This window comes from Collimonas fungivorans Ter331 (assembly GCF_000221045.1).
Classification (GTDB): domain Bacteria; phylum Pseudomonadota; class Gammaproteobacteria; order Burkholderiales; family Burkholderiaceae_D; genus Collimonas; species Collimonas fungivorans_A.
On sequence record NC_015856.1, the window covers coordinates 2,924,720 to 2,982,390 of the forward strand.

A 57,671-nucleotide genomic window follows, 5' to 3' on the forward strand; every position below is an offset into this window, starting at 1 on the left:
CTATCGAAATCGACGAATCGGCCAGGATCCGCGTGACATCCGCCAGCACGCCCGGCTGGTCGGCCACATGCATGCGCAGATAATAGCTGGTGGTGATTTCGGCCATCGGCAGGATCGGCGTATCGGCCATGGCGTTCGGCTGGAACGCCAGGTGCGGCACGCGATGCTCAGGATCGGCAGTGGCCAGGCGCGTGATGTCGACCAGGTCGGCGATCACTGCCGAAGCGGTCGGCTCGGCGCCGGCGCCCTTGCCGTAATACAGCGTATCGCCGACCGCATCGCCGCGCACCAGCACCGCGTTCATGGCGCCTTCGACATTGGCGATCAGGCGTTTGCTCGGGATCAGGGTCGGATGCACGCGCAGCTCGATGCCGCCGGCGGTGCGCTTGGTGATGCCGAGCAGCTTGATGCGGTAGCCGAGCTGTTCGGCGTAGCGGATATCGGTCGCCTGCAGCTTGGTGATGCCTTCCACGTGCGCCTTGCTGAACTGCACCGGGATGCCGAACGCGATCGAGGCCATGATGGTCAGCTTGTGGGCAGCGTCCACGCCTTCGATATCGAAGGTCGGATCGGCTTCGGCGTAGCCCAGGCGCTGCGCTTCTTTCAGCACGACGTCAAAGTCCAGGCCCTTGTCGCGCATTTCGGACAGGATGAAGTTGGTGGTGCCGTTGATGATGCCGGCGATCCACTGGATGCTGTTCGCGGTCAGGCCTTCGCGCAGCGCCTTGATGATAGGGATGCCGCCGGCCACCGCCGCTTCGAACGCAACGATCACGCCCTTCTCTTGCGCCGCCTTGAAAATCTCGTTGCCATGGGTCGCGATCAGCGCCTTGTTGGCCGTCACCACGTGCTTGCCGTTGGCGATCGCCTGCAGCACCAGGTCCTTGGCGATGCCGTAGCCGCCGATCAGCTCGATGACGATATCGATATCAGGATTGTTGACCACCAGCTTGGCGTCGTTGACCACGGCCACGTCGCCGCTGGTCAGCTGCCTGGCGCGCTCGACATCGAGATCGGCCACCATGGTAATTTCAATGGCTCTCCCCGCGCGCGCTGCAATCTCTTGCTGATTGCGCTTCAATACGTTGAACGTGCCGGAACCGACCGTACCTATGCCAAGCAAACCTACCTTGATGGATTTCATGATCTCTGCTGTCTGTAAAAAAATCTGCTGATGCCGGGCTGGCTGCCGAGCCAGTCCGGCGGGTTTAATAAAAAACTTCTGCTGCGGGCCGGGTCAAGCTTTACCGTGGCGCCGGCGGTAACCTTCGAGGAAGCTGGCGATGCGTCCCATCGAATCCGCCAGGTCGTCGGTGTTCGGCAGGAACACCACGCGGAAATGGTCCGGCGTCGGGCAGTTGAAGCCGGTGCCCTGGACGATCAGCACGCGCTGCTCGGCCAGCAATTCGTAGGCGAAATCCTGGTCGTCGGTGATCGGGTACATCTTCGGGTCCAGCCGCGGGAACATGTACAGCGCCGCCTTCGGCTTGACGCAGGTAACGCCCGGGATGTCGGTCAGCAGCTTGTACGCCATGTCGCGCTGGCGCGCCAGGCGGCCGCCCGGCGCGACCAGGTCGTTGATGCTCTGGTAGCCGCCCAGCGCAGTCTGGATCGCATACTGGCCCGGCGCATTGGCGCACAGGCGCATCGACGCCAGCATGTTCAAGCCCTCGATATAACCCTTTGCGTGTTTTTTCTCGCCCGAGACCACCATCCAGCCGGCGCGGTAGCCGCAGGAACGATAGTTTTTCGACAAGCCGTTGAACGTGATGAACAGCACGTCGTCAGCCAGCGCCGCCAGCGAGGTATGGGTCTCGCCGTCGTACAGCACCTTGTCGTAGATCTCGTCGGCGAAAACGATCAGCTGGTGCTGGCGCGCCAGGTCGACGATCTGCTGCAGCAGTTCCACCGGGTACAGCGCGCCGGTCGGATTGTTGGGATTGATGACGACGATCGCCCGGGTATTGCTGTTGATTTTCTTCTTGATGTCTTCGATATCGGGAAACCAGCCGGCCTGCTCGTCGCAGATGTAATGGCGCGGCGTGCCGCCCGACAAACTGACCGCGGCGGTCCACAGCGGATAGTCGGGCGCCGGCACCAGTACTTCATCGCCGGTGTTGAGCAAGGCGTTCATGCTCATCACGATCAGCTCGGAAGCGCCGTTGCCCAGGTAGATATCGTCGATCGTGACGCCCTGGATCTTTTTTTGCTGGCAATAATGCATCACCGACTTGCGCGGCGCGAACATGCCCTTGGAATCGGTATAACCGGAGGCGTTGCCCATGTTGAGGATCATGTCCTGCACGATCTCATCGGGCGGCTCGAAACCGAACACGGCCAGGTTGCCGATGTTCAGCTTGATGATCTTGTGGCCTTCTTCTTCCATTTGCCGTGCTTTTTCCAGCACGGGGCCGCGGATGTCGTAACAGACATCGTCCAGTTTTTTCGATTTTTGAATCGGTCGCACAGCACAATCCCTTGTATTTTACGCAACATTATCCAGCATTAAAAAGCTGTCTGGAAAATTGGGTTATCGTCACACGGGGGTCAGTGCGCCGCAACAAATGCCTGCAACAACCCCTTGTAAGGGCGCTCCACGCTATTCCACGACTTTTCAGACAGCTTTTTGGCGGTGCACAATTCACCGCCCGAACCACCCATTCTGCCGAAAGCGTGAGGTTTTATCAATCAATACTGCAAGTTCCGGGACGGAAAACGCTACAATGCAGCACTTTATTTTCCATTTTCCGGGAATTTGCACATCGTCTGCGGTCTATCCTTTGGTTCAGCTAAGTATTCGTGGATAGGATCAACCCCTCAACGTGTAAAGATAATGCAATGAAGCTACATACCACCCCGACCCAGCAATATCAGACAGTCACGGCCTACGACGACAAGGGCGTGGAAATCAACGCCGTCCGCTACGAGCACAGCCTGCTGGTGCTGCCGGAAGCAGCGCCGGTGCCATGGCCGGTGCGCGACTTCGACGCCCTCCATGCCGAACATTTCGCCCATATAGACAGCACCCGGCCAGACGTCGTCATCCTCGGCACCGGCGCGCGCCAGCGTTTTGTCCATCCCAAGCTGACCTCCGTGCTGACCGCGCGCCGCATCGGCGTCGAATGCATGGACAACCAGGCTGCCTGCCGCACCTACAACATCCTGATGGCCGAGGGACGCAAAGTCGCCCTGGCCCTGATTTTCAATACCGACAAGGAAACCGCCCAAGATGCGTGAATTGCATAAATCAAAAACTTTCGTCTGGCTGTTGTTCCTGCTGTTCTGCATCGTCTGGTTTTACATGCTCGGGGCCCGTACGCTGGTGCCTACCGATGAAGGCCGCTACGCCGAAATGGCGCGCGAAATGGTCGCCACCGGCGACTGGATCACCTTGCGCCTGAACGGCCTCAAATACTTTGAAAAGCCGCCGCTGCAAACCTGGATGAACGCCCTCACCTTCGAGCTGTTCGGCCTCGGCGAATGGCAGGCGCGTTTGTGGACCGGCTTGTGCGGCTTGCTGGGCGTGGTATTGGTTGCATTCACCGGCGCCCGCCTGTTCTCGCTGCGCATCGGCTTCTACGCAGCGCTGGTGCTCGGCTCCAGCTTCCTGTGGGCCGGCCTCGGCCACATCAATACGCTCGACATGGGCTTGTCCGGCATGATGACGATTTCCCTGTGCGCCCTGCTGCTGGCGCAGCGCAGCGACATCAGCCACGCCGAACAGCGCAACTGGATGCTGCTGTGCTGGGTCGGCATGGCGCTGTCGGTGCTGTCGAAAGGCTTGATCGGCTTGCTGATTCCCGGCGCGGTGCTGGTCCTGTACACCCTGTTTTCGCGCGACTGGTCGATCTGGAAACGTTTGCATCTGGTATTGGGCTTGATCCTGTTCTTCCTCATCACCACGCCCTGGTTCGTGCTGATCTCGATGAAAAATCCGGAATTCCCGCAATTCTTTTTCATCCACGAGCAATTCCAGCGCTTCACCAGCAAGATCCACAACCGCTACGGCCCGCCGTATTACTTCATCCCGATCCTGATACTGGGCATCGTGCCTTGGCTCGGCGTCCTGTTCCAGAGCTTGTGGAACGGCGCGCGCGAACGCAGCGCGGCGTCAGGCTTCCAGCCGAAAAAGATGCTGCTGATCTGGAGCATTTTCATTTTCGTGTTCTTCAGCATTTCCGATTCCAAGCTGCCGTCGTACATCCTGCCGATCTTCCCGGCGCTGGCGCTGCTGATTGCCTGCCACCTGGATAACGCCAGCAATAAGTCGGTGCAGGCTTCGGCGCTGTTGCTGCTGTTGCCGGCCGTGATCGGCCTGGTCCTGTCGCACAAGATCCCGAGCCTGGCCAAGGACGCTTACAGCCTGCCGTTGATGCAAGCCCATGTGCCTTGGGTGTTTGCCGCTTCGGCGGTGGCCTTCATCGGCGCTGTCGCCGCCTTGCTGCTGGTGCGGCGGCAGCGGGAATGGGCCATTGTCGCCCTCGCCGCCAGCGGCTTCATCGGCGGCCAGCTGCTGATGTACGGCCACGATCCGCAAGGACGCTATTCGGCCGGGATCGACCTGGTGCCGGCCATCAATGCCGAAATCACGCCGGAAACCACGCTGTACGTGGTCGGCAAGTATGAACAGGCGCTGCCGTTCTACCTGCGCCGCACGATGACCATGGTGCAGCATATGGATGAACTGGAATTCGGCATCGGCCAGCAGCCGCAGCTATGGATCCCGACCATCGATGCGTTTGTCGTCAAATGGACCGCCGACCACGCTGCCGGCAAGAAGGATATCGCCATCATCCGTCCGGAAAACTACCGCGAGCTGGAACAGCGCGGCGTGCCGATGCGGGTCATCGGCCAGGATCCGCGCCGCGTGGTGGTGACCAACCAGGGCATCCCTGCCGCCGCCGTTCCTGCACCGGCAGCAAGCCCGGCTCCCGCGGCAGAACCTGCCGCGGCGGCATCCGCAACCTCGTCCGCACCATAACCAGCGATGCCAATGAATCTCACTACATTTGCCTTCATCATCAGCGGCGTCTGCCTCAACGCCGTGGCGCAGCTGCTGCTGAAAGCCGGCACCAATGCGGTCGGCGTGATCAGCCTGACGCCGCAGAACTGGTTTGCCACCGGCATCAAGCTGGCTACCCAATTGCCTATCCTTGGCGGCTTGACCTGCTACGTCATCTCGCTGATAGTCTGGATCATCGGCCTGTCACGGGTTGACGTCACCATCGCTTACCCGATGCTGTCGCTGGGTTATGTCATCAGCGCCGTAGGCGCCTGGTATTTCCTCGGTGAAGCGGTGTCGGCGCAGCGACTGGTGGCGATCGGCGTCATCATTGTCGGCGTGGTGCTGCTGACCCGCAGCTGATGTGTCCAAACCAGCCGTCGTTTTTCCGCCGTGCTTTTAATTTACATCGTTAATTTACATCGGATTCCACAACCAACATGAGCCAACAACCTTTCCTGCCGTTTGCCAAACCCACCATCGACGAAGCCACGATCGCAGCGGTTGGCGATGTCTTGCGCTCCGGCTGGATCACCAGCGGCCCCAAGGTGCAGGCATTCGAAGCGCAGTTGTCGGAGTATTTCGGCGGCCGGCCGGTGCGCACTTTCAATTCCGGCACCTGCACCATGGAAATCGCGCTGCGCATCGCCGGCATCGGCGCCGGCGATGAAGTCATCACCACGCCGATTTCCTGGGTCGCCACCGCCAACGTGATTATCGAAACCGGCGCCACGCCGGTGTTCGCCGACATCGATCCGGTCACCCGCAACATCGACCTGGCCCAGGTCGAAGCCGCCATCACGCCGCGCACCAAGGCCATCATCCCGGTTTACCTGTCGGGCCTGCCGGTCGACATGGACCGCCTGTATGCGCTGGCCAAGAAACATAATCTGCGCGTAGTGGAAGATGCGGCGCAGGCCCTGGGATCGAGCTGGAACGGCCAGCGCATTGGCGCCTTCGGCGACTTTGCCTCGTTCAGCTTCCAGGCCAACAAGAACATCACTTCATCCGAAGGCGGCTGCCTGGTGCTGAACAATGCCGAAGAAGCGCGCCTGGCGGAAAAATACCGCCTGCAAGGCGTCACCCGCAGCGGCTTCGACGGCCTCGATGTCGACGTCCTGGGCGGCAAGTTCAACATGACCGACGTCGCCGCCGCCATCGGCCTCGGCCAGTTTGCCCATATTGAAGCGATTACCGCCCATCGGCGCGAGCTGGCGCAGTATTATTTCACCTGTTTCGGCAGCGATTTCGAAGCAAAACACGGCGCCCAGCTGCCGGTTCCCGACTTCGCCAACAGCAACTGGCACATGTTCCAGCTGGTGCTGCCGGAGCGCCAGGACGGCAAACCGGCGCGCCCCGCCTTCATGGAGCAGATGCAGGAACGCGGCATCGGCATCGGTTATCACTACCCGGCGATCCACCTGCTCAGCATGTATCGCGCGCGCGGCTTCAAGGAAGGCATGTTCCCGGTCGCCGAAAAGGTCGGCCGCCTGATCGTCTCGCTGCCAATGTTCAACGTCATGACGAAGAACGATGTCGAACGTGCAGTGTCCGCGGTAAAATCCGTGCTTCAATAAATTGAACGATCGCTTGATGAAACCAGAACTTTCCGTCGTCATCCCGGTATACAACGAGGAATCGGGCCTTGCCAAACTGTTCGAACGCCTCTACCCGGCGCTCGACGCACTTGGCATCAGCTATGAAATCCTGTACGTCAACGACGGCAGCCGCGACAAGTCGGCCGCGATCCTGGCGGAACAGTTCCGCCTGCGTCCGGACGTCACCCGCGTGGTCCTGTTCAACGGCAATTTCGGCCAGCACATGGCGATACTGGCCGGTTTTGAAGCTACCCGCGGCGACATCGTCGTGACGCTTGACGCCGACCTGCAGAACCCGCCGGAAGAAATCGGCAACCTGGTGGCCAAGATGCGCGAGGGTTACGACTACGTCGGCTCGATCCGCCGCAAACGCCAGGATTCGGCCTGGCGCACGGTCGCCTCCAAGGCCATGAACCTGCTGCGCGAGAAAATCACCGGCATCCGGATGACCGACCAGGGCAACATGCTGCGCGCCTATGGCCGCAACGTGGTCGACCTGATCAACCAGTGCCAGGAGGTCAACACTTTCGTGCCAGCGCTGGCGTACACTTTTGCCCGCAAAGAGACTGAAATCGTGGTCGAGCATGAAGAACGCTCGGCCGGCGAATCGAAGTACTCGCTGTATAGCCTGATCCGCCTGAATTTCGACCTGGTCACCGGTTTTTCCATCATGCCCTTGCAGCTGTTCTCGCTGATAGGCATCGTGCTGTCCTTCGCTTCCGCCGCGCTGTTTTTCATCCTGGTGGCGCGCCGCTTCCTGTTCGGCGCTGAAGTCCAAGGTGTGTTCACCCTGTTCGCGTTCGCCTTCTTCCTGATGGGCATGATCCTGTTCGGCATCGGCCTGGTCGGCGAATATGTCGGCCGCATCTACCAGCAGGTGCGGGCGCGGCCGCGGTATGTGGTGCAAGCCATGCTGGAGCAGTCGTCGGCAGAGGATAAACAAGCATCATGAAAGCCGTCGTTTTTGCCTATCACAATGTCGGCGTGCGCTGCCTGAAGGTCTTGCTGGCGCGCGGCGTCGATATCGCGCTGGTGGTTACCCACGAAGACAATCCGCAAGAAACCATCTGGTTCGAATCGGTGTCGGCGCTGTGCCGGCAGCACGGCATTCCCAGCATCGCTCCGACCGATCCCGCTGCGCCTGAGTTGCTGGCCCAGGTCGCCGCCCTGCAGCCGGATTTCATCTTCAGTTTCTATTACCGCCATATGCTGCCGGTCGCCTTGCTGGCGCTGGCGCAACACGGCGCCTACAACATGCACGGCTCGCTGCTGCCCAAGTATCGCGGCCGGGTGCCGATCAACTGGGCGGTGCTGCACGGCGAAACCGAGACCGGCGCCACCTTGCATGAAATGGCGGCCAAGCCGGACGCCGGCGCCATCGTGGCGCAGACCTCGGTGCCGATCCTGCCCGACGATACCGCCTACGAAGTATTCGGCAAGGTGGTGGTCGCCGCCGAACAGACGCTGTGGAATGCATTGCCAGAGATGCTTAAAGGCAACATTCCCCGCTTGCCGAACGACCTATCGCAAGGCAGTTATTTCGGCGGACGCAAGCCCGAGGATGGCAAAATCGACTGGAACCGGCCGGCGCATGAGGTCTACAACCTGTACCGCGCGGTGGCGCCGCCCTATCCCGGTGCCTGGACTATTGTCAAAGAGCGCACGTTTATAGTCGGAAAAGCGTATTTATCGGCCAAACTGCTGGAAAACCTGCCGGCAAATTTGCCTCGGGGCTTGGCGGTAGTGGATAATCGCATTGTTGGCGTCTGTGGCGATGGCCGCGCGCTGTTGATCAACGAATTGCTGGCGGACGGCCAAACCGTCACGCCAGAAGCATTAAAAAACATCCTTTTATAAAACCGGCTGCTTTCGCGGGCGAAGGGTTAGCACCCTGCCCGGCAAGAACTGCAGCGTTTGAAATCCCGCTTTGCGGAATGCCAATCCAACAACAATAGATCATTATGAAAAAAGTCCTCATCCTCGGCGTCAACGGTTTCATCGGCCACCACCTGTCCAAGCGGATCCTGGAAACCACCGACTGGCACGTCTACGGCATGGACATGATGACCGACCGTATCCGCGACCTGCTGGACAACGAGGCTTACAAGTCGCGCATGCACTTCTTCGAAGGCGACATCACCATCAACAAGGAATGGGTCGAGTACCACGTCAAGAAATGCGACGTGATCCTGCCGCTGGTGGCGATCGCCACGCCGTCGACCTACGTCAAGCAGCCGCTGCGCGTATTCGAACTGGATTTCGAAGCCAACCTGCCTATCGTGCGTTCGGCCGCCAAATACGGCAAGCACCTGGTGTTCCCGTCGACGTCGGAAGTGTATGGCATGTGCCACGATGAGGAATTCGATCCGGAGCAATCCGAGCTGATCTGCGGCCCGATCAACAAGCCGCGCTGGATCTACTCTTGCGCCAAGCAGCTGATGGACCGCGTGATCTGGGGCTACGGCATGGAAGAAGGCTTGAACTTCACCCTGTTCCGTCCGTTCAACTGGATCGGCGCCGGCCTCGACTCCATCCATACGCCGAAGGAAGGCAGCTCGCGCGTGGTGACCCAGTTCTTCGGCCATATCGTGCGCGGCGAGAATATCTCGCTGGTCGACGGCGGCCAGCAGAAACGTGCGTTCACCTACATCGACGACGGCATCGATGCGCTGATCAAGATCATCGCCAACAAGGACGGCATCGCCAGCGGCAAGATCTACAACATCGGCAATCCGGTCAACAATTACTCGATCCGCGACCTGGCCGACATGATGCTGAAACTGGCTACGGAATATCCTGAGTACGCCGACTCGGCGAAGAAGGTCAAGCTGGTCGAGACCACTTCCGCCGCCTACTACGGCAAGGGTTACCAGGACGTGCAGAACCGCGTGCCGAAAATCACCAACACCTGCGACGAACTGAACTGGAAGCCGACCACTACCATGGCCGACACCCTGCGCAATATTTTTGATGCGTACCGCGGCCAGGTGGCCGAAGCACGCGCCCTCATGGACTAAATCTACGCTGCTGCCCGCGCCAGCCACGACACTGTTTCGTGTGCGGCGCGGACTCTGTTTTCCTATTACTGCCAGACCAGACAACTTGCCCCTCCTCACCTTAAAAATCGACGCCGACACTTATCGCGGCACCCGTGAAGGAGTGCCGAACCTGGTGCGCCTGCTGAGCAAATACCAGGCGCGCGCCACTTTCCTGTTTTCGCTCGGTCACGACCATACCGGCTGGGCGCTGAAGCAAGTGTTCCGCCCCGGCTTCTTCCAGAAAGTATCGCGCACTTCGGTAGTCGAACATTACGGCCTCAAGACCCTGATGTACGGCGTGCTGCTGCCGGCGCCGGATATCGGCAAGACTTGCGCAAACTACATGCAGGCAGTGCGCGACGCCGGTTTCGAATGCGGCGTCCACACCTGGGATCATCGCGTCTGGCAAGACCATGTGCGACAACGCGGCGCCGACTGGACCAGCCAGCAGATGCAGCGTTCGTTCGACCGCTTCACCCAGATTTTCGGCCAGGCGCCGAACACCCACGGCGCCGCCGGCTGGCAGATGAATCCTTACGCTTTCGAGCAGCTGGAGAAATTCGGCATTGCTTATGCCTCCGACGGCCGCGCCATGCTGGCGGACGACGGCGCGCTGGCCGACCAGGCTGCCGGCCCGCATCGCCTGCAGGTCAACGGCAAGACGCTGGCATGCATACAGCTGCCGACCACCCTGCCGACGCTGGATGAACTGCTGGGCCGCAGTTTCGGCGGCGTTGAACTGACGCCGGCGAATATCGCCGCCCATATCCTGGCCCTGACGGCAACGCCGCGCGATCATGTATTTACTCTGCACGCAGAGCTTGAAGGTCAAAAACTCGCCCCCATATTCGAGCAGTTGCTGCAGGCCTGGAAGGCGCAGGGCTATGATCTGGTCGCGATGGAAGACTATTACCGACAGGTCAAAGACCAGCAATTACCCACCGTCCCTCTCGCATGGGCGGAGTTGCCGGGACGATCGGGCGAGATGATCATGCAGGCGAGCAGCAGCTGATCAGCGTATATATCAACGTATATAGCAGGACCCTGATTGGCGACCGATTCATCATTACTCAATGAACAGGACAATACAGTGGCAGACCATCCTTCCATCATCAACATGACGGTGCCCGACTTCTCTGCAGCCATGACCGGCGGGCAGACATTCAAGTTGTCGGACTACCATGGAAAAAACATAGTGTTGTATTTTTACCCCAAGGACAACACGCCCGGCTGCACCACGGAAGCCATGCAGTTCCGCGACCTGCACCAGGAATTCCAGCAGAAAAACACCTTGATATTCGGCATCAGCCGCGACAGCATCCGCTCCCACGAAGGTTTCAAGGCTAAACTGGGGCTACCCTTCGAGCTGATCGCCGATCCCGACGAAACGCTGTGCGCCATGTTCAATGTCATGAAAATGAAAAATATGTACGGCAAGCAAGTACGCGGCATCGAGCGCAGCACGTTTGTGATTGACGGCGCCGGCACATTGGTGAAAGAATGGCGTGGAGTGAAGGTGCCAGTGCACGTTGAAGAAGTATTGGAGTTTGTAAGTCATTGAATTCAAAAAAAAATCATTCTGGAAGCCGTTTGCGGAAAAGGCCTGAGGGCCTTCCCAAACGGCTTTTTTACTTTTTAATTTGTGTTTTGTTCGCCAGGCCGCTTCATTCGTGATGTTTTTTAAATATATTTAAGTCACACCCGCCGTAGCTTCACCCGTTTGGTCCGGTTCGTGTTATCACCAAAGCGAACACTTTTTTCATCTTTAAAGCGAGGTTCTGATGCCCTTACCAAAATTACCGACCAAACCCGCTGCTTTACTCTCCGTGCAAGATTATCCGAAAGCGGAAGCCGGCAAAGCCGTCAAACCACGTATTGCCATCGTTGAACCCATTACCCGCAACAAGGAAGTTGCTCCACAAGCTCGCAACAAACCGGTGGAAAGCCGTAAAACCGACAAGGCCCCCGCGGAAAATTCGCGTGCCGTTGCCGACAAGCCTGCAAAACCGGCGGACACCCGGCCGAAATCAAGCACCAGCCGCGCCGCCGACAAATCCGGCACGACCAAGCTGTTCGTGCTGGACACCAATGTGCTGATGCACGATCCGACCTCCTTGTTCCGTTTCGAGGAACACGACATCTATCTGCCGATGGTGACGCTGGAGGAACTCGACAACCACAAGAAAGGCATGTCGGAAGTCGCGCGCAACGCACGCCAGGTATCGCGTTCGCTGGATGCGCTGGTGGGCGACATCGTCGACGACCAGATCGACCATGGTATTCCGTTGTCGAAGCTCGGCAACAAGGACGCCAAGGGCCGCCTGTTCTTCCAGACCAAGCTGCAAAACGCCGACCTGCCTGAAGGCCTGCCGGTAGGCAAAGCCGACAACCAGATCCTCGGCGTAGTGCGCGGCCTGGAAGCCGAAACCCCGGGCCGTCCGGTGGTGCTGGTGTCGAAAGACATCAACATGCGCATCAAGGCGCGCGCCATGGGCCTGCCGGCCGAAGACTATTTCAATGACCATGTGCTGGAAGACACCGACCTGCTGTATTCGGGCATCCAGCAATTGCCGGACGATTTCTGGATCAAGCACGGCAAAGGCATCGAATCCTGGCAGGAAAACAAACACGGCACCGGCTACACCTACTACCGCCTGAGCGGGCCGCTGGTGCCGACGCTGCTGGTCAACCAGTTCGTTTTCATCGAACCGAAAAACGGCGAACCGGCGTTCTACGGACAAGTCACGCAGATCAACGGCAAGACCGCAGTACTGCAAACCCTGCGCGACTACGGCCATGCCAAGAACAGCGTGTGGGGCATCACTGCGCGCAACCGCGAGCAGAATTTCGCCCTGAACCTGCTGATGAATCCGGACTGCGACTTCGTCACCTTGCTGGGCCAGGCCGGCACCGGCAAAACCCTGCTTGCGCTGGCAGCCGGCCTGGCGCAAGTGCTGGAAACCAAGACCTACAACGAAATCATCGTGACCCGCGTCACGGTGCCGGTCGGTGAAGATATCGGTTTCCTGCCGGGCACCGAGGAAGAGAAGATGGGGCCGTGGATGGGCGCCTTCGACGACAACCTGGAAGTGCTCAACAAGTCCGATTCGGATGCCGGCGAATGGGGTCGCGCCGCCACCCAGGACCTGATCCGTTCGCGCATCAAGATCAAATCGCTCAACTTCATGCGTGGCCGTACCTTCGTCAACAAGTTCCTGATCATCGACGAAGCGCAAAACCTGACGCCGAAGCAGATGAAAACCCTGGTCACCCGCGCCGGTCCGGGCACCAAGATCATCTGCCTCGGCAACATCGCCCAGATCGATACGCCTTACCTGACCGAGGGCTCGAGCGGCCTGACGTATGTGGTCGATCGTTTCAAGGGCTGGTCGCACAGCGGCCATGTGACGCTGGCGCGCGGCGAACGCTCGCGCCTGGCCGACCATGCCAGCGATGTGCTGTAACAAGAGCTGAGGGACGGCGCAGCGATGCGCTGGCTGGATAGCTGAACGGGTGCAATTCAATTTCGGTTGGATTGCACCCGTTTTATTTGATAATGCGATTTAATGATCTGATGTCCCGCCATCTTCCGTAAAGAAAGCCGCCAATGAAACTTGCCATCGTCTCCGACATCCATGCCAACATCTGGGCGCTGGAAGCTGTCCTGGCGGACATCAGCAAACAAGGAGCCGACCTGGTGGTCAACGCCGGCGATATCCTGTCCGGCCCGCTGGAACCTTCAGCTACCGCGGACCTGCTGATGTCGCTGCAACTGCCTACCATCCGCGGCAACCACGAACGCCACCTGCTGGATTGCGAACGGCGCCCGGGGCATCCCAGCGACCAGTTTGCATTCGAGCACACGACACAGGCGCAGCGCGACTGGATCAGGGGATTGCCAGCCACCCTGGCTGTATCTGACGAGATTTTCATGTGCCACGGCACGCCGGCCGACGACCTGGTGTATTTCCTGGAACAGGTCGACCAGCAAGGCTGCCGCATGGCCGCGGCGGTCGACATCGAGGCCCGTGCGGCAGGAATCGGCCATAGCCTGATCATTTGCGGCCACACGCACAAGCCGCGCGCCTATGCCATCTCCGGCGAGCGCCTGGTGGTCAATCCCGGCAGCGTCGGCCTGCAGGCCTATGACGACGACCAGCCCTACTTCCATACTATCGAAAACGGCAGCCCGCACGCCCGTTACGCCATCTGCGAAAAAACCGTCCATGGCTGGGATGTCAGCCACATCAATATCAGCTACGACCATCACAAGGCTGCCACTACGGCGTTGAAGAACGGCCGGGCCGACTGGGCGACATGGCTGTCGACGGGAAGAATTTAGGGCATAAAAAAACGGCGCATTGGAAAAATGCGCCGCAACCTTAAGTCACTAAACCTTCAGTTAGAAACTAGAATGCCACAGGACGCCATTTAAGCAAACGTTTTTCCAGCGTCGTCAGCAAATAATCCGCCGCCAAGGCCACCACTGCCAGCACGATCATCGCCGCAAACACGCCGCTGGCGTTGAAAGCGCCCTGGGCGGTGGAAATCAGCAAGCCGATGCCTTGCTTGGAACCGAGGAATTCGCCCACCACTGCGCCCACCAGGGCAAAACCGAAACTGACGTGCAGGCTGGCCAGGATCCAGCTCAGCGCCGAAGGAATCACCACCGACATCGTGACCTGGCGCGGCGAGGCGCCGAGGATCTGGGCGTTGGCAATCATGTAACGGTCAGCTTCGCGCACTCCCTGGAAAGCATTGCCGAACACGACAAAGAACACCATCACCACCGCCAGCGCAACCTTGGAAGCCATGCCCAAGCCCAGCGCGATCACGAAAATCGAGCCCAGCACCACCCGTGGAATCGAATTGGCGACCTGGATGTAAATGCTGAAGACATCCGATAGCAATTTGTTACGGCCGAGCAGGATGCCGCAGATGACGCCAGCCACCGAACCGATCAGGAAGCCGAGCACCGTTTCTTCCAAGGTCACCAGCACCTGTGTCCACAACGGTCCTTGCGAGGTGCCTTCCACTATCCAGTCATAGATCTGCACCACGATCAGCGATGGCTGCGAAAAGAAGAACGGGTCTATCCATTGCAGCCTGGCCGCCAGTTCCCAGCCGCCCAGGGTCAGCACCAGGATGGCGACGCGCAGGGAAATCACCAGCCAGTAGCGTTGCTTGATTTTTCGTTGCGCCTCTTGTTCGACAGTGGCCAGGCTGGCCGCGCTGAGTTTGTCGATTGTTTGTACTTGATTCATAGATTGCCTTTTTCCTCTCGCTTGCGGGACACCTGCATCGCCACGAGCGGCGGTATGTAAATGGAGAATTGCCGGTATTTAGCTGATGTGCACTTCTTCGCGCAGATCGGCCCAGATCTTGCGCGAGATGTCGATGAAGCGCTGTTCATAACGCACCTCGGACATTACGCGCGGCCGCGGCAAGTCGATTTCGTACACGCTCTTCAAAGTGGCCGGGCGCGCGGTCAGCACATAGACCTTGTCGGCCAGCGCAATCGCTTCTTCCAGGTCATGGGTGACGAACACCACCGAACCGGCTTGCGATGACCACAGCTGCAGCAGCTCGTCCTGCATCAGGGTGCGGGTCTGCATGTCGAGCGCGCTGAACGGCTCGTCCATCAGCAGGATTTCAGGGCTGTTGATGAATGTCTGCGCCAGCGCGACGCGCTTGCGCATGCCGCCGGACAGTTGATGTGGATAGTGGCTGGCGAATTTATCGAGGCCGACGCGGCGTATCCATTCTTCCGCCAGCGCATAGGCTGCGTCTTTCGGCTTGCCGCGGAACAGCGGTCCCGCCGCCACGTTGTCGATCACGCTGCGCCAAGGGAATACCGCATCGTTCTGGAAGACGAAACCGATGCGCGGATCGATGCCGCTGACCGGCTCGCCCATGATGCGCACTTCGCCCACGGTCGGTTTGAGCAGGCCTGTGATCATGCTCAGCGTGGTCGATTTGCCGCAGCCGGTCGGGCCCACGACGGCCACGAATTCGCCGCGCGCCACGCTCATGCTGAAATCGCGCAAGGCCACGGTGGCCTTGCCGTCAGGGGAGATGAAGCGGCACGAGACATTGCGCAGTTCGATGGCGGGCGTATCCCGCAACACCTGCGGCGGCGGCGTGGTTGCCGCAGACGTAGCCGGCGGCGAGACATATGCTGCTTGAGTCATTTAAATTCCTTTGCAGTGCAGGTCGGAGCAGTTCGCTGGACGCGAGTCTCCCCACTCGGAAGCCGTGCTTCCGACCTGCGGGATGGTTAAGCTTCGGCCTTACTTGGCTTGGCTGACAAACTCGTTGGTATAGGTCTTGGCAAGATCGATATGCTTGCCCTTGACGTTAGGATTGAAACCCGACAGCACCTGCAGCACGGTTTCCGGGCCGCCCGGCGGCATTTTTCCGTCCGCCGAAAACATCGGCAGGGAATTCTGCAAGGCCTGTACATACATCGGCTTGTTATTGCCGTAGTAATCCTTCGGCATCTTGTCCGCGATTTCGGCGGCGCTATGGGTATTGATGAATTTCAGCGTCTTGACGAAAGCGTGCGCCAGCTTGGTGGCTTCAGCCTTGTGCGCTTTCAGCCACGGGCCTTGGACATACAGGCTGGAGGCCGGATACAGGCCGCCCAGCGCCTTGACCGTGCCTTCGACGGTGCGCATGTCGACCAGCACCGACGCTTCGCCGGTTTTCAGCAGCTGCGACACGGTCGGTTCGGTGGTCATGCCGGCGTCGATGCGGCCTTGCTTGATGGCGACGATGAATGTATTGTCGGCGCCCACCGGCAGCACCGAGTACTGGCTGGAAGTGATGCCGGCCTTGGCCGCCAGGTATTGCGTCAGGAAATTGGTCGACGAACCGAGGCCGGTCACGCCCAGCGTCTTGCCTTTGACGTCAGCCATGCTCTTGATGGTGGCGGCAGCTTTGGTCGAAACCATTTCCACTTCGCCCGGCACCTGGCCGAAGATCGTGATCGCCGTGACTTCCTTGCCCTTGCTTTGCAGATCGATGGAGTGGTCGTAGAAGCCGACTACCGCCTGCACCGCGCCGGCCAGCAGTTCATTTTCCGCATCCACGCCAGCCGGCTGCGACTGCAGTTCGACATCCAGGCCCTCTTCCTTGAAATAACCGAGCTGCTCGGTCAGCTTGGCCGGCAGGTAGATCATCTTGGTGATGCCGCCGACCATGATGGTGATTTTTCCTGAATCGGCCGCCATGGCCTGGCTCGCGCCAAGCACGCCGCTGCCAAGCAGCACGGCGGAAAGCAGGGAACCGCGGATGAGGGTATGCATTGAGTTGTCTCCGTTTGTTTTTTTGGGATAATGACCGGATCCGCAGGACAACATGCCATTGTTCCAGTCTTGGGCGTATTCTAGGATGCGCTAACTTTCATCCAGCTTTCCAAATCCGCCTTATTTAACTTGCAGTGCAACATGAAGTGTCATATAAGCAGCCACATCCATGAAACTACTCCTGATCGAAGACAATCCGCCGCTGGCGCTATGGCTCAGCAAGATTCTGAAAGAAGACAAATTCACCATCGACCTCGCCAGCGACGGCGAAGCCGCCGATCGCCTGCTGCAAAGCGAAAGCTATGATGTGGTCCTGCTGGATCTGCAGCTGCCGAAGATGAACGGCAAGGCGGTCTTGCGCCGTTTGCGCGAGCGGCACAACAATGTGCCGGTGATGATCCTCACCGCCAGCGGCTCGGTGGATGAAAAGGTCGATTGCCTCGGCGCCGGCGCCGACGACTACCTGGTCAAGCCGTTCGAAGTGCGCGAACTGGTGGCGCGGATCAAGGCCCTGATCCGCCGCCAGACGCCGGGCAAGGCGGCGGAAATGCATTGCGCCGACCTGCGCTACGACAGCAATACCAGACAGTTCTCGATCGCCGGCAAGCTGCTAGCGCTGCCCGGACGCGAACACGATGTGCTCGAAATCCTGATGCTGAAACAAGGCAAGACCGTCTCCAAGACAGCCTTGATGGACGGCGTATTCGGACTCGACGACGAACCCAGCGCCGACGCCATTGAAATCTACATCCACCGGCTGCGCAAGAAACTGGAGCACTGCCAGGCCGCCATCATGACCTTGCGCGGACTCGGTTACCTGCTCAAGCAGAAAGACGCCAATTGATCATCAGCCTACGCCTGCGCTTGCTGCTGTGGCTGCTGATTCCGCTGGCGGTGTTTGTCGCCATTAGCGCCACGCTCTCATACCGCAGCGCACGCCAGACAGCGGACCTGATCCAGGACCATGCGCTGCTGGCGTCGGCGCAAGTGATCGCCGGCGAAATCCATTGGCTGGACGGCGTGCCGCATGCCAGCGTCCCGCCGGCAGCGCTGGAGTTGCTGGTCTCGTCCATGCAGGACCAGGTGTACTACCAGGTGATTACCGACAACGACAGCCTGCTCGCCGGCCGCCCTGATTTCCCGCAAGCGTTGCGTTTTCCCTTGAGCACGCCGGCGTTCAGCACCATCGATTACCACGGCCAGGTGCTGCGCGTGGTGAGCCAGGTGCGCACCTTGTACAACGCCGGCCAGCTGCGCAAGATCGCCGTGCTGGTCGGCCAGACCACCGGCGCCCGCGACCAGATGCTGGCCGACCTGTGGCGCCCTTCCCTGCATCGCCAGATCGCCATGCTGCTGCTGGCCGCGGCGTTGGTAGTGATCGGCCTGAGCATGGAACTGCGGCCGCTGATGCATTTGAAAAACCAGCTGGCGGCGCGCGATGCAACCTCGCTGTCGCCGATCAAGGCCGGCCAGCTGCAGCTGGAGCTGCGGCCCATCGTCGAAGCCATCAACCAGACCATCCAGCGCTTGAATACGCAGGTGTCGGCGCAAAAGCGCTTTATCGCCGACGCCGCCCACCAGCTGCGCACGCCGCTCACCCTGCTCGATTCGCAAATCCAGTTTGCGCGCCGCCTGGGCGATGAAAACAGGCGCACCGAAGTGCTGCAGGTGCTGCAGGCGATGCACGAAAGCAGCAGCAACATGACCGAGCTGACCAACAAGCTATTGCTGCTGTCGCAGGCGGAGGCCTCCGACACCACCGCCTTCCTGCGCCAGCCGGTGGACCTGCTGGCGGTGTCGGCCGCGGTGCTGGAAGAAATCGTCGACCTGGCGCAGCGCAAGAATATTGACCTCGGGCTCGAGACCACGATGCAGCATGCATGGGTAATGGGAAACGAAGCCTTGTTCAGCGCCATGATGATGAACCTGGTCGACAACGCCATCCGCTATACCCCCATCGACGGCACGGTGACCGTGGCCATCGGCGCCAGCCATGGACAGGTCGAAATCAGCGTCAGCGACAACGGTCCTGGCATTCCGGCCGAAGTGCGCGACCGCGTGTTCGAGCGTTTTTTCCGCAACGCCGCTCCGGGACAGGATGGCACCGGCCTCGGCCTGGCGATCGTCAAGGAAATCGTGATGGCAGCGCAAGGCAGCGTGACGCTCGGCGCCGGCGAACAGCAGCGCGGCCTGGCGGTGTTGCTGCAGTTGCCATCCTGTGCCGCGCCGGGACCTGAGCAACAATTCTAAAGTGGCGCCAGCAAGAAATTTTATTTTGCAGTATATTATTGCCTAGGCAATGAATATTCAAACAGCAAATCCAGCAGACAAATTGAGAAAAACGTGAGCAACCGCCCCCCATTATTCACTCTGGACACTTACCAGATTGAAGAAAGCATAGGCTATCTGTTGGCGCGCTCGCGCGCCATGATGGTCAAAAGCTCAGACGAAGCTTTGATGCCGCATGGAATTACCCATGCGCAAGGCGCCATTCTCTTGATGTTGTCAACAGGGAAATATTCGACGGCCGCCGACCTGGCGCGCGAGACGTATACCGACGCGGCATCCACCAAGCGCATGATCGACCGCCTGGTGGCGCGTGACCTGATCAAGCGCGAGCCATGTGCAAATGACAGGCGTCTGATGAAACTGCATCTGACCGCAAGCGGCGTGGAGTTGTCGAAACTGGTGCCCGTGGCTTTTTGCAGCGTGCTGAACAAGCATTTTTCGGAGTTCAGCGCGGAAGAAATCGGCTTTTTGAAATCGATGCTCAGGCGATTGGTGGCAAGCAACACATCGCCAGAGAAAACACATTGACTATGCAAGATTAATTTATTCAATATTACTTTTAAACAAGCAGCTGCTCCCGGTAGTCTTCTTATCTGTGGCCGCTAAACCAATCCGTCAAATCAACGCCGACATGAACTCTCATCCATCTCCAGCCCGACGCAGCCTGCCGAAACTTGGCACCCAGCGTCTTGTGATCAGCGCCGCCGTACTATTGCTGGCGGCATGCGCCAATTTCAGCGGCATCCACAGCACCGCCAGCACCAACAATCCGGACGATTACGCCTCTGCCTCTGCCCTGCCGGGACAAGGCGGTTTATGGCCGGCCGGTTCCTGGGTCAGCACCATCGGCGGCAGCCAGCTGCAGCAGCTGGTGGATGAAGCGCTGGCGGGCAATCCTAACCTGCAAGCCGCCGCCGCCCGCATCGGCGCCGCGCGCGCCATGGTGGAGGCGGCCGGCGCCACCAGCAAGCCGCAAGTCGGCGCCAGCCTGTCGGCCACCCGCGAACGGTTTTCCGAAAACAGCATTTATCCGCCGCCGTTCGGCGGCATGTACGTGACCGACTATGAAACCGCGCTGAATTTTTCCTACGACCTGGATTTCTGGGGCAAGCACAGTGCGCAGTTGCGCTCGGCCATTTCGCAAAGCAAGGCGGCGGAAGCAGAGCATTATGCAGCGCGCCTGGCGCTGACTGCCGGCATCTCGAAAGCCTGGCTGCAGCTGGGACGGCAATACGCTCAGCTGGACCTGACCAACCAGCAGCTGGTGCTGCGCGACAAGCTGGACAAGCTGACCCAGCAACGCTTCGCCGCCGGCCTCGATACCCAGAGCGACAACCAGCAAAGCCGGCAACAAGTGGCCGGCCTGCGCGCCGAACAGGCGCAATGGCAGGAAGCGATCGCACTGACCCGCAACCAGATCGCGGCGCTGATGGGCCAGGGTCCTGACCGCGGCTTGAAAATCGCGCCTCCGGCATTGCCGGCGGACGCCGCCATCGCCCTGCCCGACCAGCTGCCGCTTGGCCTGCTTGGACGCCGCCCGGACGTGGTCGCCGCGCGCTGGCAGGTAGAAGCTGCACAAAGCGACATCAAGGTTGCCAAGACCGAGTTCTACCCGGATATCAACCTGTCGGCCATGGCCGGTTTTTCCAGCCTCAGCTTTTCGCAATTCCTGAACCACAGCAGCAAGGTGGTCGGCATCGGCCCGGCAATCCACCTGCCGATCTTTGAAGGCGGCGCACTGCGCGCCCAGCTCAAGGGCCGGGTCGCCGCTTATGACGGCGCCGTGGCGACTTACAACCAGGCCCTGAACGATGCTTTCCATGAAGTGGCGGACAGCGTGCAATCGCTGCAGGCGGCCGAAACCCAGGGCAAGAACCAGCAGGCTGCGGTGGACGCCGCCGAACGCGGCATGAAACTGGCTGAACAGCGGCAGCAGGTAGGCACCGCCAACATGCTGCAAGTGGTGAGCACCCAGATTTCCTGGCTGGCGCAACGCAAGCTTGAACTCGATACGCGCGCCCGCCGAGCCGACCTGCGCGTCAACCTGATCAAGTCGCTGGGTGGCGGCTTTGACGCCTCGGCCGAAGGACTCAATCCGGCCGAAGCAAGCACAGGCACTGCCAGCCCGCAAGCAAACGCAGCTAACTGATCCATAAAATAAACCGTTCACTTATTGCGAAACCCGCATCATGACCACACCAAATCAAACTCCAGAAAATCCGTCTCCAGCTGCCGCCGCTCCGGCGCCAGCGGCCGCCAATGGCAACGGCAAACGCCGCAGCCTGCTGATCGGCGTCACTATCGCCCTTATCATCGTCCTGATCGCCTATGGCATCTGGTGGTTCATCTATGCCCGCCACTACGAAAACACCGACGACGCCTATGTCGGCGGCAACGTGGTGCAAGTCACGCCGCAGGTCGGCGGCACGGTATTGGCGATCAACACCGACGATACCGAACTGGTGCAGGCCGGCAAGCCGCTGGTGGAACTCGACAAGGCCGACGCCAAGGTCGCACTGGACCAGGCCGAAGCCCAGCTGGCGCAAACCGTGCGCCAGGTGCGTACGTTGTTCGTCAACAACAACGCTCTGGTTTCCAACGTCACCGCGCGCACCTCTGAACTGGAACGCGCCCGCGCCGACCTGGCGCGCCGCCAGCAGCTGATCAGCACCGGCGCCGTGTCGAAGGAAGAACTGGATCACGCCAAGGTCGCGGTGCAGGGAGCGGAAGCCGCGCTGCAAGCCACGCGCGAACAACTGGCGTCGAACCGCGTATTGACTGACCACACCACGGTCGAACAGCACCCGAATGTGCAGAATGCCGCGGCCCAGGTGCGCAATGCTTACATCAACCTGGCCCGCACTACCCTGCTCGCGCCAACCACCGGCTACGTCGCCAAGCGTTCGGTGCAGGTCGGCCAGCGCATCGCCGCCGGTACGCCGCTGCTGTCGATCGTGCCGCTGAATGCCTTGTGGGTTGACGCCAACTTCAAGGAAGTGCAGATCAACAATATGCGCATCGGCCAGCCGGTGACCTTGAAGTCCGACCTGTATGGATCGAAGATCGAATACCACGGCAAGGTGGTCGGCCTGGCGGCCGGCACCGGTTCGGCTTTCGCCCTGCTGCCGGCGCAGAACGCCAGCGGTAACTGGATCAAGATCGTGCAGCGGATTCCGGTGCGCATTTCGCTCGACGCCAAAGACCTGGAAACCCATCCGCTGCGGATCGGCGTTTCGATGGACGCCACGGTCGACATCGCCCAGACCGAAGGCACTTCGCTGACCGCTGGCACTGCGCGCACCACGCCGGCTTACACTACCGACGTCTTCGACAAGAGCGGCCAGGAAGCAGATGCGCGCATCGCCAGCATCATCGCCGCCAATAACAATGCAGCTGCCGCACACTAAGCTGCTGCCGCCTGCCCTGCCGGATGCCGCCATCGTCACAGTGGCGGCGTCCGCCATGCGAACCTTTACCGGAATGCCTTCATGAGTTCCCCAAAACCAGCGATGCCTGCGCGGCCGCCATCGCAACCACTGCCGCCGCTGACCGGCGGCAAGCTCGTCATGGGTACGGTAGCACTGTCGCTAGCCGTGTTCATGAACGTGCTCGACTCTTCGATCGCCAACGTTTCCATCCCGGCCATCTCGGGCGACCTCGGCGTATCGCCGCAGCAAGGGACCTGGGTCATTACCTCGTTTGCCGTCGCCAACGCCATCTCGGTGCCGCTGACCGGCTGGCTGACCCAGCGCTTCGGCCAGGTGCGCCTGTTTGTCACCTCGATCATCCTGTTCGTGCTGTCGTCCATCCTGTGCGGCCTGGCGCCCAGCATGGAAGTGCTGATTGCAGCGCGGGTGCTGCAAGGCGCGGTCGCAGGGCCGATGATCCCGTTGTCGCAATCCTTGCTGCTGTCCAGCTATACCCCCGCCAAGAGCGGCATGGCCCTGGCGTTCTGGGGCATGACCACCCTGGTGGCGCCGGTCATGGGGCCGCTGCTGGGGGGCTGGATCTCGGACAACTACACTTGGCCCTGGATTTTCTACATCAACATTCCGGTCGGCGTGTTTGCCGCCTGGGCTACCTGGTCGATCTATCACAAGCGCGAGTCGGCGGTATACAAGCTGCCCATCGATAAAATCGGCCTCGCCCTGCTGGTGATCTGGGTCGGTTCGCTGCAGATCATGCTGGACAAGGGCAAGGAGCTCGACTGGTTCAACTCCTCGACCATCGTGATACTGGGCGCGATCTCGCTGATCGCATTCATCTACTTCGTCATCTGGGAGCTCGGCGACGATCATCCGGTGGTCGACCTGACCCTGTTCAAGGGCCGCAACTTCAGCGGCGGCGTGATCGCGATTTCGGTCGGCTACGGCCTGATGTTCGGCGGCCTGGTGATCTTGCCGCTATGGCTGCAGACTACGCTGGGTTATACGGCGACGCTGGCGGGCGAAGTGATGGCGCCGGTCGGGATCTTTGCCATCATCCTGTCGCCGTTCATCGGGAAAATATTGCCCAAGGTCGATGCCCGCTGGGTTGCCAGCACCGCGTTCCTGATCTTTGCCGTGGTGTTTTTCCTGCGTGCGCAATTCACCGAAAACGTCGACACCTTCACGCTGATGATTCCCACCGTGATCCAGGGCGCGGCGATGGCCATGTTCTTCATTCCGCTGACCTCGATCATCCTGTCCGGCCAGCCGCCGGAAAAGATGCCGTCGGCGGCCGGCCTGTCGAATTTCGTACGAATCATGTTCGGCGGCATGGGCACTTCGATCACCAGCACCTTCTGGGATCGCCGCACGTCGCTGCATCATTCCCAGTTGACCGAATTCACCGGCCCGCACAGCCCGGCGTTCACCGAGGCGGTGCATAACCTCACCGCCCAGGGCATGTCGGAACCGGCGGCGTGGGCCACCATCGAACGCCTGATTACGGTGAAAGCCGCGACCCAGGGCGCCACCGATATCTTCTGGATCTCGGCGGTGCTGTTCCTGATGCTGATTGCACTGGTGTGGCTGACCAAGCCTTCGCGCTCCAGCGTGCCGGCTGATGCTGGCGGCGCCCACTAAAGGGCGAGATGCGGTCCTGAAAAAAAGCGATGCCACCGCTCAGGTGGCATCGCTTTTTTCATATCATGGACCTGTGAAAGAGCTCTCTTACCAGAGATAGCGCAAACCAAGAGTGACCCGGTTCACCCGGTTATGCGACTCCGCCTGGTAATCGTAGTCGGCAAACAGGTTCAGGCTGGCCGAGGCGGCATACGAAAGATTCACGCCCGCCAGCACCGCATCCCGGCCCAGGTCTACGCCTTTCACCGTGAAATCGCTGCCCGGGGCGCCAATCAATGTCGCCTGGTATTGCGCCTGCGCGTCCATGAATTCATGCATCCAGCGCAGTTGCGCGCCAAACGTCATGGAACCCGTAGCCAGCGGCAGGTCTTGGCTGATCTTGACGCCGAGGCTGCTGCGCAAGCTGTTCAAGGTATTGCTCTGGGTGGACAGCCCCAGGTTCTCGGCATCGGTTTCGGTGAAGCCGTCCTGGCGCAGGCGGGTGTAATGCAGGGCGCCGAACGGCTGCAGGACAAAACGTTCGTTCAGCTTCGCGCGATAACCCAGTTCGCCGTAGGCGCTTGCCTGCTGGCCATCGTAGGCGCTCTTGGCGCGCAAGGTGGAGCCGGTTCCGGTCAGCACATCACGCTGCATGTCGGTGCGCTGTATTGCGTAGCTGGCGATGGCATCGACATACAGCGGGCCCGGGGCGTAACTGGCATAGGCGCCGATCTTGTAGCTGTCGAGCTTGCCGTTGCCGTTGTAGTCATCGAAATCGGCACTCAAGTGAGCATAATCCAGGCCGGCGCCGACGATCCAGTCATTGCCTACGGCGCGATCGGCGCCAGCGCTGATGCCGCCTATCCGGTAACTCGCGCCTGAAGTATCGGCAGTCGCGCTCAATTTACCGAAAGAACCGTAAGGCCGCACCCATACGCCGTTATCGCCAGCCTTGCGACTGCCATCACGCTGGGTATCCAGGCGCATCGACAACGCCCGGCCGAACAGGTCGTTTTCCCGCAATGCGAGCTGCGAGAAGGTTGCATGGACGCCGCCGGTGAGGCTGCCTACCGTAGCCTGTAGCTCCGCCTTATCCAGCAAGTTTAGGGTATTGACCGTCTCCGCCAGCGCCCCGGTGGCTACCGCTACGCCGGCTGGCGTGACGGCGGGCGGCACAGGTTCTTCCGGCGTGGCCTGGGGCCGGCTGGTGTCGATCGCTTGCCCGATCGCGGCATTGTTGCCGCTGGTGACCACTGTCGCGATCGGCGCACGGGTAATCACCAGGTAGGCATGGCCGTTGTCGTAGGCCAGCGCCGGCGTCAGCAACGCCGTTGCGTTTGCCTGCAGCTGGCCAAAGGTACCGCTGACGCCGCCTGCCGCGGTGACAATCGGCAGGCGTATCTGATCCGGATAGGAGCCCGGCAGCATGGTGGCGTTGACGCTGCCGCCCAGCAGGCTGGCAGTGCCGCCCACTGTCAGCAAGCCGGCGGAAACCGGCGACGCCTCGGTCTGGAATATGCCGTTTGCCGCATGGGTGAAATTCCCCGTCACGGTCAGGCCGCCGCTACCGTCGCCGACGCCAGGATGCAAGGTGCCCTGGTTCAGCAGGTCGCCGGCAATCGTGCCGCCGCTGCCGGCCAAGGTTGCCCCCGAGGCGACGGTGGTTGCCCCGCCCAAGCTGCCTGTGAGGTTAAACAGGCCGCTCTGGATTTGCGCGGTGGTGAAAACGCCGTTGCCGCTCCAGGTCCAGTTGTCGCCCTGCGCTTGCAAAGCGGCGAAATTCGAAAATGCATTCGATGCCGTGCCTGATCCCTGCAGCACGACCTTGCTGCCGGCGTTGCCGCCGCCATTGGCAGCGCCGTTGATCACCGAGCCGGTTTGCAGGATCAGCGTATTGACGCCGGTGCCCATCGAGACCGCGGTGCCGGAGCCGCTCTGCAACAGGCCGGCATTGATGACCGTGCTGCTGCCGTTGAGGGTGCGCACCGCCGCGCCTTGCTGGCTGATGATCTGGCCGCCGGCCTGGTTCTCGATGCTGGCGGCAAAACTGGAACCCACGGTATTCGAAAACACCGCGTCGGAACCCGTGCCGGAGGCATTGATGGTGCCGCTGTTGGTGAGCTTGTCGTTATTGCCCTGCATGTACACGGTAGGACTGTTGGCGCCGGTGCTCGACAAACTGCCGCTGTTGCTCACCGTGCCGCTGCCGCCGAGGATGGAAATGGCGCGGGCGTTGCTGCCGGCGGTGGCGATCGTCCCCGAATTGACGATGCTGTTGTTGAGCTGGCCAAGGTTGGTCTGGCCCCAGGCGGCCGATATGCCGAATGCGTTGGGGCCGGCAGTAACGATGCTGCCCCGGTTGATCAGCGTATTGCCGCTGCCGTTGGCGGCCAAGCCGTCGTTGAAGGCGCCGGTAGTGCTGATGCTGGCCTGGGCGCTGTTGGTCAACTGGTTATTATTGTTCAGGCCAAGCAGCGCCGCGCCGCGGTTGCCGCCGGTGCCGCCGCCACCGGTCAGGGTGACGCTGCCGTTGTTGGTGATGGTGCTTGAGGTATCGACCTGAAAAGCCACCGGACTGGTGCTGCGCGGGATGCTGGCCGCTACGCTGGAATCCAGCGTGACCGCAACGCCTGTGCTGCCGGCCTGGGCCGCGACCGGTGTTGCGTTGCTGCCGGAACAGCTTACGGCAACGCCGCTGGTCGGCGCATTGTTGCTGCAGCTTGCTTGCGCTTGCGTGATCAAAGCCCCGGCAAACGTAATGATGACGCCGTTCATGCCTCTCTTGAGTGCTGGTTGCATAGCTCAGTCCTCGGTAGGTGCACAATGGATGTGCTTATATACAGCTTATATTTTCCCCGTGGAAATTATTGTATTTGTAATAGCAACCTATGGCAACAAGGCAAAAATTCGGGCCGGGCTCCCAAATCCGAGGCAAAAAAAGAGGGCGATGCATTGTTACATTGCATCGCCCTCTTTGTTTTATTGCTATCTTGACTATAAAATGTGCTTGCCGATCCACCAGGCGATTGCAGCCATGAAAGCCGACGCCGGGATCGTCAGCACCCAGGCCCAGACGATATTGCCGGCCACGCCCCAGCGCACCGCCGAGACCCGCCGCGCCGCGCCGACGCCGACGATGGCGCCGGTGATGGTGTGGGTGGTCGAGACCGGAACGCCCAGCATGGTCGCCAGGAACAAGGTGATGGCGCCGCCGGTTTCGGCGCAAAAGCCGCCCACCGGTTTCAGCTTGGTGATTTTCTGGCCCATGGTCTTGACGATGCGCCAGCCGCCGAACAAGGTGCCCAGGCTGATCGCGCTATAGCAGGAAATGATCACCCACCAAGGCGGCAGCGTATCGGTCGACTGCGAAAAGCCGGTGGCGATCAGCAGCATCCAGATGATGCCGATGGTCTTTTGCGCATCGTTGCCGCCGTGGCCCAGGCTATACATCGAGGCCGACACCAGCTGCAGGCGGCGGAACCATTTGTCGACCTTGCGCGGCGTGGAGCGTACGAAAATCCAGGACACCAGCACCATCATGATGGAGCCGAACACGAAACCCAGCAGCGGCGACAGGACGATAAACGCGATAGTCTTGATCAGGCCAGCCGAGATCAGCGAGCCGGTGCCGGCCTTCGCCACCGCGGCGCCGACCAGGCCGCCGATCAAGGCGTGCGACGACGACGACGGGATGCCGTAATACCAGGTCAGGATGTTCCAGCAGATGGCGCCGACCAGCGCCCCGAACACGACATAATGATCGACTACATTGGGATCGATCGTGCCCTTGCCCACCGTCGCGGCGACGTGCAGCTGGAACACCGCAATCGCAATGAAGTTGAACAGCGCCGCCATGGCGACTGCCTGCTGCGGCTTGAGGACGCCGGTAGAAACCACGGTAGCGATAGCATTGGCGGCATCATGGAAGCCGTTCATGAAATCGAATACCAGCGCCAGTGCAATGAGGAAAACGAGAACGTAGATACTGATTTGAAGAGTGTGCATGGATCAGGCGTTTTCTACGATAATGCCTTCGATGATGTTGGCGACATCTTCGCAACGGTCCGTCACCGTTTCCAGCAACTCGTAAATGGCCTTCAGCTTGATCAGGGTGCGTACATCCGGTTCGTCGCGGAACAGCTTGGACATGGCGGCGCGCATCACGTGGTCGGCATCCGACTCCAGGCGGTCGATCTCGACGCAGATGGCAAGGATTTCACGCGAGTTGTCCATATTGTGCAGCAAGCCTACCGCTGCCTTGACCTTTTCCGCGCAACCCAGGCACAGTTCGGCCAGCCGCTTGGCTTCCGGCGTGATCGCCTTGATGTCGTACAGGGAAATGGTCTGCGCCGCGTCTTCCAGCAAGTCCAGGATGTCGTCCATGCGCGTGATCAGCTGATGGATGTCGTCGCGGTCGATAGGCGTGATGAACGTCTTGTGCAGCATGTCGATCGCATGATGGGTGACCTGGTCGGCCTGCTTCTCAATGCCTTCGATCGCGTGTACGCGGATTTCCAGATCGTCGAAATTAGTCATCAACGCCACCATTTCCTTGGCGCCCTTGACGCATAACTCTGCGTGCTGGTTAAAGAGCTCAAAGAATTTGCCCTCGGTGGGCATCAATCGTCCAAACATGTTTTTCTCTCTTCTGAGGGTTAAGCTGAATCTAAAACTACAACTACGTTCGCAGGTAAATCAAGGATATTAATTTAAAGCAAACAATGTCACGAAACTGAAATATATCAGGCTCATTCGGCCTGCGCTTAGCAGGATTTTGTAAATTTTTCGTTAATGCAACAAAACCAACACGGCCAATCAGTCGCCGCCGTACGGCGCGTCCAGATTACCGGCGTAATTGTCGAATTTCGTATATTGCCCGATGAAGCTGAGGCGAACGCTGCCGATCGGGCCGTTACGCTGCTTGCCGATAATGATTTCCGCGGTGCCCTTTTCTTGCGAATCAGGGTTGTATACCTCGTCACGGTAAATGAACAGGATGACGTCGGCATCCTGCTCGATAGCGCCGGATTCGCGCAAGTCGGACATCACCGGGCGCTTGTTGGGACGCTGTTCCAGCGAGCGGTTCAGCTGCGACAGCGCGATTACCGGGCACTGCAGCTCTTTCGCCAGGCCCTTCAGGTTACGCGAGATTTCAGAAATTTCGGTGGCGCGGTTTTCACCGGCGTTATTGGCCGACATCAGCTGCAAATAGTCGATGATGATCAGGCCCAGCGTGCCGCACTGGCGCGACAGGCGGCGCGCACGGGCGCGCAACTCGATCGAGCTCAGCGCCGGGGTTTCGTCGATGAACAGCTGGGCGTCGTTCATCTTCTGGATCGCATGGGTCAGGCGCGGCCAGTCTTCGTCGTTCAGGCGGCCGGTGCGCAGGCGGTGCTGGTCGAGCTTGCCGACCGAACCGAGCATACGCATGGCGAGCTGGGTGCCGCCCATTTCCATCGAAAAGATCGCCACCGGCAGACCGCTTTCGATCGCAACGTTTTCGCCGATGTTCACAGAGAATGCGGTCTTGCCCATGGATGGCCGTCCGGCCACGATGACCAGGTCGCCCTTTTGCAGGCCGGAGGTCATCTTGTCGAGGTCGATGAAGCCGGTCGAAACGCCGGTGATGTCGCTCTGGTTGTCGCGGTTGTAGAGCTCGTCGATGCGCTCCACCACTTGCGTCAGCAAAGGCTGGATTTCCTGGAAACCCTGGGCGCCGCGCGCGCCTTCCTCGGCGATCGCAAAAATCTTCGATTCGGCCTCGTCCAGCATCTGCTTGACTTCCTTGCCCTGCGGGCTGAAAGCCTGGCCGGAAATCTCGTCGGCGACGGTAATCAGCTTGCGCAGCACGCCGCGGTCGCGCACGATCTCGGCGTAGCGGCGGATATTGGCGGCGGACGGGGTGTTCTGGGCGAGTGCATTGAGGTAGCTCAGGCCGCCGACTTCTTCGGCCTTGCCGGTGCCGCTCAGCGATTCAAAGACCGTGATCACGTCAGCCGGCTTGCTGCCGTTGATCAGCTTGACCATGTGCTGGAAGATGATGCGGTGGTCGTAACGATAGAAATCGTCGGCGCTCACAAAATCGGCGATCTTGTCCCAGGCCGCGTTATCCAGCAGCAGACCACCCAAAACGGACTGTTCTGCTTCGATGGAATGGGGTGGTACGCGGAGGGAATCTAGCTGCGGATCGGACGGTGCTTTGGAAGGTGCTTTCATGGCGCGAATTATACCTGCTTCTTATAAGCGTCTTGCTGCACCGCCAGAAAAAGGGCGTAAAAAAAGCCGGGAAAACCCGGCTTTTTTACTGCAATGATTTTTTGCCAACAACGTATTAAACGTGTTCGCCGATCACTGCGATGACGATGTCGACAACCACGTCGGTGTGCAGGGCAACTGCAACAGGGTGTTCGCCAGTCGTCTTCAGCGGGCCGTTCGGCAAGCGAACTTGTGCTTTTTCAACTGCGAAACCTTGCTTGGTCAGCGCTTCAGCGATGTCGAAGTTGGTCACGGAACCGAACAGACGGCCGTCAACGCCCGATTTTTGCGAGATCTGAACAGTCAGGCCGCTCAGTTTTTCGCCCTGGCCTTGAGCCACAGCCAGCTTGGCTGCTGCTGCTGTTTCCAGGTCAGCGCGCTTCGCTTCGAATTCAGCGATGGCAGTAGTGGTAGCACGACGTGCCATACGTTGCGGAATCAGGAAGTTACGTGCGTAACCGTCCTTGACGCGAACAACTTCGCCCAGGTTGCCGAGATTAACGACTTTTTCCAACAGAATAACTTGCATATTTTTCTCCTATTTCAAGTCGTCAATTAAGCGTTGTGCAGATCGGTGTAAGGCAGCAGCGCCAGGAAACGCGCGCGCTTGATCGCGGTGTCCACTTGACGTTGGTAGATTGCCTTGGTGCCGGTCAGACGTGCTGGCATGATCTTGCCGTTTTCCTGAACAAAATCCTTGAGCGTGTCGATATCTTTGTAATCAACGCTGGCAACGTGTGCAGCGGTGAAACGGCAGAATTTCTTGCGCTTGAACAGCGGGTTTTGTTGTTGACGCTTGTTTTTCAGTTTGCTTTTATCGAACTTTTTACCGAATGCCATTTTTGGCTCCTGTATCTAAATTTTTACTAATCAATTCATCTGCAATCTCGATTGCAGCGAAATCCGTGATGTGAAATACCAGACTTCTACCGTTGCGGCTCTTGCGTGCCATGAATCCTGTGAACCAGAAGCTGCCGCCCAATGCCGCCTGACTGAATCTTCCCGAAATCTCGCCTACGGCCAGCGCGGCGATTTCGAATTCGATCAAACGCTTGATCCCTGCTTCAATCGGCTCCGAACGGTGCTGCAATATTGCAGATACGATCGGAATGCCTGCCGGCGTATAACGTATGACTTCACGTTCGGCGATGACGGCAACCAGTTGAAACACGTTATTGGCTTGGCTCACTCCTGATGGACTCGATAGCTATGCAAAGTGCTGGCAGATGCTTGGTAAATCAGGCTGCCGGCGCTTCAGTGCGATGGCTCTTGGCTGCATCTTCCTTCTGCACGGCCTTCATCATTGGCGAAGGACCGGTTTCGGCCTTCTTCAGCTTGACGGTCAGATGACGCAGCACTGCATCATTGAACTTGAAGCCGGTTTCGATTTCAGCCAGAGTTTCGCTGTCGCACTCGATGTTGAGGCAGACGTAATGTGCTTTAGCCAGTTTCTGGATCAGGTATGCCAGTTGGCGGCGGCCCCAGTCTTCCACGCGATGCACGGTGCCGCCACGTGTAGTGACGATACCTTTGTAGCGCTCGATCATTGCAGGCACTTGCTCGCTTTGATCTGGATGGACGATAAATACGATTTCATAATGACGCATGTAAGCTCCTTTTGGACGGATTGAAGAATCGCCCACCTCGGCGTCAAGACGAGTGTGGGAAGAGGAAAACCAGCAATAGTACTAGCAATTGCAACAAAACTCAATGCTTTCAGCCTCTCGGCAAGGGCTGGGCGTAAGTAAATAGCTAAAGAGTGGCCGAATTGCATCAAATTGTCTTGCATTTGCACAAATACTGTACAAAAATACAGACTGTTGTTATGCACAGCATCGACTGGCCTCCTCAGCGCTGTCTTTGCTGTTTTTCCGAGCACTTCTACACCGTTTTTTACGCCAAAACTACGCCATGATCAAATTGACCGCCCGTCAGCAGCAAATCCTCGATCTGATCAAGGACGCCATCGAAAACACCGGCTTCCCGCCGACGCGCGCCGAAATAGCGACCGAGCTTGGCTTCCGTTCGGCCAATGCGGCGGAGGAGCACCTGCAGGCGCTGGCGCGCAAGGGCGCCATCGTCATATCGGCCGGCACCTCGCGCGGCATCCGGCTTACCGAAAGCGCCAGCCGCAGCCAGGGCACGCAACTGGCGCTGCCGCACCCGGCCCTGATGCAGCTGAGCCTGCCGCTGATCGGACGGGTCGCCGCAGGTTCGCCGATCCTGGCGCAGGAACATATCCAGGCCAGCTACAACGTCGACCCTGCCCTGTTCAGCGCCAAACCGGATTACCTGCTGAAGGTGCGCGGCATGTCGATGCGCGACGCCGGCATCCTCGACGGCGACCTGCTGGCGGTCAAGAAAGCCGACAGCGCCAGGAACGGCCAGATTGTGGTGGCCCGGCTGGGCGATGACGTCACGGTCAAGCGTTATCAAAAAACCGGCTCTACAATCCAGCTGCTGCCGGAAAACCCGGATTTCGAGCCTATCATCGTGACCGAGGATTTTGCACTGGAAGGCCTGGCGGTCGGCCTGCTGCGCAGCTGGAACTAGGGTTCAGGAACGGTCGAGGCGGCGCCGCTTGTTCAGTATCTGGCTGGCGATGCCGCGCAGGATATTGACCTCTTCGGTTTCCAGCTGGGTGCGCGAAAACAGCCGCTTCAAGCGCGGCATCAGCTTTTTCGGGCTGGCTGGATCGAGGAATTCAATTTCTACCAGGGCCTGTTCAAGATGGGCAAACATGCCGTCGATATCGGCCAGGCTGGCGGCATTGCCCTGAAAACCTACTTCCCCACCTGTCGCCGGCGACAAATCCTCGCTGGCCGCGACCCTGCACTCATAAGCCAGCACCTGCACCGCCTGCGCCAGGTTCAGCGACGAATACTCCGGGTTGGCGGGAATATTCAGCAGCACGTTGCATTTTTCGACAATCTCGTTGGGCAAACCATAACGCTCGCTGCCGAATATGACCGCCGCGTTCAGGCTGGCGTCGGCCACCAGCTGGGCCGCCAAGGCGCGCGGCGCGGTCAGCGGCGGGGAAAATTCGCGCAAGCGGGCGCTCAGGGCCGCGGCGAAGTTGCAACCCTCCAGGGCCTGCTCCACGCTATCGACAATCCGCGCCGCCGCCAGGATATCCTGCGCGCCGCTGGCAAATGCAACGGCTTCGTCACGTTGCAGCACATCCGGGAAACGTGGATTGACCAGGATCAGCTCGGAAAATCCCATGGTTTTGATAGCGCGGGCAGCCGCGCCGACATTGCCGGGACTGCTGGTTTCGACCAGCACAAAGCGCAGCCGATTGAAAAGAGACGTGTTGATTTTTGCCTGGTTCATTTAAAATAGCGCCATTACGCGGATTTCTTCGACTAAAAGTTGCTTATTTTTCGAAACTTATTTTTTCGAAACTTATTTTTCAAAATACGACAGGAACATCCGCATCGTTCATTATTATCAATCATATAGGTGGTTCTGTTCCCGGTTGGCACAGTGCCGCCATTTTAACGGAACACTATCATGCATCCAATGCTCAATACGGCCATCAAGGCCGCCCGCAACGGCGCCAAGGTCATTTCGCGCGCCTCTTTCGACCTCGACCTGCTGAAAGTCACCAAAAAACAGCATAACGACTTTGTCACCGAAGTCGACCAGGCGGCAGAAGCGGCGATCATTGACGTATTGAAGAATGCCTATCCGGACCACGCCATCCTGGCCGAGGAATCGGGCGCTTCCGCCAACCTGCATGACGATAACGAAAACGTCTGGATCATCGATCCGCTCGACGGCACCACCAATTTCATCCACGGTTTTCCGCAATACTGCGTCTCGATCGCGCTGCAGCACCGCGGCCAGATCACCCAGGCCGTCGTGTACGACCCGACCCGCAACGACTTGTTCACTGCCACCAAGGGTTCCGGCGCCTACCTGAACGACAAGCGGATCCGCGTCAGCAAGCGCGACAAGATCGCCGATGCCTTGATCGGCACTGGCTTTCCTTTCCGCGAAACCGAAGGCCCGGCCATGGACGAGTACATGAAGATATTCCGCGTCATGACGCAAAGCTGCGCCGGCCTGCGCCGCCCGGGCGCCGCCGCCCTCGACCTGGCGTATGTCGCCGCCGGCCGCCTTGACGGTTTCTTTGAAAAAGGCCTGAAGCCTTGGGACATCGCCGCAGGCTCCTTGCTGATCAGCGAATCGGGCGGCATCGTCGGCGATTTCAGCGGCGAATCCGATTATTTGTACAAGGGCGATGTGCTGGCCGGCAGCCCGAAAGTATTTGCGCAGATGGTTGGCCTGCTGTCTCCGTACGCCACCAAATAAACTCCAGGTTTTTATTAAACATCCCGGTTTTTAATAAATCTCCCGATTTTCCGGAGCAAGCAGGACCCTGCTCCGGAAAATCCAGGAAACTCCGCTTTGTCATTTCAACTGCGCGGGCCAGTGACTACAATACATGCGCAACAGCGCAATTGGACAGTCCTAACGACCATTTCTCAACTCGCAGGAGAACCATATGGCAGTCAAACCAATTCCGGACGGCTATTCTTCCGTCACTCCCTATCTGATTATCGACGGCGCCGCCGACGCCATCGCGTTTTACAAAAAAGCCTTCGATGCGGTGGAAATACTGCGCATGGATGGACCGGATAACAGAATCGGCCATGCAGAAATCAAGATCGGCGATTCTCACGTCATGCTGGCGGACGAATTCCCGGAGATGGACATCATCAGTCCGAAAAAACTGGGCGGCGCCGGCGTCAGCATCATGCTCTACGTGGAAAATGTAGACGTGGTTTTCCCGCGGGCGATCGCCGCCGGCGGCACCCAGGTGCGGCCGCTGCAAGACCAGTTCTATGGCGACCGCTCCGGCACCCTGAAAGATCCGTTCGGCCACGTCTGGACGGTCGGCACGCATATCGCCGACTATTCGGAAGAAGAAATACGTGAACGCGCCGCAGCCTCCATGAAGAACGCCGGCTGACCGATAATCGCCGGCCCAGCGCTTCCCTGACGCGATCCGCTTTGTTCCCAGGCGGATCGGCGGCCGGCATTTATGCTGCATCGCCTCACGAGACGCCGGAATTGCTTGCCTGTAGCGCGCCGTTGTTATACTCTGCGGCGACACAGCAAATTCTCCAGTCAAATACTGCTGTCAAGGACGTTATCGGGCCGAAGAGCAATTTCAAGCCCAGCTGACTCCAATCTCCTCTAATCCGTTTGCCTGCGACTGGCGCCTTATAGAAGGCGACAGGCCGATACTATTCTATTGAGTTGTCATGTCTTTTTCTGAACTCGGCTTGTCCGAAGCCATCGTTCGTGCCGTAACCGAACACGGATACACTACCCCTACCCCGATCCAGACCCAGGCTATTCCTGCAGTGCTGGCCGGCGGCGATTTGCTGGCCGGCGCCCAGACCGGCACCGGCAAGACCGCCGGCTTTACGCTACCTGTGCTGCACCGCTTGTCGACTTCGGCCACCAACCCGACCGGCAGCCAACGCCCGATCCGCGCGCTGGTGCTGACGCCGACACGCGAACTGGCGGCGCAAGTCGAGGAAAGCGTGCGCTTGTACGGCAAATACCTGAAGCTGACCTCGGCCGTGATTTTCGGCGGCGTCGGCATCAATCCGCAAATCAAGCTGCTCAAGCACGGCGTCGATATCCTGGTGTGCACACCGGGCCGCCTGCTGGACCATATGCAGCAAGGCACCGTCAACCTGAACCACGTGGAAATCCTGATCCTCGATGAAGCCGACCGCATGCTGGACATGGGCTTCATTCGCGACATCAAGAAGATTCTCGCGGTGCTGCCGAAGAAACGCCAGAACCTGCTGTTCTCCGCCACGTTCTCGGACGAAATCAAGATCCTCGCCGACAACCTGCTGAATTCGCCGGCCATGATCGAAGTGGCGCGCCGCAATTCGACCGTCGAAGTGATCCAGCAAAAGATCCATCCGGTCGACCGCGACCGCAAGCACCCGCTGCTGGCGCACCTGATCAAGACGCACCAATGGTCGCAGGTGCTGGTGTTTACTCGCACCAAGCACGGCGCCAACAAGCTGGTCGAGCAGCTGGAAAAAGACGGCATCAGCGGCATGGCGATCCACGGCAACAAGAGCCAGTCGGCACGCACCCGCGCGCTGGCCGAATTCAAGGACGGCAGCCTGCAGGTGCTGGTCGCAACCGACATCGCAGCACGCGGCATCGACATCGACCAGCTGCCGCACGTAGTCAACTATGACTTGCCTAACGTGCCCGAAGACTACGTCCATCGCATCGGCCGCACCGGCCGCGCCGGCGCTACCGGCGAAGCGGTGTCGCTGGTATGCGTGGATGAACACCAGATGCTGAAAGACATCGAGAAGCTGATCAAGCGCGAATTGCCGAAGGAAGTGATTGCCGGTTTTGAACCCGATCCGAACGCACGCGCCCAGCCGATACAGCTGCGCAGCGGCGGCGGTGGCGGCAATCGTAGTGGCGGTGGTGGCGGCGGCGGACGTGGACGCCAGGGCGCGGCGCCCGGCGGCAAGCCAAGCCAGGGGCCCTCACGCGGCCATGGCGGCGGCAATGGCGCTGCACCGCGTCCTGCAGCTCCGCGCCGCTCCGGCGGACGCGGCCGCTAAGCTGCAGCGATATTCATGCGATGCCGGCCTGGCCGGCATCGCAAATCCAGCGCATCCCTTCTCTCTGCCTCAGTTCAGGCAATCAAACAACCCGTCAAAGATCGTCATGCTGCTGCCCGGCAATGGCGCACGCAACGGCCGCTCGCCTGCCAGAGCGCTATAAAACGATGCTACCGGCGTCTGCGCCGCCAACGGCGTGCGACAGGTCCAGGTGCGCGCATCGGTCACGACCTTGCCGTTGGCAGCATCGATTTCAGCATTGCTGCCCGCAAATACCCACACGCACTCTCCCATCGTGCCATCAGACTGCCGTACCGAACAGCGATAGCGCAAGGCTTGCATATTGCTGAATTCGCCTTCACAGATGGTATCGCCGCAGATATCGTCGAAATCCCGCTGCAGCCGCCGCTCGAGGTCGTAGAAGACATCCCAGCCTTGTTCATGAGCGGGATAATGCACGGCGTCGACATATTCCGCTGCGCTCGCAGCCAGCGCGCCAAACGTCAGGGCGCCAGCCATGCACAGCAGCTTCACCAGCCGGAGCGACGCGGCCCGGGTGGACATGATCTTGCAATGCGCGAAAAACCGTAAAATGCGGGACAAGCTGGCTGCTGCAGACATGCAATTCTCCTTCGATTCAAGACCCGGGTGGCAACATCAAATAGATGTCAATAATGCATCATAGTTTGCTCGCGCCGGTGAGCCAATAAGCGCGGGCCTAACTTGATCGAAAGGAGATTTGACGAAAATGAAACAGGCAGGAAAAATCCGCTGACATGTGTCGCGGACGAAATATTGCAATTATGGATTTTGACAACGCGAGGTAATACTGAAAGACAGGCTAAAACTGGTCCGGCCGGAGGGAATCGAACCCCCAACATTTCGGGTAGAAGCCGAATGCTCTATCCAGTTGAGCTACGGCCGGATTCATACGCCTGTCGCCTTGATTCCGGTCGTGAGACCGATTATTGCAGAGCCTGCTTTTTATCAAGCGCAATTGAAAAATGGGGCTGTCCGAAGACAGCCCCATTTTAATTTTTGGTCGGAGTACAAGGATTCGAACCTTGGACCCCCTGGTCCCAAACCAGGTGCGCTACCGGGCTGCGCTACACTCCGAGAAGCAAGATAATAAACAGTATTCCGATTTTTGTCAAATTTTTATACAGGAAAATTTTGAAATTCTGCTGCAAAAACCGACCCAATAACGGTACCGCCAAAAGCTTATCTGCTGAAAAACTTGAGAGACGGATTAGACCAGAATTTGGAAAAATATGCGAGAGAAAAACGCATATTCCGGTAAAAAATTTACCCTGCTTTTCATTCTGCTTAAAACATCGGCAAATCAATGGAAAGAACCGGCGACGCCACACAAAAATCGCTGCGCCGAAATCATTTATAGAATTAATCAGTCCTGCCGCAGCGCCAGTTGCGCGCGCTGGAAACTCACTTTAAAACGGCTGCCCTTGCCATACTCCGAAGTGATTTCGAGGCGGCCGCGATGGCGCAGCAGGACATGCTTGACGATCGCCAGGCCGAGGCCGGTTCCTTGCGTGGCGCGCGACCGGGTTTTGTCGACGCGGTAGAAACGTTCGGTAAGCCGGCTCAGATGTTCAGCGGCGATGCCGATGCCATCGTCGGCCACGGCCAGGCTGGCGCATTCGTCGTCCATGCCCCAGCTGACATCGATGCGGCCGCCGTCCGGCGTATACCGGACCGCGTTCGAGAGCAGATTCGCAAACGCACTTTCCAGCTCATCGTGATTGCCCTTCAGGTCGACATCCTGTACCTGCAGGGTGATGCTGTGCTTGCCGCCCGACAGCGCCCTGGCCTCCTCCACCAAACGATTCAGCAGCGGCTTGATGCGCACCGCATCGCTGGACGGCGGCTGCACCAGCGACTCCAGCCGGGTCAGGGTCAGCATGTCGGCCACCAGCCGTTGCATGCGCTGTCCTTGCTCCGCCATCAGGTGCAGCTGGCGCTGCCGGGTTTCCTCGTTCATCTCGCTGCTCAGCGCATGCTCGAGGAAGCCGTTGATGACCGTCAGCGGCGTGCGCAGCTCATGCGATGCATTGGCGATGAAGTCGCGCCGCATGGTATCCATTTTTTCGTTTTGCGTGACATCGTGGGTGACCAGGATCTGGCGCCGGCTTTCGAATGAAATCAGCTGCACCAGGATTTTCCGGTCGTGATGCATGAACGGCAGAGGCTGTTCGAAACGCCCCGACAACATGTAATCGACGAAATCGGGAGAGCGTATCAGGTTGGTCAGCAAACGCCCCTCGTCGCGCGTCAGGTCCAGCCCCAGGTGGGCTTGCGCCGCCGGATTGCACCACTCCAGGTGCATCACGCCGTCGACGATCACCACGCCGTCCGGCAGCAGGCTCATGGCTTGCCGGAAACGCGCCAGCCATTCCGCCATGTCGGCGCGCGAGCGCTCGTCCTCCAGGCGGATGTCTTCCAGCGCGGCAAAGGCATGCGCCCACAAGCCCCAGGTCTTGGGCCGGCGACCGCCCACCGGCGTATCCATCCAGCGTTCGATCTGGTACAGCGACCACATCTGCAGGAACAGCAAGCCTGCCAGCGACAGGCTAAAGAACAGCAGGCCGACGATAGCGCCGCCAACCGCAGCCACCGCTACCGCAACCAGGGACAGCAGGCCAAACCAGAGCAGCGCCGGCACCCAGAACTTGCGTGCGCTGCGGCTGCTGGCGACGGTTCCGGGGCTGGCTCCGGGTTTGGGTCCGGGGTTGACTCTTGTCACGCTGCCGGCTCGGCGTTGAGCTTATAGCCGACGCCGCGCACGGTCTTGACATAATCCGCGGCAAGGCCAAGCGATTTGCGCAGACGCATGATATGGACGTCGACCGTGCGCTCTTCGATGAACGTATGGTCGCCCCAGACTTTATCGAGCAGCTGCGCGCGCGAGAAAATCCGGTCCGGGTGCGCCACCAGGAAACGCAGCAACTTGAACTCGGCCTGGTCCAGCTCGATTTCCTGACTGTCGACCGTGACCTGGTAGCGATCGGTATCGATCTGGATCAAGCCGTGGCTGAGCAGGCTTTGCCCGAGTTCCGGCACCTTGCGCCGTAACAGCGCCTGGATCCGTGCAATCAGCTCCTTGGGCGAAAACGGCTTGGTGACATAATCGTCGGCGCCGGCATTGAGGCCGCGCACCTTGTCCTCATCCATGCCCTTGGCCGTCAGCATGATGACCGGCAAGGTGGCGCTGCGCGGCTGGCTGCGCCACTCCTGCAACAAGGCCAGGCCGGAAGTATCGGGCAGCATCCAGTCCAGCAGCACGGCCTTGGGCAGGACGCCGATGATCGCTTGCCGCGCTTCGCTGGCGCTATAGGCAATCTCGCAGGAAAAACCGGCGTCATCGAGCGTGAACCGCAACAGCTCGGCGATGCCGGGTTCGTCTTCAACGATCAGGATGTGGGTTTGATATTTCGACATCGGCAATTAACTCTATTCAGTAGAAGTCGATCATCAGGAATTCACTTTAGCGGCAATCCGGCGCGCCATCACTTGCGCCAGGTCGGCGTCCTTGGCCTCGACCATGACGCGGATCAGCGGCTCGGTGCCCGACGCCCGGATCAGCACGCGGCCAGTGTCGCCGAGCTCGCGCTCGACCGCTTCCGTCTCCGCCACCATCGCCGGATTCTTTTGCCAGTCGAAACCCGCGCTCACCTTCACGTTGACCAGGGTTTGCGGATAGAGCGCGATATCGGCAGTCAGCTGCGCCAGCGTTTCGCCGTCGCGCTTCAATGCCGACAACACCTGCAGGGCCGACACGATGCCGTCGCCGGTCGTATGCTTGTCCAGGCACAGCAGGTGGCCCGAGCCCTCGCCGCCCAAGATCCAGCCGCGCTCTTTCATCACTTCCAGCACGTAACGGTCGCCGACTTTGGCTCGTGCAAATTCCACGCCCATATTGCGGAACGCCACCTCCAGCGCCATGTTGGTCATCAAGGTGCCGACTGCGCCTTTGACCGGCCCCGTCTTCATGCGGTCCTTGACCATCACATACAACAGCTCGTCGCCATTATAGATGCGGCCGCGGGCATCCACCATCAGCAGGCGGTCGGCGTCGCCGTCCAGCGCGATGCCGATGTCGGCGCGGTTGGAGCGCACCGCCAGCGCCAGCGCGTCCGGCGCGGTGGCGCCGAAGCCGGCGTTGATATTGAAGCCGTTAGGCTGGTTGCCGATCGAAATGACTTCGGCCCCCAGCTCATGGAATACGTGCGGCGCAATATGGTAGGCGGCGCCGTGGGCGCTGTCGACCACGATGGTCAGTCCGCGCAGGTCGAGCTCGTTGGGGAAAGTGCTTTTGCAGAATTCGATGTAGCGTCCGGCAGCATCATCCAGGCGCCTTGCCTTGCCCAGCTTATCCGACGCGACACAAGCCATCGGCAGCTCCAGCGCATCTTCGATCGCGGTTTCTACCGTATCCGGCAGCTTGTTGCCCTGCGCCGAGAAAAATTTGATGCCGTTGTCTTCATACGGGTTATGCGAAGCTGAAATCACCACCCCGGCCGACAGGCGCAACGCCCGCGTCAGGTAAGCAATCGCCGGCGTCGGCATAGGGCCCGCCAGCATCACATCGACGCCGGCGGCGGCAAAACCCGCCTCCAGCGCGGCTTCCAGCATATAGCCGGAGACCCGGGTATCTTTGCCGATCAGCACGGTTGGCTTGCCCCCGCCCGATTTGGCCTGGGCCAGCACTTTACCGGCAGCGTAACCCAGCTTCATTACAAAATCCGGCGTAATCGGCGCTACGCCGACACGACCGCGCACACCATCGGTACCAAAATATTTTCTTGTCATCTCAACCTTCAGTCACATGCATTTCAATCGTTATATTTTTTTCGCTGCGCCGCCTGCCATACCTTGAGCGCGTCCACAGTCTCGGCCACATCATGCACCCGGACTATCTTAGCACCCTGGGAAACCGCCGCCAAAGCCGCTGCCAGGCTGCCGGCAAGGCGCCGTTCCAGCGCTTTGCCGGTCAGCTCGCCCAGCATGGTTTTACGCGACATCCCGGCCAGCAAAGGCAGGTCCAGGGCGCGTTGAATATCTCCCATGCTTTGCAACAAAGCAACATTATGCGCCAAGGTCTTGCCAAAACCAAAGCCTGGATCGATGCTGATGCGATTCCTGCTTATCCCGGCCTGCTCCAGCGCGGCTACCCGCTCTTGCAGGAAAGCGCTGACTTCGGCCACCACATCCTGGTATTCGGGCTTGACCTGCATGGTTTGCGGATCGGCCTGCATGTGCATCACGCACAAACCGCAATCGCTGTCGCTCACTGCTTCCAGGGCGCCAGGTGCGCGAAAACCGTTGATATCGTTGATCAGGTCGGCGCCGGCGGCGAGCGCTTCGCGCATCACGGCTGGCTTGTAGGTATCGATGGAGAGCGGCTTGCCGCAATCGCGCAGGGCGTAGATGGCGGGCATGACGCGGTCCAGCTCTTCTTCCAGCGACAGCGCCGGGCTGCCGGGACGGCTCGATTCGCCTCCGATATCGATGATGTCGACGCCGTCGGCGATCATCTGCTCCGCATGCGACAAGGCGAATTCGAGGGAGTGGAACTGTCCGCCGTCGGAAAACGAATCGGGGGTGATGTTAAGTATGCCCATCACCAGCGGCCGCGCCTGCGGCGTGTTGACCGGCAGCCGGTAGCGGCCGCATTGAAAATATTGTTGCATATAGGAAGTTAAATTGAGGGCGCGAAAGGCACGAAAGAAAGGCACGAAAATAAGCAAAAAGGGCGAGGATTGCTCCTCACCCTTGCTGACGGTTATTTCACAAGCTGCGACGCCAGAGGCGCTCCGGACCGGATCAGGCCGGCGCGGTGGCATTCGGCGAAACACCGCCGGATGGATTGTCGCCGGGCGCCTTGCGCACCGAACTGCCGGCTTTCGGCAGGCGCGGCTCGAGGCCTTCCATGATGTCGTTGATCTGGTCGGCGTCGATGGTTTCCCAGTCCAGCAGGGCCTTGGTCATTGCTTCGACCTTGTCCTTGTTTTCTTCCAGCAGGCGGCGCGACAAGGCGTATTGCTGGTCGAGGATGCTGCGGATCTCGGCATCGACTTTTTGCTGGGTGGCTTCCGACACTGTTTTCGAGGACGAACGGCCGAAGTACGCATCCTGCTCCGTATCTTCGTAGACCATGGTGCCCAAGGTCTCGGACATGCCGTAACGCGTCACCATCGCCCGTGCCAGCTTGGTGGCGCGTTCAAAGTCGTTCGAAGCGCCGGTCGACATCTGGTGCATGAAAATCTCTTCTGAAATACGGCCGCCGAACAGGATGGCGATTTCTTCCAGCATCTTGTCCTTGTACATGTTGATGCGGTCATGCTCAGGCAATTGCCAGGTCAGGCCCAGGGCAAAGCCGCGCGGCATGATGGTGACCTTGTGCACCGGATCGGCTTTCGGCAGCAGTTTGGCGACCACCGCATGGCCGGATTCGTGATACGCCGTATTGCGGCGCTCTTCCTCGCGCATCACGGCAGACTTGCGCTCAGGACCCATGACGATCTTGTCCTTGGCATCCTCGAAATCCTGCATCTCCACCAGGCGCTTGGCGCGGCGGGCAGCAAACAAGGCCGCTTCATTGACCAGGTTGGCCAGGTCGGCGCCCGAGAAACCAGGCGTGCCGCGGGCCAGGATATCGGCCTTGACGTCGGTCGAAATCGGCACCTTGCGCATGTGGACGTTCAAGATCTGTTCGCGGCCGCGGATATCCGGCAGGCCGACCACGACCTGGCGGTCGAAACGGCCCGGACGCAGCAACGCTTTGTCGAGCACATCGGAACGGTTGGTGGCAGCGATCACGATGACGCCGGAATTGGCCTCGAAGCCGTCCATCTCGACCAGCATCTGGTTCAGGGTCTGCTCGCGCTCATCATTGCCGCCGCCCATGCCGGCGCCGCGATGGCGGCCGACTGCATCGATTTCATCGATGAAGATAATGCATGGCGCATGCTTCTTGGCGTTTTCGAACATGTCGCGCACGCGCGATGCGCCGACGCCGACGAACATTTCAACGAAATCCGAACCGGAAATGGTGAAAAACGGCACTTTGGCTTCACCGGCAATCGCACGGGCCAGCAAGGTCTTACCGGTACCCGGTGGACCGACCAGCAGGACGCCGTGCGGAATACGACCGCCCAGTTTCTGGAATTTGGTAGGGTCGCGCAGGAAATCGACCAGCTCGGACACTTCTTCCTTGGCCTCATCGCAACCGGCAACATCGCCAAAAGTAACGGTATTGCTGTTTTCATCCAGCATGCGCGCCTTCGACTTGCCGAACGAGAACGCCCCGCCCTTGCCGCCGCCCTGCATCTGCCGCATGAAGAAGATCCAGACCCCGAGCAGCAGGATCATCGGGAACCAGGAAATGAAGATCTGCTGCAGGAACGATGGCTCTTCCGGCTGCTTGACTTCGAATTTGACATTGTTGTTGACCAAGTCGCCGATCAGGCCGCGATCCAGCGCCGTAATGGCGGTTTTCACCTTCTTGCCGTCCGAAGTGCTGGCGACAATGTTGCCGCCTTCAATCGTCGCATCGGTGATATGCCCAGCCCGGATTTCAGTGATCAGATCGGAGTAGGCAATCGGCCCGGCGCCGCTGGCCAGTCCGCGGCCGTCGAACTGCTTGAATACGGTGAAAAGCACCAGGGCGATGACCACCCAGATGGCGGCTTTGGAAAACATATTGTTCACTAGAACTCCTTGGACGCGCTGCGCGCCTATTTTTAGGTACAGCTTCGAGGTACGGCTTCGAGGTATTCCTTAGATTTTACTCGGAATAGATACGGCTTGCTAGGCAGGATATGTGGACGTACCCACGATAAATCAAGGAAAACTTGCTATTTAGCGCGGATTTTTCAATATTTTGCCAAGCAAGAAGATTTCCGAAGACTTGTCGCGGCTGGCTTTGGGCTTCCTGGAAGCCACGGTTTTGAACTCCTGGCGGAATTTCATCAGCACCTCATTGTAGCCGGTGCCGTTGAAACATTTCGCCAGCAAGGCGCCGCCGGGCTTCATGTGCTGCTGCGAAAATTCAATTGCCAAATCGATAATTTCCTCGACCCGCGCCGCATCGGAGATGGCGATGCCGGACAGGTTGGGCGCCATGTCGGACAAGACCAGGTCCACCTTGCGCCCTTCCAGCAGGCGCTCCAGCTGGCGCAGGCTGTCCGCCTCGCGGAAGTCGCCCTGGATGAAATGGACATCGGCAATCGGCTCCATCGGCAGGATATCGAGGCCGATGATCATGCCATGGATGCCGCCGCCATCCTGGCCGGATAGCTTGTTGCGGGCATATTGCGACCAGCTGCCCGGAGTCGACCCGAGGTCGACGATGATCTGGCCAGGCTTGATCAGCTTGTCCAGTTCATCGATTTCTTTCAGCTTGTAAGCGGCCCTTGCACGATAGCCTTCTTTCTGCGCCAGCTTCACGTAAGGATCGTTAATGTGGTCGTGCAGCCAGTTTTTGTTTAATTTCTTCTTTGCCATTCGCGTAGAATACCGTTTTTAAGGAATTTTTATGTTGAAACTTACATCCGCCGAGCGTAGCGAGCTCCGTTCCCAAGCCCACGGACTGAATCCGGTGGTCCTGATCAGCGAAGATGGCTTGAAACCGTCCCTGATGAAAGAGATCGATGCCAGCCTGAATTCGCACGGCCTGATTAAAGTGCGTGTATTCGGTGATGATCGCGAGGCACGGATTGCCATCTACGAAACTATTTGCGAAAAACTCGGCGCTGCGCCGGTTCAGCACATCGGCAAGCTGCTGGTCCTGTACCGTCCGCAAAAAGACGCAGCCAAGGAACGCAGCGAAACCCGCGGCAAGGGCATGCGTGAAGTCACCATCGTCAAGCCGAGCCCAAGCGGCACCAAGCGGCCATCGGTGACCAAGGTCATGGTAAAAGGCAATGAACGCGTGACCCAGGGCGGCAACATCAAGCGCGCCAAACCGCGTCAGAAAAGCAGCAAGAAATCGGCATTGGGCCGTTGATGCTTATGCAGGGCGGCTTATCCGCGGGGCCGCTCTCCGCGGAGCGGCCACCCGCCTAGCGCAAACTGCGCAAACGTAAAATAAGCCCCACTCCCAGCAAACTCTGGATCAGGTAGATGCCGCTGGCGACGCCATGCAGGATGCCGAACCGAGTCTTGGCATCGGCGCTCATGACACCGCCGGCAGCCGCTTCCCGCAAATCCGCCATGAACGGCTGGATGCCGAAATAACCGACCAAAGTGCATACCAGCATGGCCAGCGCCAGCCGCAGCAAGGTCTTGCGCAGCGGCGCCGCGTCGTCGTGGGTGCGGTAACTGAACAACATGACCAAGGCTATTCCGCAAACCACGGACAGCCACGCCTCGATCCTGAATATGCTGCCGGCAATGGTGCCGGCCAGCGCGCGGTCGGCCAGGGTGGCGAACAGGGTCGGCGCAACCAGGTAACCCACCGTCCACAAGCTGCCCACCCACAAAGTGGCGATCAACAGTCTGAGTCTTACTACAAGCATTGCCACTCCCGGTTTTCCATTCAAACGGCAAGCGTCGTACGCCTGCCCTGCACTATATGTAACGGACTTCCAGGATCTCGTATTCACGGATGCCGGACGGCGCCTGCACGCCGACCACGTCGCCGGCGGTCTTGCCGATCAGCGCGCGGGCGATCGGCGAAGTGACGGAAACCTTGGACATCTTGATGTCGGCTTCGTCGGTGCCGACGATTTGATAAGTGACCTTGTCGCCCGATTCCAGGTCTTCCAGATCGACCGTAGAGGCAAACACCACGCGCCCGTCCGCATCCAGGGTTGCCGGGTCGATAATCTGCGCGGCGCCCAGCTTCCCTTCGAGGTCGGCAATCCGGCCTTCGACAAAACCTTGCCGCTCTTTCGCCGCATCGTAATCCGCGTTTTCCGAAAGATCGCCATGTGCACGCGCTTCCGCGATGGCCTTGATGACGGCTTGACGCTCTTTGGTTTTCAAATGATGCAACTCATCTTTCAACAATTGCGCGCCATGCTTGGTAAGAGGTACTGAGCTCATAGGGATGGTATTCAACAAATATAAATAGGGTTTATCACGCACACAACAAAAGGTCACGGAGGTCAAAAACGCACCAATGCGCTTTTGACCTCCGCAGGAACTTCTGTAGTTAAATTGTACGTTTCGGCGGCTGCCAGGCATGCGATTGCGTGCCCGGAAGCGATTCAGGATGCGCCTAGACGCATCCTGATCTGACCTTAGTGTAAGGTTTTATGCAGCCCTTGTAAATCATAGACATGCAACTCGTCCAAATGACGCATGCCTTCGACCGCAGCTTCTGCGCCGGCGATCGTGGTGTAAGTGGTAGCGTGGGCCGCCAGCGCCGAAGTACGGATCGCCCGCGAATCGACAATCGCGCTGCGTTTTTCTTCGACGGTATTGATCACCAATGAAATTTCATTGTTCTTGATCATGTCGACCACGTGCGGACGCCCTTCCACCACCTTGTTGACGGTTTCCACCGGGATGCCGGCAGCGCTGATGGCCGCTGCCGTGCCCTTGGTCGCCACCACCGAGAAGCCGATCGCCACCAGGTCCTTGGCCACCTGCACCGCGCGCGGCTTGTCGCTGCCCTTGACGCTGAGGAACACCTTGCCCGACTTCGGCAGCTTGATGCCGGCGCCCAGCTGCGACTTGACGAACGCTTCGCCGAAGGTCTTGCCGACACCCATTACTTCGCCGGTGGACTTCATTTCCGGTCCAAGGATGGTGTCCACGCCCGGGAATTTGACGAACGGGAAAACCGCTTCCTTGACGCTGAAGTATTTCGGCACGACTTCGTCCTTGATGCCCTGGCTGTCGAGCGACTGGCCGACCATGCAGCGCGCCGCGATCTTGGCCAGCTGCAGGCCGGTTGCCTTGGATACGAACGGCACGGTGCGCGAAGCGCGCGGATTGACTTCCAGCACGAATACCACGTCCTGGCCGTCGATCTGCTGGATCGCAAACTGCACGTTCATCAGGCCGACCACATTCAAGCCCTTGGCCATCAGCGAGGTCTGGCGCTTGATCTCTTCGATCGTTGCCTGCGACAGCGAATAAGGCGGCAGCGAACAAGCCGAATCGCCGGAGTGCACGCCAGCCTGTTCAATATGTTCCATGACGCCGCCGATGAAGGTGCGCTCGCCGTCGGACAGGCAGTCGACGTCGACTTCGATGGCGTCGTTCAGGAAGCGGTCCAGCAGCACCGGCGAATCGTGCGACACCTTGACGGCTTCGCGCATGTAGCGTTCGAGGTCGCGCTGCTCATGGACGATTTCCATTGCGCGGCCGCCCAATACGTAGGAAGGACGCACCACCAGCGGATAGCCGATTTCCTGCGCCAGGCGCAATGCATCTTCTTCGGTGCGCGCAGTGCGGTTTGGCGGCTGGCGCAAGTTCAGGTCGTGCAGCAGCTTCTGGAAACGCTCGCGGTCTTCGGCGGCGTCGATCATGTCGGGCGAGGTGCCGACGATAGGCACGCCGTTGGCTTCCAGGTCGAGCGCCAGCTTCAAAGGCGTCTGGCCGCCGTACTGCACGATCACGCCGTACGGCTTTTCCTTGTCGACGATTTCCAGCACGTCTTCCAGCGTCACCGGCTCGAAATACAGGCGGTCCGAGGTGTCGTAGTCGGTCGATACGGTTTCTGGATTGCAGTTGACCATGATGGTCTCGTAGCCGTCTTCGCGCATCGCCAGCGCTGCGTGGACGCAGCAGTAGTCGAATTCGATGCCCTGGCCGATACGGTTAGGACCGCCGCCCAGCACCATGATCTTCTTCTTGTTGGTCGGGTTCGATTCGCACTCTTCCTCGTAGGTCGAGTACATGTAGGCGGTGTTGGTCGAGAATTCGCCGGCGCAGGTGTCGACCCGCTTGTAGACCGGACGGATATTCAAGGCCAGGCGTTTCTTGCGGACGTCGGTATCGGTGGTCTTCAGCAGCTTGGCCAGGCGGCGGTCGCCAAAGCCCTTTTGCTTGAGGCGGAACAGCGTGTCGCGGTCCAGCGCTTCCAGCGTCTGGCTGTTTTCCAGCCACAGTTCGATATCGACGATTTCCTTGATCTGCGACAGGAACCACGGATCGATATGGGTCAGCTGATGCACTTCTTCCAGCGTGAAGCCCTGGGCGAACGCGTCGCCCACATACCAGATGCGGTCCGGGCCAGGTTCGCCGAGTTCTTCTTCGATGACTTCGCGGTCCTGGGTCTTTTCGTTCATGCCGTCGACGCCGACTTCGAGGCCGCGCAAGGCTTTCTGGAACGATTCCTGGAAGGTGCGGCCGATCGCCATCACCTCGCCCACCGATTTCATCTGGGTGGTCAGGTGGTTGTCGGCAGTCGGGAATTTTTCAAATGCAAAACGCGGGATCTTGGTGACCACGTAATCGATCGAAGGCTCGAACGATGCAGGGGTGGCGCCGCCGGTGATTTCATTGCGCAGTTCGTCCAGCGTGAAACCCACTGCCAGCTTGGCCGCGATCTTGGCGATCGGGAAACCGGTCGCCTTCGACGCCAGCGCCGAAGAGCGCGAGACGCGCGGATTCATTTCGATCACGATCATGCGGCCGTCGGCCGGGTTGACCGAGAACTGCACGTTGGAGCCGCCGGTATCGACGCCGATTTCACGCAGCACCGCCAGCGAGGCGTTACGCATGATCTGGTATTCCTTGTCGGTCAGTGTCTGCGCCGGCGCCACGGTGATCGAGTCGCCGGTATGCACGCCCATCGGATCCAGGTTTTCGATCGAGCAGACGATGATGCAGTTGTCCGCCTTGTCGCGCACCACTTCCATCTCGTACTCTTTCCAGCCGATCAGCGATTCTTCGATCAGCAGTTCCTTGGTCGGCGAGGCTTCCAGGCCGCGCTTGCAGATGGTTTCGAATTCTTCCGCGTTATAGGCGATGCCGCCGCCGGTGCCGCCCATGGTGAACGAAGGCCGGATGATGACCGGGAAGCCCAGTTCCTTCTGCACGCCCCACGATTCTTCCATGGTGTGGGCGACGCCGGAACGGGCCGAACCGAGGCCGATCTTGGTCATCGCTGCCTTGAACTTGGAACGGTCTTCGGCCTTGTCGATGGCTTCCGGCGAAGCGCCGATCAGCTCGACCTTGTATTTTTCCAGGACGCCGTGGCGATGCAGGTCGAGCGCGCAGTTCAGCGCGGTCTGGCCGCCCATGGTCGGCAGGATCGCGTCCGGCTTTTCCTTGGCGATGATGCGCTCCACCGCCTGCCAGGTGATCGGCTCGATGTAGGTGACATCCGCCATCTCCGGGTCGGTCATGATGGTCGCAGGGTTGCTGTTGACCAGGATGACTTTGTAACCCTCTTCGCGCAATGCCTTGCAGGCTTGCGCGCCGGAGTAGTCGAACTCGCAAGCCTGGCCGATGATGATCGGGCCGGCGCCGATGATCAGGATACTTTTTAAATCACTACGCTTAGGCATTTTTATTTTTCTCCAACATCGTTTGATTCATCAATTGAATGAAACGATCGAACAAGGGGGCGATGTCATGCGGGCCGGGCGACGCTTCCGGGTGGCCCTGGAAGCAGAACGCCGGCTTGTCGGTGCGGGCAAAACCCTGCAGCGAACCGTCGAACAAGGAAACGTGGGTCACGCGGCAGTTGGCCGGCAAGGTCGCGCCATCCACGGCAAAACCGTGGTTTTGCGAAGTGATCAGCACTTGCTTGCTGTCTAGGTCCTGCACCGGATGGTTGGCGCCGTGGTGGCCGAACTTCATCTTCAGCGTCTTGGCGCCGGAGGCCAGCGCCATGATCTGGTGGCCGAGGCAGATGCCGAAAGTCGGCACGCCGCGCTCGATCAGTTCCTTGGTGGCGGCAATCGCGTAGTCGCAAGGCTCAGGGTCGCCCGGGCCGTTGGACAGGAAAATCCCGTCCGGATTGAGCGCCAGCGCATCGGCGGCCGAGGCTTGCGCCGGCAGCACGGTGATCTTGCAGCCGCGCTGCGCCAGCATGCGCAGGATGTTGAACTTGACGCCGTAGTCAAACGCCACCACGTGATATTTTGGGGTGATCTGCTGATCGTAGCCGCGGCCCAGGCGCCATTCGGTCTCGCTCCAGCTGTAGGCCTTGGTAGTCGACACCACTTTGGCCAGGTCCATGCCGGCCAGGCCGGGGAAACCGCGCGCCAGTTCCAGCGCCTTGGCGGTTGCCGCGGCAATGTCCGACTCGCCGGCGACGATGGCGCCGCCCTGCGCGCCCTTTTCGCGCAAGATGCGCGTCAGCTTGCGGGTATCGATGCCGGCGATGGCGACGATATTCGACTCTTGCAGATAAGCGTCCAGGGTCTTGGTGGAGCGGAAATTCGACACCAGGCGCGGCAGGTCGCGGATGATGAGGCCGGCGGCATGGATTTGCGAAGACTCGATATCCTCTTCATTGACGCCGGTATTGCCGATATGCGGGTAAGTAAGGGTGACGATCTGGCGGCTATAGCTTGGATCGGTGAGGATTTCCTGGTAACCGGTCATGGCGGTATTGAATACGACTTCACCAGTCGTATGACCGGCAGCGCCAATTGAAATACCTTGGAAAATCGTCCCATCTGCTAGCGCGAGGATGGCCGGTACGGTGAGGCCAGAAAAAAATGGCTGCAAGGGGTAACTCCTGATGTTGTTACCGCCGCTGCGCTGCGCCAAACGACCGCTATGAATCCCCAAACAGCGCCCAAACAGCGTTGATTTGACGGATTATCAGTCTTTTTGGGACGAGATGGAAGGTGGTATGCGCTACGGCGGAGTAAATTGGGCTAAACCCTGCAATTATAGCCGACAACCACCTGCCCGGCAATCCGATCAGAGGCCAAGCCGAGGGTTTTTGTATAAATAATTAGGAAAGATATGCGGCGGAGATGCGGCGATGATGCAATTGACAACTTTACTAACAAACAGCGCAAGGACGGCAGCGCCGTTGTCAACATCGCTGCCAATATTGGTCAGCTTGCGGGCCTGGCATTCCGAGCCCGCAAGAATTGGCTTAAACGTTCAATTAAACGCTCAAGGCGGCAATGCCGGCCTTGGCGATCTGCACGTCTTCGCTCGACTTCACGCCGGAAACGCCGACTGCACCAAGATATTCGCCGCCGACCACGATAGGCACGCCGCCTTCCAGCAGACCTTCCAGGTTTGGTGCGGTAATGAACGAGAAACGACCATTGTTGATCATGTCTTCGTAAATCTTCGATTCGCGCTGGCCTAAAGCGGCCGTCTTGGCCTTGGCCGGCGAAATGTGGGCCGAAATCGGCGCGCAGCCGTCCATGCGCTGCAGCCACAGCAGGTGGCCGCCTTCGTCAACGATGGAAATTGTCACCGCCCAGTGGTTCTTCACTGCTTCGGCTTCGGCAGCTGCGGCGATTTTCTTGACATCGTCGAGTGTCAGCACTTGTTTCGATTTCATTTTTGCTCCTTGTGAAATAACTGAATATTGTACTTTAGTGCTCTGCAATAGGCATCCGCGCCACCGGCATTCGCGCCAGATTATTTCTGGCGCAGTACTGGCGCGATATTTGCTTCATGGAAAACCGAAATGCAGGAAATTTCCTGACGCCCCTCGGATTTATCCGACTTTAATTATTTAAATGACATGATATAGTTCTGCCCCTTCGCCTGGCAAGTTTGACAGGCACCTCTTATTCACTTACATTCGTGCGATCGTAATGACCCAAAGCCCATCCATAACGATGACGATCAAAGAAGCCTTCCCGCTATTCCAGACCTTCGCACTCGCCTGCGCGCTGCTTGCCGGCTTATGGTTATGCAGCCCTGCGCGCGCTTCCGATATCACCGATATCGACCTGCGGCCGCAGCCGAGCAGCACCCGCAGCAAACTCCAGCAATTCACCGACCGGGCGTCGGACTTGGCTGTGAGCGCGATGGGCATGATCGGCATTCACTACAAATACGGCGGCAACAACCCGGAAAACGGCCTCGATTGCAGCGGCCTGGTACGTTATGTATTCAAGGATGCGTGGGGCGTCAACGTTCCGCGCACTGCCGCGGAACTGAGCCGCAGCGGCGAAAAAATCGACAAGCAAGACCTGAAGCCTGGCGACCTGGTGTTCTATAACACCCTGCGCCGCAGTTTCTCCCACGTCGGCATTTACCTGGGCGACAACAAATTCATCCACGCCCCCTCCACCGGCGGCAAAGTCCGTATCGAGAGCATGGACCTGGCTTACTGGAAATCGCGCTTCAACGGTGCGCGCCGCATCAACGATCCGGATCCTGACAGCGACAACCATCAGTAACAGCATTACCTGCAAAAAGCCCCTGACAGTCAAAATCTGCCAGGGGCTTTTTTCTTGGTGCTTGCTCGTATAGAGCCTGGCTTAGGTTTCCGCCTCCAGCTTTATTCCTCGCGCTTTTCCTTCAGCTTCTTTTTGATGGCCGCCATCTGCGCCATCGCCGCCTGCTCGCCGGCCAGGATCGCGGTATTGCGCGCGGCGAAATCGTTGCCCTTCATGGCTCCCAGGTCCGGACGGATGACAATGTCGGCATCTTTCAATTCATAGCTGTTGATGCTTTGCCCCATGATGGCAAAAGTCTGCAGCAATACATCGACCGAACTGGAGGCGGCCTGCACCTCCGGCGAAGCCGAAAGATTCACCGCAATCACGAAATCCGCGCCCATTTCGTGCGCAAAGCGCACCGGCACCGGCGACACCAGGCCGCCATCGACATACAAGTGGCCGCCGATGCTTACCGACTGGAACACGCCCGGCACCGCAGAAGATGCCCGCACCGCGACGCCGGTGTTACCGCGACGGAACAGGATAGGCGCGCCGCTGTTCAGATCGGTGGCAACCGCGCCAAACGGGATTTTCAGCTTTTCGATAGGGACATTGTGGATGGTCTTGTTGACGTAATTCTGGATCGCCTCGCCCTTCAGGACGCCGCTGACCTTGGCAAAAAACGGCACGGACCAGTCAGAAATGGCAGCCTCGTCCATTTGCAAGGCGATCTTCTGCAGCGCAAAGCCGTTATTGCCGGCTGCGTACAGTGCGCCGACCACGCTGCCGGCGCTGGTGCCGACCACGATGTCGGGCACGATCCCCTGCGCTTCCAGCGCCTTGATCACGCCGATATGGGCAAACCCGCGGGCAGCGCCGCCGCCCAGCGCCAGGCCGATCCTGACTGGCCTGGGCACTTTCGGCTGGACCGCCGGGACGACGGCCACCGGCGGTAGCTGCGGAGCGACCGGGTTGCTGCCGCAGGCGGCCAGCAAAACGCATAAGACAAGACTCAGGGACGGCAGTAAACGTGGCAAGGACATGACAGTGGCGGAAATCCGGCAAGATGGAGGAGAAGCGCAAACACTGTCATTCATCGACAACGAAGGCGGCCGGCGACGATGTGTCGCCGCAGAATTGTAGCCGATGTTGAAGACTTCGAACCGCAAGGATAAGCTGAATTGCGGCTGAATTGCGCTCAGTCTTTCGCCACAGCAACGACCGACGCCGCCGGCAATTTGACCGTAAACACGCTGCCCTCGCCCGGCCGCGATTCAACCCCCAGGCTGCCGTGATGGCGCAGCAATACATGCTTGACGATCGCCAGACCGAGGCCGGTGCCCTGGGTTTCCCGCGAGCGGCTTTTGTCGACACGGTAAAAACGCTCGGTGAGCCGCGAAATATGCTCGGCGCTGATGCCGATGCCGGAATCCTTGACCACCAGTTGCGGTCCCGCCCTGCCGTTTTGCCAAAGGATCTGGATTTTGCCGCCGGCCGGCGTATAACGCACCGCATTGGAAATCAGGTTGCTGAAAGCGCTGCGCAGCTCATCGTTGCTGCCGGTGATGTCGGGACCGTCGACCGCAAGCGAAAAACTGTGCTTGCCGGCCGACAGGACCTCGGCCTCCTGCAGCAGGCTGCGCAGCATGGCTTGCATATCCACCGGTTCGGGGCGCAAGGGATAGTCGATCGATTCCAGCCGCGTCAGGGTCAGCATGTCGCCGATCAGGTTTTGCATGCGATGGCCCTGCTCCGTCATCAGCTGCAGATGCGCGGCGCGGGTTTTCTGGTCGAGATCAGGCTGGGCCTGCGCAATCTCCAGGAAACCGTTGATCACGGTCAGCGGCGTGCGCAATTCGTGCGAGGCATTGGCGATGAAATCGCGCCGCATCATGTCGATCCTTTCGGATTCGGTGGCGTCGTGGGTCACCAGGATCTGGCGCCGGTTCTCGAACGGGATGATCTGCACGATCAGCTTGCGTTCGCGCAGGCTCAAGGTCAACGGCTGGTCGTAGCGGCCCAGGATGATGTAGTCGATGAAATCCGGGGTGCGGATCAGGTTGGTGACCCGCATGCCCTTGTCGCGCCCGTGCTGCAAGCCCAGATGACGCTCCGCGGCCGGATTGCACCACTCCAGGAACAAGACATCATCCATGATGACGACGCCGTCGGGCAGCAGATGCATGGCCTGGCGGAAACGCGCCAGCCATTCGCTCAGTTCGGTCTGGTGCTTTTCATCGTCGCGCCGCAAACGGTACAGGCGCGAAAAAATGTCGGTCCATGCGCCCCAGCCGTCCGGCAGTTTTTCGCTGCGCGGATTGTCCAGCCAGCCGCTGAGCCGGAACAGGTAGTGCAACTGCACCACCACGGCAACCGACATCAGGGCCAAGCCCAATAACAAACCGGGCAACACACCAAACAGGGCCCACACCACGCCCGAGATGACAAAAATCAGCAGGATCCGCAGCAATGCCGGGATCCAGAACAACATCTGTGGATTCATAAATCACTATTATGCGAGGGAAGCATCGTTCATCGCGCTGGCCCGCAGCAAATGGCACGCGCTTGAAATCCAGCTCTTGCGCTATGTTATAGCGCTCTGTTTGCGCCCTATTATTGCGCTATTTTGCCGAAAGCATGTAGCCGACGCTACGCACCGTGCGAATCAGGTGTTCCGATTCGCGCAGCGCCTTGCGCAGGCGCAGCACGTGGACATCCACGGTGCGTTCTTCGATCACGACGTGGTCGCCCCAGACCTTGTCGAGCAGCTGGCTGCGCGAGAACACCCGGTCCGGATTGGCCATGAAGAATTTCAGCAGGCGGTATTCGGCGTGGCCAATATCGATCTTCTGGTTTTCCAGGCAGACTGAACAGCTGGCCGGATCGAGCGACACCGCACCGGCCGACATCATGCCGGGAACCTCGTCAGCCCCTTTGCGCCGCAGCAGCGCCTTGACCCGGGAAGTCAGTTCACGCGGCGAAAACGGCTTGGTCATGTAGTCGTCGGCGCCATTGTCGAGGCCGGAAATCTTGTCCTCTTCCATGCTTTTTGCGGTCAGCATCATGATCAGCATGGACTGCAGCTGGCGGTCCGCGCGCATTTGCGACAGCAGGCGCAAACCGCTCTGGTCCGGCAGCATCCAGTCCAGCAGCACCAGGTGCGGCGTGCGGCGCTGGACGAACTCCCAGCCGTCGGCGGCGGTATGCACGATGGACGGAGTCCAGCCGGCTTCCTTGATGGTAAAACCGATCAGTTCGGCGATCGCCGGCTCATCTTCAATGATCAGGATGGATGTTTTATCAGCGGCCATTTTTTAACATGCAGTGAATATTACGCTTCGATCAAACCTCGTCGTCATCGCGCTGGCTGGTGGCGTAGTCGGTGTGGCGGATGTCCTTGCCTTCGACGATGTAGATCACATACTCGGCGATGTTCTTGGCGTGATCGCCGATGCGTTCGACCGCCTTGGCCACCCACAGGGTATCCATGGACGCCGAAATCGTGCGCGGATCTTCCATCATGAAGGTGATCAGGTTGCGCATGATCGAGCGGAAGTCGCGATCGATCACTTCGTCCTGCGCAATCAGCTTCATGGCCTGTTTCTCGTCCAGGCGCGCCAACGCATCCAGCGCATCGTGCAGCAGGTCGGCTGCGCCGATGGCGATGACGCGCACCGTTTCGGTGTGGTCGATGGTGCCCGCGCCGCGTTTATGCAGATGGATCGCGGTACGCGCGATTTTTGCCGCTTCGTCGCCGATCCGCTCCAGGTCGGTGATCACCTTGATGGTCGCCATCACCGTGCGCAAATCGTTGGCGGTCGGCTGGCGGCGCACGATCAGGTGGCTGCAGGCGTCATCCAGCTCGATTTCCAGGCGGTTGACCTGGTCGTCGTCCTTGATCACCCGTTCCGCCGCATCCAGGTTGCCGTTGCGGAAAACGTTGATCGCTTCCTGGAACTGGCGCTCGACCAGTCCGCCCATGAGCAATACCTTGGAACGTATGGTTTCCAAATCCGTGTCGTACTGCTTTGAAGAGTGTTCGCCGCTCATCTGATTTCCTTCTGTTCTTTACGCGTCAAGGTTGAGGCTGTCGCCGGCATTAACCGAAACGGCCTGTGATGTAGTCCTGGGTCTCTTTACGTGCCGGATTCATGAAGATCTGGTCGGTCTCGCCGAACTCCACCAGCTCGCCCAGGTACATGTAGGCGGTGTAGTCGGAGCAGCGCGCGGC

54 protein-coding genes and 2 tRNA genes (2 of these 56 running past the window's edge) are annotated in these 57,671 nt (G+C 59.5%); 23 read left to right on the forward strand and 33 right to left on the reverse strand.

Translation table 11 applies throughout. The annotated features are described in order from the left end of the window. Window positions 1-1,144 carry the 5' portion of a homoserine dehydrogenase gene (locus tag CFU_RS12670; RefSeq protein ID WP_014006437.1) on the reverse strand. 167 nt of this gene lie to the left of the window's left edge, so only the first 1,144 of its 1,311 coding nucleotides appear in the window; the start codon lies at window positions 1,142-1,144; its stop codon lies beyond the left edge, outside the window. 93 nt (window positions 1,145-1,237) lie between these two features. Beyond that, window positions 1,238-2,467 (reverse strand): pyridoxal phosphate-dependent aminotransferase, encoded by a 1,230-nt coding sequence (locus tag CFU_RS12675; RefSeq protein ID WP_041741929.1) that lies wholly within the window; start codon window positions 2,465-2,467, stop codon window positions 1,238-1,240. 371 nt (window positions 2,468-2,838) lie between these two features. Here CFU_RS12675 and CFU_RS12680 point away from each other — a divergent pair, with 371 nt between their 5' ends. The 11 genes from CFU_RS12680 to CFU_RS12730 all read left to right on the forward strand — a co-directional run bounded on the left by CFU_RS12680 (window position 2,839) and on the right by CFU_RS12730 (window position 13,980). After that, on the forward strand, window positions 2,839-3,237 hold the full coding sequence (locus tag CFU_RS12680) for an Mth938-like domain-containing protein (RefSeq protein ID WP_014006439.1): 399 nt from the start codon (window positions 2,839-2,841) through the stop codon (window positions 3,235-3,237). Continuing rightward, on the forward strand, window positions 3,230-4,981 hold the full coding sequence (locus CFU_RS12685; protein WP_014006440.1) for an ArnT family glycosyltransferase: 1,752 nt from the start codon (window positions 3,230-3,232) through the stop codon (window positions 4,979-4,981). The genes CFU_RS12680 and CFU_RS12685 overlap by 8 nt, the downstream gene beginning before the upstream one ends. 12 nt (window positions 4,982-4,993) lie before the next feature. Further along, complete coding sequence (locus tag CFU_RS12690; protein ID WP_041741931.1) at window positions 4,994-5,365, forward strand: DMT family transporter; 372 nt, start codon at window positions 4,994-4,996, stop codon at window positions 5,363-5,365. A 77-nt stretch (window positions 5,366-5,442) separates the two neighbouring features. Next, entirely contained in the window at window positions 5,443-6,579 is a 1,137-nt protein-coding gene (locus CFU_RS12695) for a DegT/DnrJ/EryC1/StrS family aminotransferase (RefSeq protein ID WP_014006442.1), read from the forward strand. 16 nt (window positions 6,580-6,595) lie between these two features. Next, the gene (locus CFU_RS12700; RefSeq protein WP_041743428.1) at window positions 6,596-7,552 is read left to right on the forward strand and encodes a glycosyltransferase; all 957 of its coding nucleotides are present in this window, start codon (window positions 6,596-6,598) and stop codon (window positions 7,550-7,552) included. Further along, window positions 7,549-8,457: a formyltransferase gene (locus tag CFU_RS12705; RefSeq protein ID WP_014006444.1), complete on the forward strand. Its 909-nt coding sequence runs from the start codon at window positions 7,549-7,551 to the stop codon at window positions 8,455-8,457. Before CFU_RS12700 ends, CFU_RS12705 begins: the two co-directional genes overlap by 4 nt. A gap of 104 nt (window positions 8,458-8,561) precedes the next feature. Beyond that, on the forward strand, window positions 8,562-9,617 hold the full coding sequence (locus CFU_RS12710) for a bifunctional UDP-4-keto-pentose/UDP-xylose synthase (protein ID WP_014006445.1): 1,056 nt from the start codon (window positions 8,562-8,564) through the stop codon (window positions 9,615-9,617). Window positions 9,618-9,702: 85 nt separating this feature from the next. After that, entirely contained in the window at window positions 9,703-10,650 is a 948-nt protein-coding gene (locus tag CFU_RS12715; RefSeq protein ID WP_014006446.1) for a polysaccharide deacetylase family protein, read from the forward strand. Between the two features lie 78 nt (window positions 10,651-10,728). Then, entirely contained in the window at window positions 10,729-11,199 is a 471-nt protein-coding gene (locus tag CFU_RS12720) for a peroxiredoxin (protein WP_041743430.1), read from the forward strand. Between the two features lie 220 nt (window positions 11,200-11,419). Further along, window positions 11,420-13,102, forward strand: coding sequence for a PhoH family protein (locus CFU_RS12725; protein ID WP_014006448.1), 1,683 nt, complete (start codon window positions 11,420-11,422; stop codon window positions 13,100-13,102). 143 nt (window positions 13,103-13,245) lie between these two features. Beyond that, complete coding sequence (locus CFU_RS12730) at window positions 13,246-13,980, forward strand: metallophosphoesterase family protein (RefSeq protein WP_014006449.1); 735 nt, start codon at window positions 13,246-13,248, stop codon at window positions 13,978-13,980. Window positions 13,981-14,047: 67 nt separating this feature from the next. Here CFU_RS12730 and CFU_RS12735 read toward each other — a convergent pair whose 3' ends face one another. From CFU_RS12735 to CFU_RS12745, 3 genes are all read right to left on the reverse strand, one after another. Next, window positions 14,048-14,902, reverse strand: a complete 855-nt coding sequence (locus tag CFU_RS12735; RefSeq protein ID WP_014006450.1) for an ABC transporter permease — start codon at window positions 14,900-14,902, stop codon at window positions 14,048-14,050. A 78-nt stretch (window positions 14,903-14,980) separates the two neighbouring features. Continuing rightward, complete coding sequence (locus CFU_RS12740) at window positions 14,981-15,766, reverse strand: ABC transporter ATP-binding protein (RefSeq protein ID WP_014006451.1); 786 nt, start codon at window positions 15,764-15,766, stop codon at window positions 14,981-14,983. 162 nt (window positions 15,767-15,928) lie between these two features. Beyond that, a complete protein-coding gene (locus tag CFU_RS12745; protein ID WP_041741935.1) occupies window positions 15,929-16,945 on the reverse strand; it encodes an ABC transporter substrate-binding protein in 1,017 nt (338 codons plus the stop codon). A gap of 169 nt (window positions 16,946-17,114) precedes the next feature. Between CFU_RS12745 and CFU_RS12750 the strand changes: the two genes are divergently transcribed. The 6 genes from CFU_RS12750 (at window position 17,115) to CFU_RS12775 (ending at window position 24,300) form a co-directional block, all read left to right on the forward strand. Beyond that, a complete protein-coding gene (locus CFU_RS12750) occupies window positions 17,115-17,789 on the forward strand; it encodes a response regulator (RefSeq protein WP_014006453.1) in 675 nt (224 codons plus the stop codon). After that, window positions 17,786-19,195 carry a sensor histidine kinase gene (locus CFU_RS12755; protein ID WP_014006454.1) on the forward strand — a complete coding sequence of 470 codons (1,410 nt, stop codon included), beginning with the start codon at window positions 17,786-17,788 and terminating at the stop codon, window positions 19,193-19,195. The genes CFU_RS12750 and CFU_RS12755 overlap by 4 nt, the downstream gene beginning before the upstream one ends. 93 nt (window positions 19,196-19,288) lie before the next feature. Further along, the gene (locus CFU_RS12760; RefSeq protein ID WP_014006455.1) at window positions 19,289-19,762 is read left to right on the forward strand and encodes a MarR family winged helix-turn-helix transcriptional regulator; all 474 of its coding nucleotides are present in this window, start codon (window positions 19,289-19,291) and stop codon (window positions 19,760-19,762) included. A 103-nt stretch (window positions 19,763-19,865) separates the two neighbouring features. After that, the gene (locus tag CFU_RS12765) at window positions 19,866-21,383 is read left to right on the forward strand and encodes an efflux transporter outer membrane subunit (protein ID WP_148264833.1); all 1,518 of its coding nucleotides are present in this window, start codon (window positions 19,866-19,868) and stop codon (window positions 21,381-21,383) included. Window positions 21,384-21,423: 40 nt separating this feature from the next. Further along, the gene (locus tag CFU_RS12770; RefSeq protein ID WP_014006457.1) at window positions 21,424-22,641 is read left to right on the forward strand and encodes an HlyD family efflux transporter periplasmic adaptor subunit; all 1,218 of its coding nucleotides are present in this window, start codon (window positions 21,424-21,426) and stop codon (window positions 22,639-22,641) included. 81 nt (window positions 22,642-22,722) lie between these two features. Then, window positions 22,723-24,300: a DHA2 family efflux MFS transporter permease subunit gene (locus CFU_RS12775; RefSeq protein ID WP_014006458.1), complete on the forward strand. Its 1,578-nt coding sequence runs from the start codon at window positions 22,723-22,725 to the stop codon at window positions 24,298-24,300. 87 nt (window positions 24,301-24,387) lie between these two features. Here CFU_RS12775 and CFU_RS23335 read toward each other — a convergent pair whose 3' ends face one another. From CFU_RS23335 to rpsF, 8 genes are all read right to left on the reverse strand, one after another. After that, on the reverse strand, window positions 24,388-27,078 hold the full coding sequence (locus tag CFU_RS23335; RefSeq protein WP_014006459.1) for an autotransporter outer membrane beta-barrel domain-containing protein: 2,691 nt from the start codon (window positions 27,076-27,078) through the stop codon (window positions 24,388-24,390). A 195-nt stretch (window positions 27,079-27,273) separates the two neighbouring features. After that, window positions 27,274-28,284, reverse strand: coding sequence for an inorganic phosphate transporter (locus CFU_RS12785; RefSeq protein ID WP_014006460.1), 1,011 nt, complete (start codon window positions 28,282-28,284; stop codon window positions 27,274-27,276). Between the two features lie 3 nt (window positions 28,285-28,287). Then, window positions 28,288-28,914 carry a DUF47 domain-containing protein gene (locus CFU_RS12790; RefSeq protein ID WP_014006461.1) on the reverse strand — a complete coding sequence of 209 codons (627 nt, stop codon included), beginning with the start codon at window positions 28,912-28,914 and terminating at the stop codon, window positions 28,288-28,290. Window positions 28,915-29,094: 180 nt separating this feature from the next. After that, window positions 29,095-30,495 carry a replicative DNA helicase gene (locus CFU_RS12795; RefSeq protein ID WP_014006462.1) on the reverse strand — a complete coding sequence of 467 codons (1,401 nt, stop codon included), beginning with the start codon at window positions 30,493-30,495 and terminating at the stop codon, window positions 29,095-29,097. Window positions 30,496-30,610: 115 nt separating this feature from the next. Continuing rightward, window positions 30,611-31,063: a 50S ribosomal protein L9 gene (gene rplI, locus CFU_RS12800; protein ID WP_014006463.1), complete on the reverse strand. Its 453-nt coding sequence runs from the start codon at window positions 31,061-31,063 to the stop codon at window positions 30,611-30,613. A gap of 26 nt (window positions 31,064-31,089) precedes the next feature. Beyond that, window positions 31,090-31,374, reverse strand: a complete 285-nt coding sequence (gene rpsR, locus CFU_RS12805; RefSeq protein WP_014006464.1) for a 30S ribosomal protein S18 — start codon at window positions 31,372-31,374, stop codon at window positions 31,090-31,092. Continuing rightward, window positions 31,361-31,723: a primosomal replication protein N gene (priB, locus tag CFU_RS12810; RefSeq protein WP_014006465.1), complete on the reverse strand. Its 363-nt coding sequence runs from the start codon at window positions 31,721-31,723 to the stop codon at window positions 31,361-31,363. The genes rpsR and priB overlap by 14 nt, the downstream gene beginning before the upstream one ends. Window positions 31,724-31,772: 49 nt before the next feature. Continuing rightward, window positions 31,773-32,141 carry a 30S ribosomal protein S6 gene (gene rpsF, locus CFU_RS12815; RefSeq protein WP_038488331.1) on the reverse strand — a complete coding sequence of 123 codons (369 nt, stop codon included), beginning with the start codon at window positions 32,139-32,141 and terminating at the stop codon, window positions 31,773-31,775. 304 nt (window positions 32,142-32,445) lie between these two features. On the opposite strand from rpsF, the gene lexA reads away from it, so the two are divergent. After that, window positions 32,446-33,087 (forward strand): transcriptional repressor LexA, encoded by a 642-nt coding sequence (gene lexA, locus CFU_RS12820; protein ID WP_041741945.1) that lies wholly within the window; start codon window positions 32,446-32,448, stop codon window positions 33,085-33,087. Window positions 33,088-33,090: 3 nt separating this feature from the next. Here the strand turns inward: lexA and CFU_RS12825 are convergent, their stop codons facing one another. Continuing rightward, entirely contained in the window at window positions 33,091-33,867 is a 777-nt protein-coding gene (locus CFU_RS12825) for an RNA methyltransferase (RefSeq protein WP_014006468.1), read from the reverse strand. A 180-nt stretch (window positions 33,868-34,047) separates the two neighbouring features. Between CFU_RS12825 and CFU_RS12830 the strand changes: the two genes are divergently transcribed. From CFU_RS12830 to CFU_RS12840, 3 genes are all read left to right on the forward strand, one after another. Beyond that, the gene (locus CFU_RS12830; RefSeq protein ID WP_014006469.1) at window positions 34,048-34,851 is read left to right on the forward strand and encodes an inositol monophosphatase family protein; all 804 of its coding nucleotides are present in this window, start codon (window positions 34,048-34,050) and stop codon (window positions 34,849-34,851) included. 193 nt (window positions 34,852-35,044) lie between these two features. After that, entirely contained in the window at window positions 35,045-35,512 is a 468-nt protein-coding gene (locus CFU_RS12835) for a VOC family protein (protein WP_014006470.1), read from the forward strand. A gap of 295 nt (window positions 35,513-35,807) precedes the next feature. Beyond that, the gene (locus CFU_RS12840; protein WP_014006471.1) at window positions 35,808-37,154 is read left to right on the forward strand and encodes a DEAD/DEAH box helicase; all 1,347 of its coding nucleotides are present in this window, start codon (window positions 35,808-35,810) and stop codon (window positions 37,152-37,154) included. A gap of 69 nt (window positions 37,155-37,223) precedes the next feature. Here the strand turns inward: CFU_RS12840 and CFU_RS12845 are convergent, their stop codons facing one another. From CFU_RS12845 to CFU_RS12885, 9 genes are all read right to left on the reverse strand, one after another. Beyond that, a complete protein-coding gene (locus tag CFU_RS12845; RefSeq protein WP_014006472.1) occupies window positions 37,224-37,775 on the reverse strand; it encodes a hypothetical protein in 552 nt (183 codons plus the stop codon). Between the two features lie 227 nt (window positions 37,776-38,002). Then, window positions 38,003-38,079: transfer RNA gene (locus CFU_RS12850), tRNA-Arg, on the reverse strand. A 114-nt stretch (window positions 38,080-38,193) separates the two neighbouring features. Then, window positions 38,194-38,270: transfer RNA gene (locus CFU_RS12855), tRNA-Pro, on the reverse strand. A gap of 289 nt (window positions 38,271-38,559) precedes the next feature. Next, window positions 38,560-39,915: a phosphate regulon sensor histidine kinase PhoR gene (phoR, locus tag CFU_RS12860; protein WP_014006473.1), complete on the reverse strand. Its 1,356-nt coding sequence runs from the start codon at window positions 39,913-39,915 to the stop codon at window positions 38,560-38,562. Beyond that, window positions 39,912-40,610 carry a winged helix-turn-helix domain-containing protein gene (locus CFU_RS12865; RefSeq protein WP_041741949.1) on the reverse strand — a complete coding sequence of 233 codons (699 nt, stop codon included), beginning with the start codon at window positions 40,608-40,610 and terminating at the stop codon, window positions 39,912-39,914. The genes phoR (CFU_RS12860) and CFU_RS12865 overlap by 4 nt, the downstream gene beginning before the upstream one ends. A gap of 33 nt (window positions 40,611-40,643) precedes the next feature. Next, on the reverse strand, window positions 40,644-41,981 hold the full coding sequence (gene glmM, locus CFU_RS12870) for a phosphoglucosamine mutase (RefSeq protein ID WP_014006475.1): 1,338 nt from the start codon (window positions 41,979-41,981) through the stop codon (window positions 40,644-40,646). Window positions 41,982-42,004: 23 nt separating this feature from the next. Beyond that, a complete protein-coding gene (gene folP, locus CFU_RS12875) occupies window positions 42,005-42,862 on the reverse strand; it encodes a dihydropteroate synthase (protein WP_041741951.1) in 858 nt (285 codons plus the stop codon). Window positions 42,863-42,995: 133 nt separating this feature from the next. Further along, complete coding sequence (gene ftsH / locus CFU_RS12880) at window positions 42,996-44,882, reverse strand: ATP-dependent zinc metalloprotease FtsH (RefSeq protein WP_014006477.1); 1,887 nt, start codon at window positions 44,880-44,882, stop codon at window positions 42,996-42,998. A 150-nt stretch (window positions 44,883-45,032) separates the two neighbouring features. Continuing rightward, window positions 45,033-45,677 (reverse strand): RlmE family RNA methyltransferase, encoded by a 645-nt coding sequence (locus tag CFU_RS12885; RefSeq protein ID WP_014006478.1) that lies wholly within the window; start codon window positions 45,675-45,677, stop codon window positions 45,033-45,035. A gap of 31 nt (window positions 45,678-45,708) precedes the next feature. On the opposite strand from CFU_RS12885, the gene CFU_RS12890 reads away from it, so the two are divergent. Further along, window positions 45,709-46,179 (forward strand): YhbY family RNA-binding protein, encoded by a 471-nt coding sequence (locus tag CFU_RS12890; RefSeq protein ID WP_014006479.1) that lies wholly within the window; start codon window positions 45,709-45,711, stop codon window positions 46,177-46,179. A gap of 55 nt (window positions 46,180-46,234) precedes the next feature. Here the strand turns inward: CFU_RS12890 and CFU_RS12895 are convergent, their stop codons facing one another. The 5 genes from CFU_RS12895 to CFU_RS12915 all read right to left on the reverse strand — a co-directional run bounded on the left by CFU_RS12895 (window position 46,235) and on the right by CFU_RS12915 (window position 52,608). Next, window positions 46,235-46,690: a DUF4149 domain-containing protein gene (locus CFU_RS12895; RefSeq protein WP_041741953.1), complete on the reverse strand. Its 456-nt coding sequence runs from the start codon at window positions 46,688-46,690 to the stop codon at window positions 46,235-46,237. A 52-nt stretch (window positions 46,691-46,742) separates the two neighbouring features. Beyond that, window positions 46,743-47,219 carry a transcription elongation factor GreA gene (gene greA / locus CFU_RS12900; protein ID WP_041741955.1) on the reverse strand — a complete coding sequence of 159 codons (477 nt, stop codon included), beginning with the start codon at window positions 47,217-47,219 and terminating at the stop codon, window positions 46,743-46,745. Between the two features lie 197 nt (window positions 47,220-47,416). After that, entirely contained in the window at window positions 47,417-50,638 is a 3,222-nt protein-coding gene (carB, locus tag CFU_RS12905; RefSeq protein WP_014006482.1) for a carbamoyl-phosphate synthase large subunit, read from the reverse strand. Beyond that, on the reverse strand, window positions 50,631-51,809 hold the full coding sequence (carA, locus tag CFU_RS12910) for a glutamine-hydrolyzing carbamoyl-phosphate synthase small subunit (protein WP_014006483.1): 1,179 nt from the start codon (window positions 51,807-51,809) through the stop codon (window positions 50,631-50,633). The genes carB and carA overlap by 8 nt, the downstream gene beginning before the upstream one ends. Window positions 51,810-52,200: 391 nt before the next feature. Then, window positions 52,201-52,608, reverse strand: a complete 408-nt coding sequence (locus CFU_RS12915) for a GlcG/HbpS family heme-binding protein (protein WP_041741957.1) — start codon at window positions 52,606-52,608, stop codon at window positions 52,201-52,203. A 283-nt stretch (window positions 52,609-52,891) separates the two neighbouring features. Between CFU_RS12915 and CFU_RS12920 the strand changes: the two genes are divergently transcribed. After that, on the forward strand, window positions 52,892-53,458 hold the full coding sequence (locus CFU_RS12920) for a C40 family peptidase (protein WP_041741959.1): 567 nt from the start codon (window positions 52,892-52,894) through the stop codon (window positions 53,456-53,458). A 101-nt stretch (window positions 53,459-53,559) separates the two neighbouring features. On the opposite strand, the gene CFU_RS12925 is transcribed toward CFU_RS12920, so the two are convergent. From CFU_RS12925 to pstB, 5 genes are all read right to left on the reverse strand, one after another. Continuing rightward, window positions 53,560-54,483 (reverse strand): patatin-like phospholipase family protein, encoded by a 924-nt coding sequence (locus CFU_RS12925; RefSeq protein WP_041741961.1) that lies wholly within the window; start codon window positions 54,481-54,483, stop codon window positions 53,560-53,562. Between the two features lie 155 nt (window positions 54,484-54,638). After that, window positions 54,639-55,943, reverse strand: a complete 1,305-nt coding sequence (gene phoR, locus CFU_RS12930; protein WP_014006487.1) for a phosphate regulon sensor histidine kinase PhoR — start codon at window positions 55,941-55,943, stop codon at window positions 54,639-54,641. Window positions 55,944-56,061: 118 nt separating this feature from the next. Next, complete coding sequence (locus tag CFU_RS12935) at window positions 56,062-56,751, reverse strand: winged helix-turn-helix domain-containing protein (protein ID WP_014006488.1); 690 nt, start codon at window positions 56,749-56,751, stop codon at window positions 56,062-56,064. A gap of 31 nt (window positions 56,752-56,782) precedes the next feature. Then, on the reverse strand, window positions 56,783-57,490 hold the full coding sequence (phoU, locus tag CFU_RS12940) for a phosphate signaling complex protein PhoU (protein WP_014006489.1): 708 nt from the start codon (window positions 57,488-57,490) through the stop codon (window positions 56,783-56,785). Between the two features lie 49 nt (window positions 57,491-57,539). Next, window positions 57,540-57,671, reverse strand: the end of a protein-coding gene (gene pstB, locus CFU_RS12945) for a phosphate ABC transporter ATP-binding protein PstB (protein ID WP_014006490.1). The gene runs 657 nt beyond the window's last position; only the last 132 of its 789 coding nucleotides appear in the window; its start codon lies beyond the right edge, outside the window; it ends in the stop codon at window positions 57,540-57,542.

Bases quoted from the DNA above. Each gene is read 5' to 3' on its own strand.
- CFU_RS12795 (WP_014006462.1), bottom strand. From the start codon at position 30,495: ATGAAAGCACCTTCCAAAGCACCGTCCGATCCGCAGCTAGATTCCCTC.
- CFU_RS12765 (WP_148264833.1), top strand. From the start codon at position 19,866: ATGAACTCTCATCCATCTCCAGCCCGACGCAGCCTGCCGAAACTTGGC.
- rpsR (WP_014006464.1), bottom strand. From the start codon at position 31,374: ATGGCATTCGGTAAAAAGTTCGATAAAAGCAAACTGAAAAACAAGCGT.
- CFU_RS12840 (WP_014006471.1), top strand. From the start codon at position 35,808: ATGTCTTTTTCTGAACTCGGCTTGTCCGAAGCCATCGTTCGTGCCGTA.
- CFU_RS12695 (WP_014006442.1), top strand. From the start codon at position 5,443: ATGAGCCAACAACCTTTCCTGCCGTTTGCCAAACCCACCATCGACGAA.
- CFU_RS12700 (WP_041743428.1), top strand. From the start codon at position 6,596: ATGAAACCAGAACTTTCCGTCGTCATCCCGGTATACAACGAGGAATCG.
- rplI (WP_014006463.1), bottom strand. From the start codon at position 31,063: ATGCAAGTTATTCTGTTGGAAAAAGTCGTTAATCTCGGCAACCTGGGC.
- CFU_RS12915 (WP_041741957.1), bottom strand. From the start codon at position 52,608: ATGAAATCGAAACAAGTGCTGACACTCGACGATGTCAAGAAAATCGCC.
- phoR (WP_014006487.1), bottom strand. From the start codon at position 55,943: ATGAATCCACAGATGTTGTTCTGGATCCCGGCATTGCTGCGGATCCTG.
- CFU_RS12935 (WP_014006488.1), bottom strand. From the start codon at position 56,751: ATGGCCGCTGATAAAACATCCATCCTGATCATTGAAGATGAGCCGGCG.
- CFU_RS12710 (WP_014006445.1), top strand. From the start codon at position 8,562: ATGAAAAAAGTCCTCATCCTCGGCGTCAACGGTTTCATCGGCCACCAC.
- CFU_RS12830 (WP_014006469.1), top strand. From the start codon at position 34,048: ATGCATCCAATGCTCAATACGGCCATCAAGGCCGCCCGCAACGGCGCC.
- CFU_RS12895 (WP_041741953.1), bottom strand. From the start codon at position 46,690: ATGCTTGTAGTAAGACTCAGACTGTTGATCGCCACTTTGTGGGTGGGC.
- CFU_RS12885 (WP_014006478.1), bottom strand. From the start codon at position 45,677: ATGGCAAAGAAGAAATTAAACAAAAACTGGCTGCACGACCACATTAAC.
- CFU_RS12825 (WP_014006468.1), bottom strand. From the start codon at position 33,867: ATGAACCAGGCAAAAATCAACACGTCTCTTTTCAATCGGCTGCGCTTT.
- CFU_RS12835 (WP_014006470.1), top strand. From the start codon at position 35,045: ATGGCAGTCAAACCAATTCCGGACGGCTATTCTTCCGTCACTCCCTAT.
- greA (WP_041741955.1), bottom strand. From the start codon at position 47,219: ATGAGCTCAGTACCTCTTACCAAGCATGGCGCGCAATTGTTGAAAGAT.
- CFU_RS12745 (WP_041741935.1), bottom strand. From the start codon at position 16,945: ATGCATACCCTCATCCGCGGTTCCCTGCTTTCCGCCGTGCTGCTTGGC.
- lexA (WP_041741945.1), top strand. From the start codon at position 32,446: ATGATCAAATTGACCGCCCGTCAGCAGCAAATCCTCGATCTGATCAAG.
- carB (WP_014006482.1), bottom strand. From the start codon at position 50,638: ATGCCTAAGCGTAGTGATTTAAAAAGTATCCTGATCATCGGCGCCGGC.
- phoU (WP_014006489.1), bottom strand. From the start codon at position 57,490: ATGAGCGGCGAACACTCTTCAAAGCAGTACGACACGGATTTGGAAACC.
- CFU_RS12920 (WP_041741959.1), top strand. From the start codon at position 52,892: ATGACGATCAAAGAAGCCTTCCCGCTATTCCAGACCTTCGCACTCGCC.
- CFU_RS12730 (WP_014006449.1), top strand. From the start codon at position 13,246: ATGAAACTTGCCATCGTCTCCGACATCCATGCCAACATCTGGGCGCTG.
- CFU_RS12775 (WP_014006458.1), top strand. From the start codon at position 22,723: ATGAGTTCCCCAAAACCAGCGATGCCTGCGCGGCCGCCATCGCAACCA.
- glmM (WP_014006475.1), bottom strand. From the start codon at position 41,981: ATGACAAGAAAATATTTTGGTACCGATGGTGTGCGCGGTCGTGTCGGC.
- CFU_RS12785 (WP_014006460.1), bottom strand. From the start codon at position 28,284: ATGCACACTCTTCAAATCAGTATCTACGTTCTCGTTTTCCTCATTGCA.
- CFU_RS12735 (WP_014006450.1), bottom strand. From the start codon at position 14,902: ATGAATCAAGTACAAACAATCGACAAACTCAGCGCGGCCAGCCTGGCC.
- CFU_RS12725 (WP_014006448.1), top strand. From the start codon at position 11,420: ATGCCCTTACCAAAATTACCGACCAAACCCGCTGCTTTACTCTCCGTG.
- CFU_RS12685 (WP_014006440.1), top strand. From the start codon at position 3,230: ATGCGTGAATTGCATAAATCAAAAACTTTCGTCTGGCTGTTGTTCCTG.
- CFU_RS12770 (WP_014006457.1), top strand. From the start codon at position 21,424: ATGACCACACCAAATCAAACTCCAGAAAATCCGTCTCCAGCTGCCGCC.
- CFU_RS12750 (WP_014006453.1), top strand. From the start codon at position 17,115: ATGAAACTACTCCTGATCGAAGACAATCCGCCGCTGGCGCTATGGCTC.
- rpsF (WP_038488331.1), bottom strand. From the start codon at position 32,141: ATGCGTCATTATGAAATCGTATTTATCGTCCATCCAGATCAAAGCGAG.
- CFU_RS12690 (WP_041741931.1), top strand. From the start codon at position 4,994: ATGAATCTCACTACATTTGCCTTCATCATCAGCGGCGTCTGCCTCAAC.
- CFU_RS12705 (WP_014006444.1), top strand. From the start codon at position 7,549: ATGAAAGCCGTCGTTTTTGCCTATCACAATGTCGGCGTGCGCTGCCTG.
- CFU_RS12680 (WP_014006439.1), top strand. From the start codon at position 2,839: ATGAAGCTACATACCACCCCGACCCAGCAATATCAGACAGTCACGGCC.
- CFU_RS12925 (WP_041741961.1), bottom strand. From the start codon at position 54,483: ATGTCCTTGCCACGTTTACTGCCGTCCCTGAGTCTTGTCTTATGCGTT.
- CFU_RS12865 (WP_041741949.1), bottom strand. From the start codon at position 40,610: ATGTCGAAATATCAAACCCACATCCTGATCGTTGAAGACGAACCCGGC.
- CFU_RS23335 (WP_014006459.1), bottom strand. From the start codon at position 27,078: ATGCAACCAGCACTCAAGAGAGGCATGAACGGCGTCATCATTACGTTT.
- CFU_RS12790 (WP_014006461.1), bottom strand. From the start codon at position 28,914: ATGTTTGGACGATTGATGCCCACCGAGGGCAAATTCTTTGAGCTCTTT.
- CFU_RS12845 (WP_014006472.1), bottom strand. From the start codon at position 37,775: ATGTCTGCAGCAGCCAGCTTGTCCCGCATTTTACGGTTTTTCGCGCAT.
- CFU_RS12890 (WP_014006479.1), top strand. From the start codon at position 45,709: ATGTTGAAACTTACATCCGCCGAGCGTAGCGAGCTCCGTTCCCAAGCC.
- folP (WP_041741951.1), bottom strand. From the start codon at position 42,862: ATGCAACAATATTTTCAATGCGGCCGCTACCGGCTGCCGGTCAACACG.